Raw genomic sequence first — 51,993 nt, 5'->3', positions numbered from 1 at the left:
AGAGAGCCGTTCATGGACTTCCTTCGCCCCGCCAGCTGGGAGGAGGCGCTCGCCGCGAAGGCCGAGCACCCCAGCGCCGTACCGATCGCGGGTGGCACCGACGTGATGGTCGAGATCAACTTCGACCACCGCCGGCCCGAGTACCTGATGGACCTCAACCGAATCCCCGAGCTGACCGACTGGGAGGTGGGCGAGGAGAGCGTGCGGCTCGGCGCCTCCGTCCCCTACACGCGGATCATGGAGCACCTGCGGACCGAGCTGCCGGGCCTCGCCCTCGCCGCCCACACGGTCGCCTCCCCGCAGATCCGCAACCGCGGCGGCGTCGGCGGCAATCTCGGCACCGCCTCCCCGGCCGGCGACGCCCACCCGGCGCTGCTCGCCGCCGGCGCGGAGGTCGAGGCGGTCTCCCTGCGCGGCACCCGCATGATCCCGATCGACGACTTCTACACCGGCGTGAAGCGCAACGCGCTCGCCCCCGACGAGCTGATCCGCGCCGTGCACGTGTCGAAGGCGGACGGGCCGCAGCAGTTCGCCAAGGTCGGCACGCGCAACGCCATGGTGATCGCGGTCTGCGCGTTCGGGCTGGCGCTGCACCCGGCGACCCGGACGGTGCGCACCGGCATCGGCTCGGCGGCGCCCACCCCGGTCCGGGCGCGCACGGCCGAGGAGTTCCTCGCCGCGGCCCTGGAGGAGGGCGGCTTCTGGGACAACGGGAAGGTCGTCACCCCGTCCGTCGCCCAGGAGTTCGCGCGGCTCTGCTCGGCCGCCTGCAACCCGATCGACGACGTCCGGGGCACCGCCGGCTACCGCCGCCACGCGATCGGCGTGCTGGCCCGCCGGACGCTGACCTGGACCTGGGAGTCGTACCGCACCGCCGCAGGAGAAGGGAAAGCCGCCTGATGCGCGTCAACCTCACCGTCAACGGACGCCCGCAGGAGGCCGACGACGTCTGGGAGGGCGAGTCCCTCCTCTACGTGCTGCGCGAGCGGCTCGGCCTGCCCGGCTCCAAGAACGCCTGCGAGCAGGGCGAGTGCGGTTCCTGCACGGTCCGCCTGGACGGCGTGCCGGTCTGCTCCTGCCTGGTGGCCGCCGGGCAGGCCGAGGGCCGCGAGGTCGTCACCGTAGAGGGCCTCGCGGACGACGAGGAACTCGCCCCCATCCAACAGGCGTTCATCGACGCCGGCGCCGTCCAGTGCGGCTTCTGCACGCCCGGCCTGCTGGTCGCCGCCGACGAGATGCTGGAGCGCAACCCCAGCCCGAGCGACGCCGACATCCGCGAGGCGCTCTCGGGCAACCTGTGCCGCTGCACCGGCTACGAGAAGATCATGGACGCGGTCCGGCTCGCCGCCGCGCGCCGCACCGAGGGGGTCTGACATGGCGTATCCCACCGGCGTCCCCACGAAGATCACCCAGGGCTCCCGGACCCAGGGCGGCATCGGCGAGTCCACGCTCCGCCCGGACGGCACCCTCAAGGTCACCGGCGAGTTCGCGTACTCCTCCGACCTGTGGCACGAGGACATGCTCTGGGGGCAGATCCTGCGCTCCACGGTCGCGCACGCGGAGATCGTCTCCATCGACACCGGCGAGGCCCTCGCCCTGCCCGGCGTGTACGCCGTCCTCACCTACGACGACCTGCCGACCGACGTGCGCCACTACGGCCTGGAGATCCAGGACACCCCCGTCCTCGCCCACGGCAGGGTCCGCCACCACGGCGAACCCGTCGCCATCGTCGCCGCCGACCACCCGGAGACCGCCCGCCGCGCCGCCGCCAAGATCAAGGTGGAGTACCGGGAGCTGCCCGTCGTCACCGACGAGACGTCCGCCACCGCCCCCGACGCGGTCCTGCTCCACGAGAACCGCACCGACCACCACATCGGCCACGTCCCGCACCCCAACATCGTCCACCGCCAGCCCATCGTGCGCGGCGACGTGGCCGCGGCCCGCGAGCGCGCCGACGTGATCGTGACCGGCGAGTACACCTTCGGCATGCAGGACCAGGCGTTCCTCGGCCCCGAGTCCGGGCTCGCCGTACCCGAGGAGGACGGCGGCGTCCACCTCTACATCGCCACCCAGTGGCTCCACTCCGACCTGCGCCAGATCGCGCCCGTGCTCGGCCTGCCCGAGGACAAGGTGCGGATGACCCTGGCCGGCGTCGGCGGCGCCTTCGGCGGGCGCGAGGACCTGTCGATGCAGATCCACGCCTGCCTGCTCGCGCTGCGCACCGGCAAACCCGTCAAGATCGTCTACAACCGGTTCGAGTCCTTCTTCGGCCACGTCCACCGCCACCCCGCCAAGCTCACCTACGAGCACGGCGCCACCCGCGACGGCAAGCTGACCCACGTCAAGGCCCGGATCGTCCTGGACGGCGGCGCGTACGCCTCCGCCTCCCCGGCGGTCGTCGGCAACGCCTCCTCCCTCGGCGTCGGGCCGTACGCCGTCGACGACGTCGACATCGAGGCGATCGCCCTCTACACCAACAACCCGCCCTGCGGCGCCATGCGCGGCTTCGGCGCCGTCCAGGCGTGCTTCGCCTACGAGGCGCAGATGGACAAGGTGGCGAGGGAACTCGGCCTCGACCCGGTGGAGTTCCGGCAGCGCAACGCCATGGAGCAGGGCACCCTGCTGCCCACCGGGCAGCCCGTCGACTCGCCCGCGCCGGTCGCCGAACTCCTGCGCCGGGTCAAGGCGATGCCGATGCCGCCGGAACGCCAGTGGGAGTCCAGCGAGGGCGCCGACGTACGGCAGCTGCCGGGCGGCCTGTCCAACACCACCCACGGGGAGGGCGTCGTCCGGGGCGTCGGGTACGCGGTCGGCATCAAGAACGTCGGCTTCTCCGAGGGCTTCGACGACTACTCCACCGCGCGGGTGCGCATGGAGGTCGTCGGCGGCGAGCCCGTCGCCACCGTGCACACCGCGATGGCCGAGGTCGGCCAGGGCGGCGTCACCGTGCACGCGCAGATCGCCCGCACCGAGCTGGGCGTCACCCAGGTGACGATCCACCCGGCGGACACCCGGGTGGGCAGCGCCGGTTCGACCTCCGCGTCCCGGCAGACGTACGTCACCGGCGGCGCGGTCAAGAACGCCTGCGAGCTGGTCCGGGAGAAGGTGCTGGAGATCGGGCGCCGCAAGTTCGGCTCGTACCACCCCGCCTGGGCCACCGCCGAACTGCTCCTCGAAGGCGGCAAGGTCGTCACCGACGGCGGCGAGACACTGGCCGACCTGGCGGACGTCCTGGAGGGCGAGGCCGTCGAGGTCGAGGAGGAGTGGCGGCACCGGCCGACCGAGCCCTTCGACCTGCGCACCGGGCAGGGCCACGGCCATGTCCAGTACTCCTTCGCCGCGCACCGTGCCGTCGTCGAGGTCGACACCGAACTCGGCCTGGTCAAGGTGGTCGAACTGGCCTGCGCCCAGGACGTCGGCAAGGCGCTGAACCCGCTCTCCGTCGTCGGCCAGATCCAGGGCGGCACCACCCAGGGGCTCGGCATCGCCGTGATGGAGGAGATCGTCGTCGACCCCACGACCGCGAAGGTCAGGAACCCGTCCTTCACGGACTACCTGATCCCCACCATCCTCGACACGCCGACCATCCCCGTCGACGTGCTCGAACTCGCCGACGAGCACGCCCCCTACGGGCTGCGCGGCATCGGCGAGGCACCCACCCTGTCGTCCACCCCGGCGGTCCTCGCGGCCATCCGGGACGCGACGGGCCTGGCGCTCGACCGCACACCGGTCCGGCCGGAACACCTCACCGGCCTGTGACCCGTCCCGGCGCCGGGCGACCGCCTCCACGGCGGCCCCGGCGCCGGCCACCCCCAGGTGCAGTCACCGGGCCGTCCCCCGACCGCGGCACCTCCCGAATCCCGTGCCCGCAAGGGCCCGGGTGCCCCTGTGAACCTTGGGAGACGGCACCATGACCCAGCAGTCAGCGGAGCCCACGACCACCGCCGAGGACGCGGGCGCGGGTTCCCGCGTCCCGGCCGGCCGGTCGTGGCTCGACCGCTACTTCCACATATCCCGGCGGGGATCGACCGTCGCGCGCGAGGTGCGCGGCGGCGTCACCACCTTCATGGCGATGGCGTACATCCTGCTGCTCAACCCCCTGATCCTGTCCGGCGAGGACGCCGCCGGGGACACCCTGGCCGCCCGCGCCCTGATCACCGCGACCGCGTTCGCCGCGGCCCTCACCACCCTGCTGATGGGCTTCGTCGGCAAGGTCCCGCTGGCGCTCGCCGCCGGCCTGTCCGTCTCCGGCGTCCTCGCCTCGCAGGTCGCCCCGGAGATGACCTGGCCGCAGGCGATGGGCATGTGCGTGCTCTACGGCTCGGTCATCATGCTGCTCGTCGTCACCGGCCTGCGCGAGATGATCATGAACGCGATCCCGCTGCCGCTCAAGCACGGCATCACCATGGGCATCGGCCTGTTCATCGCCCTCATCGGCCTGTACAAGTCCGGCTTCGTCCACCAGGGCGAGGCCACCCCGCTCACGCTCGGCCCGGCGGGCGAACTCGCCGGCTGGCCGGTGCTGCTGTTCTGCGCCACCCTGCTGCTGATCTTCATGCTCCAGGCGCGGAACGTGCCCGGCGCCATCCTCATCGGCATCGTCGGCGGCACGGCCGTCGCCGCCGTGCTCAACGCCACCGGGGTGATCGACCCGGGGCAGTGGGCCAACGGCGCCCCCGAGCTGCGCGGCGGCGCGGTCTCCATGCCGGACTTCTCGCTCTTCGGGCACGTCGAGTTCGGCGGCTGGGGCGAGGTCGGGGCGATGACCGTCGGCCTGATCGTCTTCACCCTGGTGCTCGCCGGGTTCTTCGACGCGATGGCCACCGTCATCGGTGTCGGCACCGAGGCGGGGCTCGCCGACGACCGGGGCCGGATGCCAGGCCTGTCCAAGGCGCTGTTCATCGACGGCGCCGGGGGCGCGATCGGCGGGGTCGCGGGCGGCGGCGGCCAGACCGTCTTCATCGAGTCCGCCACCGGCGTGGGGGAGGGCGCCCGTACCGGCCTCGCCTCCGTGGTCACCGGCGGCCTCTTCGCGGCCTGCCTGTTCTTCACCCCGCTCACCGCGATCGTGCCGCCGGAGGTGGCGTCGGCGGCGCTCGTGGTCATCGGCGCCATGATGCTGACGAACGCCCGGCACGTGGACTGGGCGGACCGGGCGACCGCGGTACCGGTCTTCCTGACCGTGGTGCTGATGCCGTTCACCTACACCATCACCACCGGGGTCGCCGCCGGGGTCGTCGCGTACACCGCGATCAAGGCCGCACAGGGCAGGGCACGGGAGGTCGGGGCCTTCATGTGGGTGCTGACCGGTGTCTTCCTCGTGTACTTCGCCCTCGGCCCGATCGAGGGCCGGCTGGGCGTGCGCTAGCCCCCGCCTGGGAACCCGTACCACCGCCCCCCATCCCCGAGGAGACCGACAGATGCTGGACATCGCCGCGGAACTGCACCGGTGGGTCGGGCAGGGCCGTGACTTCGCCGTCGCCACCGTGGTGGCCGTCGGCGGCAGCGCGCCCCGCCTGCCCGGCGCCGCCCTCGCGGTGGACGCCGGGGGGACGGCGGTCGGGTCGGTCTCCGGGGGCTGCGTGGAGGGCGCCGTCTACGAGCTGTGCGCCCAGGCCCTGCGGGACGGCGAGAGCCGCGTCGAGCGCTTCGGCTACAGCGACGCGGACGCCTTCGCGGTCGGGCTGACCTGCGGCGGCGTCATCGACATCCTGATCACGCCGGTCCGGGAGGGGGACCCCGTCCGCCCGGTGCTGGCCGCCGCGCTCGCCGCCGCCGTCCACCGGGAGGCGACGGCACTGGCCCGGATCGTCGCCGGTCCGGCGGAGCTGGTCGGCCGGGCGGTCGCCGTCCGCCCCGACGGCTCCCGGCGGGGCACCCTCGGCGTCCACCCCGCGCTGGACCGCGCCGTCACCGCCGAGGCGGGCGCCTTCCTGGACGCCGGACGCACCGGCACCCTGGAGATCGGCGCGGCGGGCTCGCGCTGCGGGGAACCGCTCACCGTGCTGGTGGAGTCCTCGGTGCCGCCCCCGCGGATGATCGTCTTCGGCGCCATCGACTTCGCCGCCGCCCTGGTCCGCGCGGGGACGTTCCTCGGCTACCGGGTCACGGTCTGCGACGCCCGGCCCGTCTTCGCCACCGAGGCCCGCTTCCCCGACGCCGAGGAGGTCGTCGTCGCCTGGCCGCACGAGTACCTGGAGCGCACCGCCGTCGACGGCCGTACCGTCCTGTGCGTCCTCACCCACGACGCCAAGTTCGACGTACCGCTCCTGGAGCGGGCGCTGCGGCTGCCGGTGGCGTACGTCGGCGCGATGGGCTCCCGCCGCACCCACCTGGACCGCGAAGCGCGGCTGCGCGCGGCCGGCGTCACCGACCGGGAGCTGGCCCGCCTCAGGTCGCCCATCGGCCTGGACCTCGGCGCCCGCACCCCCGAGGAGACGGCCCTGTCCATCGCCGCCGAGATCGTCGCCGCCCGGCGCGGCGGCACCGGCGTCCCCCTGACCGGCGCGCACACCCCGATCCACCACGAGGCGCCGGCCGCCGGCCGGACTCAGCCGATGGGCGCCGGCATCGGCACCACGTCGTAGGCCAGCGCGATCACGTCCCCCGTCGCCGGGTCGCCCAGCTCCACCCGCCAGGCGTCGGCGAACTGGTCCACCTCGGCCGCCATCGGGATGGTCCCCGAGATCAGCACGGTGCCCGGCACCAGCTCGCCCCGCTCGCGCAGCACCCCCGCCCAGTAGGCGGGGGTCAGCAGCTCGGCCAGCGTGCCGTCCTGGATCAGCGTCTCGGTCCCGCCGTGCCCGACCCACGCCCGCAGCGTCAGCGCGTCGAGCCGCTCCGCCACGTCCGCGAGCCGCCACGCCCGCCGGGCCAGCACGTCCGGGCCCGCGTTCTTGCTCCACGCCACCCCGTGGACCTCCAGCTCCCGGTCGGTGTGGTCGCAGGCGGCCGTCAGCAGCAGCTCCCCGCCGTCCGCCACCACCAGCGCCCACTCCGCCTCCCCGGAGGTGCGGCCGTGCTGCGCGGCCACCACGGAGGTCTGCTGCGCGAGATAGGGCGATACGGGGTAGAGGGCGGGGGTGACGGAGGGCGCGGGCACGCCCAGCTCCGCCAGCTCGGCGACGTGCGCGGCGACGTCGTCCTGGCTGCGCCCGGCGTACCCGGCGTTGAGCACCAGCCGGACGTCCACGTCACGGGTGGTGCCGTCGGGCAGCTCGAAGGTCAGCACGGCCATGGGGGTCTCCAGACGTAGTTTCGAGTGGGTTAACTTCCCGCTAGGGGCTTGCGCATACGACCTGTATACAAGAAGTATGCCGGAAGGTCCACGCACCTCCGACGCCATCCGAAGCAAGGACAGGACGCATGCACGACACCCGGCCGGACAGCTCCGGCATCCGCCGCGCCTTCTTCGCCAGCCTCACCGGCACCGCCCTGGAGTGGTACGACTTCGCCGTGTACTCCGCCGCGGCGGCGCTGGTCTTCGGCGACCTCTTCTTCCCCTCCGAGGACCCGCTGACCGGCACCCTGCTGGCGTTCTCCACGTACGCCGTGGGCTATGTCTCCCGGCCGCTCGGCGGGATCGTCTTCGGCCGCCTCGGTGACGTCATCGGCCGCAAGAAGGTGCTGATCGCCACGCTGGTGCTGATCGGCTTCGCGACCTTCCTGATCGGTGTGCTGCCCGCCTACTCGACGATCGGTGTCGCCGCGCCCGTCGCCCTGGTCCTGCTGCGGTTCGCGCAGGGCGTCGGCGTGGGCGGCGAGTGGGGCGGCGCGGTGCTGCTGTCCAGCGAGTTCGGCGACCCGAAGCGGCGCGGCTTCTACGCCTCCGCCGCGCAGATCGGCCCGCCCGCGGGCAACCTGCTCGCCAACGGCGTGCTGGCCGCGCTCGGCGCGCTGCTGAGCGAGGACCAGTTCACCACCTGGGGCTGGCGGGTGGCCTTCCTGGTCTCCGCGGCGCTGGTCGGCTTCGGGCTGTGGATCCGGGCCAGGCTGGAGGAGACGCCGGTCTTCAAGGCGATGGAGGCCGAGCAGGACCGGCCGCAGGCGCCGGTGCGCGAGGTGTTCACCACCCAGCCCCGGGCGCTGGCCGCCGCGATCCTCAGCCGGATCGCCCCCGACGTGCTGTACGCCATGTTCACCGTCTTCGTGCTCACCTACGCCACCGACGAACTGGACATGTCCCGCGGCTCCGCGCTCGCCGCCGTACTGATCGGCTCGGCCCTGCAGATCGGCCTCATCCCGCTGGCCGGCGCCCTCACCGACCGCGTCAACCGGCGGCTGGTCTACGGGGTGTCGGCGATCGGCGCGGGTGTCTGGCCGTTCGTCTTCTTCCCGATGGTGGGCGGCGGCTCCTGGCCGCTGCTGGCCCTCGGTGTCGTGGTCGCCCTCGTCCTGCACTCCCTGATGTACGGTCCCCAGGCGGCCTTCATCGCCGAGCAGTTCTCGCCGCGCCTGCGCTACACCGGTTCCTCCCTGGCGTACACGCTGGCCGGGGTGATCGGCGGCGCGGTGGCGCCGCTGCTGTTCACCGCGCTGCTCGGCGCCTACGGCAGCTGGGTGCCGCTGGCGCTGTACATCGCGCTGACGGCCGTGGTCACGGTGGTGGGCCTGGCGCTGGGACGGGACGCCGACCGCGCCGAGACCGAGGACGCCCTGCTGGTGGAGCAGGCCCGCGAGCACACGGACCACGCCCCGGCCGCACAGTGAAGCCGTACGGCCGTACCACCGGCGACGACCACCGACGACCCCGACGAAGGGACCCGCACCCATGCGCATCGCACTGAGCCAGCTCACCACCGGCACCGATCCGGCGCGGAACCTGGAGCTGATCGAGGAGGAGACCCGGCGGGCCGCGGCGGCCGGCGCCCGGCTGGTGCTCTTCCCCGAGGCGTCCATGGTCTGCTTCGGCACCTCGCTGAAGCCGGTCGCCGAACCGCTGGACGGCCCCTGGGCCGAGGGCCTGCGCGCGATCGCCCGGGACGCGGGCGTCGTCGTGGTCGCGGGCCTGTTCACCCCGGCGGCGGACGGCCGGGTCACCAACACGCTCCTGGCGACCGGGCCCGGCGTCGAGGCGTCCTACGACAAGATCCACCTGTACGACGCGTTCGGCTTCGCCGAGTCGGACACGGTGGCGCCCGGCTCACGGGTCGTCACCATCGACGTCGACGGCGTCCGGTTCGGACTCGCCACCTGCTACGACGTCCGCTTCCCGGAACTCTTCCGGGCCCACGCCGACGCGGGCGCCGTGGCGACGCTGCTGGCCGCGTCGTGGGGGGCGGGACCGGGCAAGCGGGAGCAGTGGGAGCTGCTGGTGCGGGCCCGCGCGCTGGACGCCACGCTGTTCGTCGCGGCCGTCGACCAGGCCGACCCGGAGGCGAGCGGCACGCCGGTCCCGCCGAAGGCGCCCACCGGCATCGGGTACAGCCTGGTCGCGGGCCCCGACGGCACGGTACGGCGGGCGGCGGGCGCGGGGCCCGAGCTGGTCCTGGCCGACCTGGACCCGCAGGAGGTGCCGGCGGTCCGGGAGAAGATCTCGGTGCTGGCGAACCGGCGGCTGTGAGCCGTCGCAGGGTGCGGGGCGCGGCCTGAGGGGCGCGGGGAACCGCGCGACACGCCACGGTGGCGCCGTCGCCGGTCCACGGCCCCTCAGCGGTTGAGCGCCGTCACGACCCAGATGAACGCGACCGCGCAGGGCACGGCCACCGCGAGCAGCGCGAGCAGTGCGCAGCCGAGCGCACCCACGGTGCCGGTGATCGCCGCCCGGCCGAACCGGGTCACCCGCTCGGCCCGCCGTACCGCCTCGTGGTACTCGGTGCAGTCGTCCCAGCCGGCGTCCGTCATGCCCCCCGCTCGCCGACCGTCACCCGGCCAGCAGCACCCGCAGCGTCGACTCCAGGTGGCCGTCGATCGCCGTGCGGGCCGCTTCCTGGTCGCCGGCGGCCAGCGCGTCCAGGATCGCGCCGTGTTCGTGCAGCACCGCGTCCTGGCGGTTGCGGGCGTTGTAGAGGGCGACCTGGCCCGCCCGGACCTGGCGGCTGCGCAGCCCCTCGTAATGGCGGTCGAGGAGGCCGTTGCCCGCCGCTGCCACCAGGGTCATGTGGAACTGCTGGTCCACGGCGATGAATTCGCGGGCCTGCGCCGGACCGGTCAGGGCACGCTGGCGCTCCAGCAGGGCGCGCAGGTCCGCCAGCGGACAGCTGCCCGTGGCGATCACGCGCTCGGCGGCGTACCGCTCGACGATGCCGCGCAGCTCCATCAGCTCGGTGATCTCCCGGCCGGACAGCGGCGCCACCCGCGCCCCGCGCTTCGGCACGAGCTGGACGAGGTCCTCCGCGGCGAGCAGCAGCAGCGCCTCGCGGATCGGGGTGCGGGAGACGCCGATGCGGTCGGCGAGGTCCTGCTCGGAGAGGAACTCGCCCTGCATCGCGGGGTCCGTCAGCACGGTCTCCTTCAGGTAGGCGTACGCCTTCTCCCGTCCGGACGTCACCCTGGCCCCCAGCATCCACGTCGCATACAGCTCGTATACAGCCCCGTACGCAGAAGCTACCACGCGCCGGACGGTGCCGACGAGCCGTGCCGGAGCGGGTCAGGGGCGTCTGAGGAGCTGGTTGACGGCCCGCCCGAAGACGTACCGGCCGGAGCGTTCCAGCGGGCCGCCGAGCGCGGACGGCAGGGGGCGGACGGTCAGTTCCTCGCGCCAGCGCACGCGGGCGCGTCCACCGGGGCCGGGGCCCACCTCGATCTCCGCCCAGCCGCGCACCAGCCGGCCCCGCTTCTCCAGCCGGCACCGGCCCGGCGCGCCGTCCTCCCCGGGCGGCTCCCAGACGGTCACCTCCATCGGGTCGTCGAAGGCGAGCGGTCCGAGGCCCGTGCGGGCGACGAAGCGGGTGCCGACACCGGTGGGCGGGGGCGTGAGGACGGTGACCCGGGTGAGCGGCACCACGTCCCCGTGCCGCTGCCACGTGGTGAGCCGGCGCCAGGCTTCGGCCGGCGGCAGCGGCGCCGTGCGTTCGATCGAGAAGGTGGCCACCTCACGATCGTAGGGAACACCCCCGGCGCGGCTCGCCGCACCGGCCGGGCGCGCCCTCCGGCGCGGTAGCCGCCCCGCGCACACGCGCGAACTCCAGTTCGGGGTACGGGGAGCCGACGCCGGTTACTCGCCGACACGCACGTGAACGCGAGAGTGAGGAGAGCCCCGTGAGCGAGAGCCTCAGCGGCGGCCGGAACTGGCGCCGGGCGCTGGTCACCGGCGGCGCCGGATTCGTGGGATCCCACCTGTGCGGCCGGCTGCTCGACGCCGGCACCGAGGTCGTCTGCCTGGACAACCTGGCCACCGGCGCCCGCGGCAACGTGGTCGCCCTGGAGCGGGAGCCCGGCTTCCGGTTCGTCCACGCCGACGCCACCGACCCCGCCGCACTGCGCGGCCTGCCCGGCCGGTTCGACCTGGTCCTGCACTTCGCCTGCCCGGCCTCCCCGGCCGACTACCTCCGGCTGCCCCTGGAGACCCTCGACGTGGGCTCCACCGGCACCCGCAACGCCCTGGAGCGGGCGCACGCCGACGGCGCCCGCTTCCTGCTCGCCTCCACCTCCGAGGTCTACGGCGACCCGCTGGAGCACCCGCAGCGCGAGAGCTACTGGGGCAACGTCAACCCGGTCGGCCCGCGCAGCGTCTACGACGAGTCCAAGCGGTTCGCCGAGGCGCTGACCACCGCCCACCGCCAGGTGCACGGCACCGACACCGCCATCGTCCGCATCTTCAACACCTACGGCCCCCGGATGCGCACCGGTGACGGCCGCGCCGTGCCCACCTTCATCGCCCAGGCCCTGGACGGCGTACCGCTCACCGTCGCCGGCGACGGTGGCCAGACCCGCTGCCTGACCTACGTCGACGACACCGTGGAGGGCGTCCTCGCCCTCGCCGCGTCCCGCGAGACCGGGCCGATGAACATCGGCGGCGGTGACGAGATCACCATGCTGGAACTGGCCCGGCGGATCATCGACCTCACCGGCTCCGGCTCCCGCGTCCGCTTCGTGGAACGCCCCGTGGACGACCCCGGCCGGCGCCGCCCCGACACCACCCTGGCCCGCGAACGGCTGGGCTGGCGCCCGCGCACCGACTGGACCACCGGGCTCGAACACACGATCGGCTGGTTCGCGCACGCCGTCGCGGCCTGAGCCCCTGGGGCGAGGGGCTACAGAGGGTGCTTTTGCCCTCTCTTTCCGGAATTGAGCTGTTTCCAAGTGTTTGAGACAGCTGTCCCGCGGCACCCGCCGAGCCGGAAGCACACAGGACGGAGCACAGCCCATGCGCATCCTCGGTATCAACGCCCTGTTCCACGATCCCGCCGCCGCCCTCGTCGTCGACGGCAGGACGGTAGCGGCGGCCGAGGAGGAGCGGTTCAGCCGCCGCAAGCACGGCAAGCGGCCGGTGCCGTTCTCCGCCTGGGAGGTCCCGCAACTGTCGGCCCGCTGGTGCCTGGAGCACGCGGGCGTCCGCCCCGGGGAACTGGACGCCGTCGCCTACTCCTTCGACCCCCGGCTCGCCCGTCCCGCCCGCGACCTGGGCCTGGACGACCCCTGGGACCCGCTCCGCCTGGAGTACGCGCGCCGCGCCCCGCAGTTCCTCGCCGAGGCGCTGCCCGGTCTCGACCCCGACCAGGTCGTCTTCGTCCCGCACCATGTGGCGCACGCCGCCTCCGCCGGACCCGCCTCACCCCACGCCGACAACGACGTCCTCGTCCTGGACGGGCGCGGCGAGTGCGCCTCCCACCTGGCCGGCCGCTACCGCGACGGCAAGCTCGACACCCTCGCCACCCAGCTGCTGCCGCACTCCCTCGGCCTGGTCTACGAGGAACTGACCGAGCACCTCGGCTTCCTGCGCAGCAGCGACGAGTTCAAGGTGATGGCCCTCGCCTCCTACGGCAAGCCCCGCTTCGCCGAGCGGCTGCGCGAGCACGTCCACGCCACCGGCGACGGCGGCTTCCGCGCCCACGGCGTCGACTGGGCGGCCCTCGCCCCCGCCCGCCCCGGGGACCAGGAGTGGACCCAGGTCCACGCCGACCTCGCCGCCAGCGCCCAGGCGGTGCTGGAGGAGACCCTCCTCGACCTCGTCCACTGGCTGCACCGCGAGGCCGGCGGCGACTCCCTCACCATGGCGGGCGGCGTCGCCCTGAACTGCGTCGCCAACACGCGGATCGCCCGCAGCGGCCCCTACCGGCACGTCTGGGTGCAGCCCGCCGCCGGTGACGCCGGCACCGCCCTCGGCGGCGCCCTGCACCTCGCCGCGCAGGACGCGGTGCCCGAGCCGATGCCCGGCGCCGACCTCGGCCGCGGCTGGCGCGACGACGAGCTACGCGCCTGGCTGGAGACGGCCGCCGTCCCCTACGAGGAGCCCGACGACATCGCCGAGACGGTCGCCGGGGAACTCGCCCGGGACGGGGTGGTCGCCTGGTTCCAGGGCCGCAGCGAGTACGGGCCGCGCGCCCTCGGCCACCGCTCCCTGATGGCCCATCCCGGCCGCGCGGAGAACCTGGAACGCCTCAACAACGTCAAGGGGCGCGAGGAGTTCCGCCCCGTCGCCCCCATGGTGCTCGCCGACCGCGCCGCCGAGATCTTCTCCGGCGGGCCGGTCCCCAGCCCGTACATGCTCTTCGTGCACGACGTCGACCCGGCCTGGCGGGACCGCATCCCGGCCGTGGTGCACGTCGACGGCACCGCCCGCATCCAGACCGTCGAGGAGCGCCGCGAACCGCTCGTCGCCCGGATGCTGAACGCCTTCGAACGGCGCACGGGACTGCCGGTGGTCGTCAACACCAGCCTCAACACCGCCGGACGGCCCATGGTCGACGACCCGCGCGACGCCCTGGAGTGCTTCGGCTCGGCGCCCGTGGACCTGCTCGCCATCGGACCGTTCGCGGTCCGCCGGGGGAGGGCCTTCGCATGACGACCGGACATCCCGCCGACCCCCCGGCCACCGGCTCCGCCGGCTACTCCGTGGTGATCCCCACCCTCGTCCGGAGCACCCTCGCCGACTGCCTGGCCGCGCTGACCGCCGCGATCGGACCCGAGCCCGACACGATCGTCCTCGTCGACGACCGGCCCGGCCCGGACGCCGACCCCGGCGCGCTGGAGCACCCCCTGACCGTCCTCGGCGTGCTCCGCGAGCGCACGGTGGTGCTGCGCGGCGGCGGACGCGGACCGGCCGCCGCCCGCAACGCCGGGCTGCGCGCGGTCACCGCCCCCTGGACCGCCTTCCTCGACGACGACGTCCAGGTCGGCCCGCACTGGTGCGACCAGCTCGTCCAGGACCTCACCGAGGCCGCCCCCGACACCGGCGCCGTACAGGGCGTCATCGCCGTGCCGCTGCCCGGCGAACGCCGCCCCACCGACTGGGAACGCGGCACCGCCGGCCTCGCCACGGCCCGCTGGATCACCGCCGACATGGCCTACCGCACCGACGCCCTCAAACAGGTCGGCGGCTTCGACGAACGCTTCACCCGTGCCTTCCGGGAGGACGCCGACCTCGCGCTGCGCGTCCTCGACGCCGGGTGGCGCATCCGGCGGGGCCGGCGCACCACCCGGCACCCGGTGCGCCCCGCCTCCCGCTGGGTCTCCCTGACCCAGCAGCGCGGCAACGCCGACGACGCCCTGATGCGCCGCCTGCACGGCCCCGGCTGGTGGTCCAGGGCGGCCGCCCCCCGGGGCCGGCTCCGCCGCCACGCCGCCGTCACCGCCGCGGGCGCCGCCGCCCTCGCCCTCGCCGCCGCCGGCCGCCCCCGCGCCGCCGCGCTCGCCGGGCTCGGCTGGGCGGCCGGCACCGCCGAGTTCGCCTGGGCCCGGATCGCCCCCGGACCGCGCACCCGCGACGAGGTGACCACCATGCTGGCCACCAGCGTGCTCATCCCGCCGGCCGCCGTCTGGCACCGGGCCGCGGGGGAGTGGCGGCACCGGTCCGCCCCCGCCTGGCCGGAGGTCGCCGCATGAGCCGCCCGGACACGGTCGGGGCCGTCCTGTTCGACCGCGACGGCACCCTCGTCCACGACGTCCCCTACAACGGCGACCCCGAGCGGGTCCGCCCGGTCGACGGCGCCCGCGAGGCCCTCGCCCTGCTGCGCGGGCACGGCATCCCGACCGGCGTCGTCACCAACCAGTCCGGCGTCGCCCGCGGCCTGCTCACCGACGCCGACGTCCGCGCCGTCAACCACCGCGTCGACGCGGTGCTCGGGCCGTTCGACGTGTGGGCCGTCTGTCCGCACGGCCCGGACGACGGCTGCCACTGCCGCAAACCGCGGCCCGGCCTGATCCTCCGGGCGGCCGGCCGGATCGGCGCCGACCCCGCCGACTGCGTCGTCATCGGCGACATCGGCGCCGACCTGGAGGCCGCCCGCCGGGCCGGCGCCCACGGCATCCTCGTCCCCAACGAGGCGACCCGCCCCGAGGAGACCGCCGCCGCCGAACACGTCGCCCCCGACCTGCTGACCGCCGTACGCGCGCTCCTCGGCGGGCCGCCCAAGGGGCGGGTCCTGGTCGACGAACGGCCCATCGAGCGGGCCTACGACACCGGCGGCCGGACCGGACCGGCCGACGCGGCGGTGTGGCGGGCGCCCGCGACCGGGACCGGGCGGAGGCCGCGATGAGAGCGATCGTCACCCGGCTCGACAGCTTCGGCGACGTGCTGCTCGCCGGACCCGCCGTCCGGGCCGTCGCCGCCCGCGCCGACCACGTCACCCTGCTGTGCGGCAGCCGTGGCGCCCCCGCCGCCCGGCTCCTGCCCGGCGTGGACGAGGTCCTGGTGTGGGACGCGCCCTGGGGCGGCTTCGACCCGCCGGCCGTGGACCGCGCGGAGCTGGACGCCCTCACCGCCCGGATCGACGCCGGCACCGGCCTGATCCTGACCTCCTTCCACCAGTCCCCGCTGCCCACCGCCCTGGTGCTGCGCCTGGCCGGCGTCCGGTACCTGGCCGCGGACAGCGTGGACTACCCCGGTTCCCTGCTCGACCTGCGCCACCGCCGCGCCCCGCACGCCCACGAGGCCGAGGCCGCCCTGGACCTGGCGGCGGCGGCCGGGTTCCCGAGCCCCGACGACGGCCGGCTGCGCGTCCACGCACCGCCCTCCGTCACCGACCTGACCGGGACCGGCCCGTACGTCGTCCTGCACCCCGGCGCGAGCGTCCCGGCCCGCGCCTGGAGCCCCGGGCGCGCCGCCGAGGCCGTCCGCGAACTGGCCGCCGCCGGCCACCGGGTCCTGGTCACCGGCGGCCCCGGCGAACGCGAACTCACCGCGTTCGTGGCCGGGGAGCACGGCACCGACCTCGGTGGCCGCACCGAGGCACCGGAACTCTCCGGCGTCCTCGCCGGCGCGACCGCCGTCGTCACCGGCAACACCGCCCCCGCCCACCTCGCCGCCGCCGTCGGCACCCCCGTCGTCTCCCTGTTCGCGCCGGTCGTCCCGGCCGAACGCTGGCGGCCCTACGGAGTGCCCTACGTGCTCCTCGGCGACCAGGACGCGCCCTGCGCCGGCAGCCGCGCCCGGGAGTGCCCCGTGCCGGGCCATCCCTGCCTGAACACCGTCACCGCCACGGACGTGGCAGCCGCCGTCGAGAAGCTCGTGGGGGAGACGTCATGAGAATCCTGATCTGGCACGTGCACGGGTCGTGGACCACGGCCTTCGTCCAGGGCCCGCACACCTACCTGGTCCCGGTCACCCCCGACCGCGGTCCCGACGGGCTCGGCCGCGCCCGCACCTGGGACTGGCCCGCGTCCGTGACCGAGGTCCCGCCGGAGCGGCTGCGCGACGAGGAGATCGACCTCGTCGTGCTGCAACGCCCCCACGAACTCGGCCTCGTGGACCGCTGGCTGGGCCGCCGGCCGCCGCTGGTGTACCTGGAGCACAACGCCCCCGACGGCGACGTGCCCCACACCCGCCACCCGGCCGCCGGCATCCCCGGCGTCACCCTCGTCCACGTCACCCACTTCAACCGGCTGATGTGGGACGCGGGCCGCACCGAGACGGCCGTCGTCGAACACGGCATCGTCGACCCCGGCCCCCGCTGGACCGGCGAGCTGGACCGGGCCGCCGTCGTCGTCAACGAACCCGTCCGGCGCGGCCGTACGACCGGTACCGACCTGCTGCCCGCGTTCGCCCGCGCCGCCCCCCTCGACGTCTTCGGCATGCGCACCGAGGGACTCGCCGGGCACCTCGGCCTCGACCCCGCGCGCTGCCGCGCCCGCGACGTCCCGCAGCACGAACTGCACACCGAACTGGCCCGCCGCCGGGTCTACGTCCATCCCGTGCGCTGGACCTCCCTCGGCCTGTCCCTGCTGGAGGCCATGCACCTGGGCATGCCGGTCGTCGCCCTCGCCACCACCGAGGTCACCGAGGCGGTCCCGCCCGGCGCCGGAGTGGTCTCCAACCGTATCGACGTCCTGACCGACGCCGTACGCGACTTCCTCGCCGACCCCGCACACGCGCGCGCCGTCGGCCAGGAGGCCCGAGCGGCGGCCCTCGCCCGCTACGGGCTGTCCCGCTTCCTGGACGACTGGGAGCGGCTGCTGAAGGAGGTGACCCGATGAGGATCGCCATGGTGTCCGAGCACGCGAGCCCGCTCGCCGCGCTCGGCGGCGTCGACGCCGGGGGACAGAACGTCTACGTCGCCCGGCTCAGCGCGGAACTGGCCCGGCGCGGCCACGACGTCACGGTGTACACCCGCCGCGACACCCTCGACCTGCCCGACCGGGTGCCGCTGCCCGGCGGCGCGGTCGTCGAGCACGTGCCCGCGGGACCCGCCGAGGCCGTGCCCAAGGACGGACTGCTGCCGTACATGCCCGCCTTCGGCGCGTACCTGGCGCGCGCCTTCACCCGGGACCGGCCCGACGTGGTCCACGCCCACTTCTGGATGTCCGGCCTCGCCGCGCAGATCGGCGTCCAGCCGCACGGCATCCCGCTCGTGCAGACCTTCCACGCCCTCGGCACCGTCAAGCGGCGCCACCAGGGCCTGAGGGACACCAGCCCGCACGAACGCATCGGCATCGAGCGGCAGCTCGGCCGCTCCTGCGCCCGCGTCCTGGCCACCTGCACCGACGAGGTCGTCGAACTCGGCGACATGGGCGTGCCGCCGCGCCGGATCTCCGTCGTCCCGTGCGGGGTGGACGCCCAGCACTTCCGCCCCGGCGCCGACACCGGCCGCGCCCCCGCGCGCCGCCACCGGCACCGGCTGCTCGCCTGCGGCCGGCTCGTCCCCCGCAAGGGCTACGAGTACGCCGTGCGCGCCCTCGCCCACGTCCCGGACACCGAACTCCTCATCGCCGGCGGCCCGCCCGCCGACGAGGTGGACACCGACGCCGAGGCCCGGCGGCTGGCCGGCCTCGCCCGCCGGGCCGGCGTCGCCGACCGGGTACGGCTGCTCGGCGCCGTCGACCCCGAGCACATGCCGACCCTGATCGGCAGCGCCGACCTGGTGCTGTGCACCCCGCACTACGAGCCCTTCGGCATCGTGCCGCTGGAGGCCATGGCCTGCGGCGTGCCGGTGCTCGCCACCGACGTCGGCGGCCACCGCGACTCCGTCGCCGACGGTGTCACCGGCCGGCTCGTGGAGCCGCACAACCCCGAGGCGATCGCCGACGTCGCCCGGGTCCTCCTGCCCCACGAACGGCTGCGCCGCGCCTACGGCACCGCCGGACGCGAACGCGTCCTGAAGCACTACACGTGGCGGCGCGTCGCCGACGGCGCCGAACAGGTCTACCGGCTGACCGTCGCCGACCACGAACTGGCCAAGGAGGTGGCGTGATGACCGTGCACCCGCCTGTCGTCGGGCACTGCGACGAACTCCAGGAGGCGCTGGGGGCGTTCCGCGCCTCCGCGCACATCACCGAACGCTGGGGCGGCCAACTCGCCGCCGTGCTCTCCGGCGGCGGCCGGCTGCTCGCCGCCGGCAACGGCGGCAGCGCCGCGCAGGCCCAGCACCTCACCGCCGAGATCGTCGGCCGCTACCGCGACGACCGGCCGCCGTTCTCCGCGATCGCCCTGCACGCCGACACCTCCTCCACCACCGCCATCGCCAACGACTACGGCGTCGACGAGGTGTTCGCCCGCCAGGTCCGCGCGCACGGCCGCGAGGGCGACGTGCTGATGCTGCTGTCGACCTCCGGCGCCAGCGCCAACCTGCTGTCCGCCGCCGACGCCGCCCGCGCGGCCGGCGTCCGCGTCTGGGCACTGACCGGCTGCGAACCCAACCCCCTGATGGCCGGCAGCGACGAGGCCCTGTGCGTCGACGCGGCCACCACCGCCACCGTCCAGGAACTCCACCTGGTCGCCGTGCACATGATCTGCGCCGCCTTCGACGCCGCCCTGGAGACGGGCGTACGCCGGGGAGGTCACCGTGCCTGACAAGACCCCGCTGGTCGTCGTCGGCGACGCGCTGCTCGACCGCGACCTGTGCGGCTCCGCCGACCGGCTCGCCCCCGACGCGCCGGTCCCGGTGGTGGCCGACTGCGCCGAACGCGTCCGGCCCGGCGGCGCCGCGCTCGCCGCCTACCTCGCCGCCCGCGACGGCCGCGACGTCACCCTGATCACCGGCCTCGGCGACGACCCCGCCGCCCGGGAACTGCGCCGGCTCCTCGAACCCTGGCTGACACTGATACCCCTGCCGCTCAGCGGCACCCTCCCCGAGAAGACCCGGGTCCTCGCCCACGGCAGGCCCGTCGTCCGCCTCGACCGGGGCGGCGGACGCGCCCGCGCCGCCACCGACGAGGCCCGCGCCGCCCTGCGCGCCGCCCACGCCGTGCTGGTCTCCGACTACGGACGCGGCACCGCCGACGCCCTGCGCGAGGAGCTGACCGAACACCCGCCGCTGGTCTGGGACCCGCATCCGCGCGGCGGCGTCCCCGTGCCCGGCACCCGGCTGGCGACGCCCGCCGAGAAGGAGGCGCACGGCTTCGCACCCGGCGACGGCCGCCCGGACGGCACCCTGCGCGCCGCCGCGCACATCGCCGCCGACCTGGTCCGCGACTGGCGGGTCGCCGCCGTCGCCGTCACCCTCGGCGCGCGCGGCGCCCTGCTCTCCTACGGCGAACACCCGCTGCTGGTGCCCGCGCCCGCCGCCCACCCCGGCGACACCTGCGGCGCCGGCGACCGGTTCGCGGCCACCGCGGCCGGGCTGCTCGCCGACGGCACGCTGGTCGGCGAGGCCGTGGAGGGCGCGGTGGGCGCCGCGAGCGCGTTCGTCGCCGCGGGCGGCGCGGGCGCCCTGCCGCGCGCCGACTCCCGGCCGCGGCCGGCCCCGCGGCCCGACACCGACGACCCGCACGCGCTGGCGGCCCGGGTCCGCGCCCAGCACGGCACGGTGGTCGCCGCGGGCGGCTGCTTCGACCTGCTGCACGCCGGGCACGTCGGCCTCCTCCAGGCCGCCCGGCGGCTCGGCGACTGCCTGGTGGTGTGCGTCAACTCCGACGCCTCCGTCCGCCGCCGCAAGGGCGAGGGCCGCCCGGTCAACCCGCTCGCCGACCGCATCCGCGTGCTGCGCGCCCTGGCCTGTGTGGACGCGGTCGCCGTCTTCGACGAGGACACCCCCGAACGGCTGCTCGGCGACCTGCGCCCCGACGTCTGGGTCAAGGGCGGCGACTACGCCGGCGCGGACCTCCCCGAGGCGGCCCTCCTGGAGGAGTGGGGCGGCCAGGCCGTCCTCCTGCCCTACCTCGACGGCCGCTCGTCCACGGCCCTGATGGCGCGGGCGGCGGAGGGGGTGCGATGAGCCCGGCGTACGGGGGCGCGTCCCGCACGGCCGGCGAGCGGGGGCGGATGACGCTCGTCGCCGGGGGGCGGCCCGGTCCGGGTGCGGAAGGCGTACGGCGGCCGCCGCGGGGCGCCGCGGGCCGTTCCACGCCGGCCGCCCTACGCGCACCGTCCCGGCCAGGGGCCACCGCGTCGCCCTGCTCCGTCGCCGAGGACACCACCGCCTCGCCCCGCTCTGCCGCCGAAAACGCCTTCACGTCGTCTGCCGGTGGTCCGGCCGGGGGCGGCTCCGCCTCGCTGTCCGCCGGCGGTCCGGTCGTGGGTGGTTCCCGCGTTCCGGGCGCCGGCGGTCCGTTCGTGGGCGGTTCCCGCGTCTCGGCCGCCGGTGGGCAGGTCACGGGTGGTTCCCACGTCTCGGTTGTCGGCGGTCCGGGCGCGGGTGACCTCGCCGCCCCTGCCGGCAGTCCGGTGAGCGGTGGTTCCCGCGCCCCCACTGCCGGCGGCCGTGTCACTGGCGGCTCCGCCGCCCCGGCTGTCGGCGGCCGTGTCACTGGCGGTCCCGCCGCCCCGGCTGTCGGCGGCCGTGTCACTGGCGGCTCCGCCGCCCCGGCTGCCGGCAACCGTGTCATCGGCGGTCCCGCCGCCCCGGCTGCCGGCAACCGCGTCACTGGCGGTCCCGCCGCCCCGACCGCCGGCGGCCCCGTCACCGGCGACCCCGTGCATCCACCGCCCGCCCGGCCCCTCGGTGCCGGTGCCGGTGCCGAAGCCGTCGTACGGGCCGGGGCGCCGGCTTCCACACCGCGGCCCGGTCCGGCCGGCACCGGCGCCCGCCCCCGCCTCCTCGTCCTGCGGGCCCTCGGGCTCGGGGACCTGCTCGCCGGCGTTCCCGCGCTGCGCGCGCTGCGCCGCGCGTACCCGGAGCACGAGATCGTCCTGGCCGCCCCCGCCGGACTCGCCCCCCTCGCCGCCGCCACCGGCGCCGTCGACCGGGTCCTGCCCGCCGCCGAGCCCGGCCGGGCCGTGCCCCGCGCCCTGGACTGGGCCGGACCGCCCCCGGACCTCGCCGTCGACCTGCACGGCAGCGGCCCGGCCAGCCTCCGCCCGCTGACCGCCCTCCGCCCAGGCAGGGTGCTGGCCTTCGCGGCGCCGGACGGACCGCCCTGGTACGCCGAGGAGCACGAACGCGACCGCTGGTGCCGCCTGCTCACCGCCTACGGCATCCCCGCCGACCCCGACGACCTGCTGCTGCCCCGCCCGCCGGTGCCGTCCCCGGCCCCCGGCGCCGTGGTGCTGCACCCCGGCGCCGGCGCCCCCTCCCGCCGCTGGCCCGTCGAGCGGTACGCCGCCGTCGCCGAGGCGCTGCGCGCACGCGGCCTCAGGGTCGTGGTGACCGGAGGCGCGGACGAGGGCGACCTGGTGGCCCGGCTGGCCAAGGACGCCCACCTGCCCGACACCGACGTCTTCGGCGGCGGCCTGCCGTACGACCGGCTCTCCGCGCTGGTCGCCGGCGCCCGTGCCGTGCTCAGCGGCGACACCGGCGTCGCCCACCTCGCCGTGGCCCACGCCGCCCCCTCCGTCACCCTCTTCGGACCGGTCCCGCCCAGCCGCTGGGGCCCGCCCCCGCACCCCCGCCACCGCGTCCTGTACCACCCAGGACCGGGCGGCGACCCGCACGGCGACACCCCCGACCCCGCGCTGCTGCGCATCACCGCCGACGACGTCCTGGACGCCGTCGACGCCCTGAGCGAGGCCCCATGAACCACGCCCCCACCACCACCCCCGAGCGCACCCGCGCCGACCGCGCCCCCCAGGCGCCGGTCGGCATCGTCATCGCCACCCGAAACCGCTCGGCGCGGCTGGCCACCACCCTGCGCCACCTCCTCGACCTGCCCGAACGCCCCGAGATCCTGGTCGTCGACAACGCCTCCACCGACGACACCCGCGCCATGCTGGCCCGCGACTTCCCGCGCGTACGGGTGCTGTCCATGCCGGTCAACCGCGGCGCCCTCGCCCGCACCCACGGCGTCCGCGCCCTGGACACCCCCTACGTGGCGTTCAGCGACGACGACTCCTGGTGGGCCCCCGGCGCCCTCACCACCGCCGCCCGCCTCTTCGACGAGCACCCCCGGCTCGGCCTGCTCGCCGCCCGCACCCTGGTGGGGCCCGCCGGGTACGCCGACCCGCTCAACGGCGTCCTCGCCGAATCCCCCCTCGGCGGCGCCGCCGACCTCCCCGGCACCCAGGTCCTGGGCTTCCTGGCCTGCGCCTGTGTCGTCCGCCGGGAGGCGTACCTCGACGCCGGCGGCTACCACCCGCTGCTCTTCTTCGGCGCCGAGGAGACCCTCCTCGCCTACGACCTCGCCGCCCGCGGCTGGGGCGTCACCCACTGCCCCGAGGTCACCGCCCACCACCACCCCGACCCCGGCCCCCGCGCCGACCGCCCCGCCGTGGTCCGCCGCAACGAGGTGCTCACCGCCTGGCTGCGCCGCCCCCTGCCGCACGCCCTGGCGCGCACCCGTGCGCTCGCCGCCGACGCCCGGCACGACCCGCACGCCCGGCGCGCCCTGCGCGAGGCCCTCTCCCGGCTGCCCGCCGCGCTGCGCGACCGGCGCCCGCTGCCCCCGCACGTGGAGCGCGCCGCCCGCCGCCTGGACGGAGCGCCCGGATGACCGATCCCCGCACCACGGTCGTCGTCATCACCCACAACCGGCGCCCCGAACTCCTGCGCACCCTCGGCCACCTGGCCGCGCTGCCGGAACGGCCGCAGGTCGTCGTCGTGGACAACGCCTCCACCGACGGCACCGCGGACGCCGTCGCCCGCCACCACCCCGAGGTACGGCTGCTGCGCCCCGGCCGCAACCTCGGCGCCGTCGGCCGCAACCTGGCGGTCCGGCAGATCCGCACGCCGTACGTGGCGTTCTGCGACGACGACTCCTGGTGGGCGCCCGGTTCGCTGGCCGGCGCGGCCGATCTGCTCGACGCGCATCCCGCGCTCGCCACGGTCACCGCCCGGATCGTCGTGGAACCGGACGGCACCGAGGACCCGATCGTCGGGGAACTGCGCGACTCGCCGGTCCCCGGACCGCCCTGGCTGCCCGGCCCCGCCCTCGGCTCCTTCCTGGCCGCCGCGACCGTGCTGCGCGCCGGCGCCTTCCGCGCGGCGGGCGGCTTCCACCCCCGGCTGTGGCTGGGCGGCGAGGAGGAACTGCTCGCCGCCGACCTCGCCGCGGACGGCTGGTGGCTGACGTACGCCGACGACCTGACGATCCATCACCAGCCGTCGCTGGTACGGGACTCGACGCTGCGGCGCACACACGGCATCCGCAACACGCTGTGGTTCACCTGGCTGCGCCGCCCCGCCGGGTACGCCCTGCGCCGCACCCTGCACCTGGCCCGCACGGTCCCCCGCGACACCGCCTCGCTGCGCGCCTTCGCCGAGGCCGCCGCCGCCCTTCCGTGGGTGCTGCGGGAACGCCGCGTCCTGCCCCCGGACGTCGAGGCCCGGCTGCGGACCCTGGAGCCGGCCCAGCGCGACTCCACGGCCCGCAGCTACACGGGCTGAGGCGTCAGCCCTCCGTCCACCGGCACAGCAGCCGGAACGCAGCGAACATCGTGACCGGCCAGGTGGCGGCGTAGGCCCAGATCACCCCGGGTTCCGAGGTGACGATGCCGGTCACCATCAGGGTGACGGAGAGGGCGAGCAGCAGCAGGACGGTGAGGGTGCGCGGCCGGTAGGCCAGCAGCCGCGCCGGGTCGGGGCGGCGGCTCGCGCGGAACGTGCGCAGTTGCCGGTCGAGCCGGCGGTCGCGGCGCAGGGCCCGCTCGACCTCGTCGAGGACGCGCTGTTCGTGTTCGGGGAGGCGGTCGACGCTCACGGTGTCTCCTCGGGGGGTGCTGGAACGGACCGACAGCCCACCGAGTGCCCGCGCCCCGCCCCCGTCTAACGGAGACCGAGGTCTACCGGGACCGAGGTCCGGCCGAGGCCGAGGTCCGGCGGAGACCGAGCGCCTCGGCCAGCCCGTCGGCGGTGTCCGTCCCGGCACCGGAGCGGAAGCCCGCGCCGAGCCGCCGGGCCGTCTCCCGGCCCTCGCCCAGGCACCACGCCCACCACCGCTCCAGCTCCCCGGCCCGCAGCTCCTCGGCCGCCACCAGCGCGGGCCAGCTGCAGGCCCGCGCCTGCGCGGTCACCTTCGCGCCGCCCGCCACCGGGTCCACCGCGAGCGCGGGCACCCCGGCGCGCAGCGCCAGCACCAGCCCGTGCAGCCGGTCGGTGACGACCAGATCGAGCCGGGCGAGGACCGCCTGGAGCTGGGCGGGGGTCCCGCACAGCCGCCAGTCGTGGGCGTCGAGCCGGGTCTCCAGTTCCAGGCGCGCGCAGTCCTTGCCGCCCAGCCACCCCGTCACGGCCTCGGCGACCTCGGTGTGCCGCCGCAGGCTCCCGTACTCGCGCTGCCCGTGGGTCAGGACCACGCCGACGACCGGCGGCGCGTCCGGGACCGGCGCGCGGGCCGCGAGGTCGAGGGTCGGCCCGGTCCCCGGCGCGTCCCGCGCGAGAACCCGGTGGAAGCCGGTGACGGCCGCCGAGCCGGGGTCCACCACCGAGACGCCGACCGCGATCCGCACACAGTGCGCGAACCGCCGGTGCAGCTCCTCGACCTGCGCCCCGTGCGCGGGCCCGCAGACGAACACCAGATGCGTGTACGCCGCCGGATCGACGCCCTCGAAGTGCGTGCCGTCCGCCCGGAAACCGGGACTCCACACGACGTCGTACGCCACCCCCGCCGCCCGCAGCACCACCGCCACCCGCTCCAGCGCCAGCACGTCACCGGCGGTCGCCTCCCCGTGCAGGAAGCTGAACCACCCGGTCACCAGGACTCTGCGTCGCATGTGCACGGTGCCGACGGGTGCCCGGACGGCCGGCGGGCATGCGCCGCGGGTGTCCGGTGACTGGTGCGACCAGGGGAGATGAGCCGAAGATGGCCCCGAGCCGCCCGGCCATGTCCGGCACCTAGGAGGACGACACGATGACGACGGCGACGGAGAGCTTCCGCACGGCCCGCGATTTCCTGCTGGAGCACCGCGAGGACTACGCGACCGCGTACGCGGGGTTCCGGTGGCCCCGCCTCGAACACTTCAACTGGGCCCTGGACTGGTTCGACGTCATCGCGGCCGGCAACGACCGGACCGCCCTGCACATCGTCGAGGAGGACGGGACGGAGACCCGGCGGTCCTTCGCCGAGCTGTCCGCCCGCTCGAACCGGGTCGCGAACCGGCTGCGTGCGCTGGGCGTCGGCGCGGGCGACCGCATCCTGGTGATGCTGGGCAACCAGGTCGAGCTGTGGGAGACGACGCTGGCCGCGATGAAGCTGCGCGCGGTGGTCATCCCGGCCACCCCGCTGCTCGGCCCCGCCGATCTGCGGGACCGGGTGGAGCGCGGCCGGGTCGCGCAAGTGATCGTGCGCTCGGCGGACGCCGGCAAGTTCGCGGACGTCCCCGGCGCGTACACCCGTATCGCGGTCGGCGGCGCGGTGGAGGGCTGGACGCCGTACGAGGAGCCGGCCGCCGGCTCCGAGGTGTTCGAGCCCGACGGCCCGACGCCCGCCGACGCGCCCCTCATGCTCTACTTCACCTCAGGGACGACCGCCCGTCCCAAGCTGGTCGAGCACACCCATGTCTCCTACCCGGTCGGGCATCTGGCGACGATGTACTGGATCGGCCTGAAGCCCGGTGACGTGCACCTGAACATCTCCTCGCCGGGCTGGGCCAAGCACGCCTGGTCCAACCTGTTCGCGCCGTGGAACGCGGAGGCGACGGTCTTCGTGCACAACTACACCCGGTTCGACGCGGGCCGGCTGCTGGCGGAGATGGACCGGGCCGGTGTGACCACCTTCTGCGCCCCGCCGACGGTGTGGCGGATGCTCGTCCAGGCCGACCTGACCCAGTCGCGCACCCCGCCGCGCGAGGCGGTGGCCGCCGGGGAGCCGCTCAACCCCGAGGTCATCGAGCAGGTCCGCCGGGCATGGGGGGTGACGGTCCGTGACGGGTTCGGGCAGACCGAGACGGCCGTGCAGATCGCCAACAGCCCCGGGCAGGTGCTGAAGACCGGCTCCATGGGCCGCCCGGGACCCGGCTACCGCGTCGTCCTGCTCGACCCCGTCACCGGTGAACCGGGCGCCGCCGAGGGGGAGATCGCCCTCGACCTGAGCGAGCGCCCGGTGGGCCTGATGGCCGGGTACCACGGCGACCCGGAGCGCACCGCCGAGGCCATGGCGGGCGGCTACTACCGCACCGGTGACATCGGCAGCCGGGACGCCGACGGCTACCTCACCTACATCGGCCGGTCCGACGACGTCTTCAAGGCGTCCGACTACAAGATCTCCCCCTTCGAGCTGGAGAGCGCCCTGCTGGAGCACGAGGCGGTCGCGGAGGCCGCCGTCGTCCCCGCCCCCGACGAACTGCGCCTGGCCGTGCCGAAGGCGTACGTCGTCCCGGCGGCGGGCTGGGAGCCGGGCCCCACCCTCGCCAAGGCCCTGTTCGAGCACTCCCGCCAGGTCCTCGCGCCCTACAAGCGCATCCGCCGCCTGGAGTTCGGCGACCTGCCCAAGACCGTCTCCGGCAAGATCCGCCGCATCGAACTGCGCGAGGCGACGGCCGCCGGATCGGACGCGGAGTACCGCGAGGAGGACTTCCGCTGATCCCGGGCCCCGAACGGGGCGGCCCCGGTGGCCCCTCAGGTCTCGCGGACGACGCGGTGGGCGGGAACGTCTAGAAGACCGATGAAGATCTCGCGGAGGGGCTGTCGGGCCGGAGGCTGGACAGCCCCTCCACAAGATCTTCATCAGCCTCTAGCCGGCGATGTCGATGAGCTTGCCGTTCTCGTCCAGCGTGTGGGTGTTCCAGTACACGTCCCACTTGTCGTCGACCTGCTTCGGCACCTTGCCCTCGGGGTAGCGCGCGTACCCCGCCGGCGGCTCCTCCGCGTCCGCCACGCAGGCGGAACCGGAGGAGCCGACCGCCAGCACCGGGTACTCGCCGCCGCCGCAGATGTTCTCGCGGTACTCGAAGCCGGCGCATCCGGTGAGGGCCAGCAGCGCGGCGCCTGCCGCGAGGGCGGCGAGGCGGAAGGGGGCCGTTCGGCGGGGCGCGTTCATCATCGTCTCCAGTCGCTGGGTGTGCCTCCACTCTCGCCGCCGCCCGCCCGCTCCACCTGAGTACGCGCACTCAGTCCGGCCTGCGCGGACACCCAGTTCCCCACCCGTCGGTGAGCCCTCCTCCCTTGACGTCCCCGGACCACCCACCTACCTTACTTCCAACATGTAAAACTCTACTTTCGCTATGCGGAATACGCGGACACTGCACGGCGTGGGCGCGACGGGCGTGGTTCCGACCAGGTTCGACCAGCAGGAGTAACTCGAATGGCTCGTATGACCGCTGCCCGTGCGGCAGTTGAGATCCTCAAGCGCGAGGGCGTCGCGGACGCGTTCGGTGTGCCGGGCGCTGCGATCAACCCCTTCTACGCCGCCCTCAAGGCGTCCGGCGGCATCACCCACACCCTCGCCCGGCACGTCGAGGGCGCCTCGCACATGGCGGAGGGCTACACCCGTACCCACCCCGGCAACATCGGGGTCTGCGTCGGGACGTCCGGCCCCGCCGGCACCGACATGATCACCGGGCTGTACTCGGCGACCGGCGACTCCATCCCGATCCTCTGCATCACCGGCCAGGCACCGACCGCGGTGATCCACAAGGAGGACTTCCAGGCCGTCGACATCGCCTCCATCGCCGCGCCGGTCACCAAGATGGCGGTGACCGTGCTGGAGGCGGCGCAGGTCCCCGGCGTCTTCCAGAAGGCGTTCCACCTGATGCGCTCCGGGCGCCCCGGCCCGGTCCTGATCGACCTGCCGATCGACGTGCAGCTCACGGAGATCGAGTTCGACCCGGAGACGTACGAGCCGCTGCCCGTCTACAAGCCGGCCGCCAGCCGCGCCCAGATCGCCAAGGCGCTCGGCATGCTCAACGCCGCCGAGCGCCCGCTGATCGTGGCCGGCGGCGGGGTCATCAACGCCGACGCCGCCGCCCTGCTGGTGGAGTTCGCCGAGCTGACCGGTACCCCGGTGGTGCCGACCCTGATGGGCTGGGGCGTGCTCCCCGACGACCACGAGCTGAACGCCGGCATGGTGGGCCTGCAGACCTCGCACCGCTACGGCAACGCCACCTTCCTTGAGTCCGACTTCGTCCTCGGCATCGGCAACCGCTGGGCCAACCGCCACACCGGCAAGCTCGACGTCTACACCGCCGGACGGACCTTCGTGCACGTCGACGTCGAGCCGACGCAGATCGGCAGGATCTTCGCCCCGGACTACGGCATCGCCTCCGACGCCAAGGCGGCGCTCGCCCTCTTCGTCGAGGCGGCCCGGGAGATGAAGGAGGCCGGCACGCTGCCCGACCGCTCCGCGTGGGCCGCCGCCGCGCAGGAGCGGAAGGCCACCCTCCAGCGCCGTACGCACTTCGACGACATCCCGATCAAGCCGCAGCGCGTCTACGAGGAGATGAACAAGGCGTTCGGACCGGAGACCCGGTACGTCTCCACCATCGGTCTCTCGCAGATCGCCGGCGCCCAGATGCTGCACGTCTACCGGCCCCGGCACTGGATCAACTGCGGTCAGGCCGGCCCGCTCGGCTGGACCGTGCCCGCCGCGCTCGGCGTCGCCAAGGCCGACCCGGAGGCCCAGGTCGTCGCCCTCTCCGGGGACTACGACTTCCAGTTCATGCTGGAGGAGCTGGCGGTCGGCGCGCAGCACCGCATCCCGTACGTGCACGTCCTGGTCAACAACGCCTACCTGGGGCTGATCCGGCAGGCGCAGCGGGCCTTCGACATCGACTTCCAGGTCAAGCTGGAGTTCGAGAACATCAACTCGCCGGAGCTGGGCGTCTACGGCGTCGACCACGTCAAGGTCGCCGAGGGCCTGGGCTGCAAGGCGATCCGGGTGACCGACCCGGCCGAGCTGGGTGCCGCCTTCGAGCAGGCCAAGAAGCTCGCCGCCGAGTTCCGGGTGCCGGTCGTGGTGGAGGCGATCCTGGAGCGGGTCACCAACATCTCCATGTCGGGGACGAACGACATCTCGAACGTGGTGGAGTTCGAAGACCTGGCCACCGAGCCGGGGCACGCCCCGACGGCCGTGAGGACGCTCAAGGTCTGACACCTCCGCGAGAGAGGGCGGTCCGTTCCCCCGGGACGGGCCGCCCTCTCGTCATGGGGTGTCACCGGTGGTCAGTCACCCCCGCATCCGCCGCCGCCTCCTCCTCCGTCACCCCCGTCGCCGTGGCCGGTCACGTCGCCGAGCGCGCCGGCCCGGCGCAGGAACCGGCCCCGGCGGCGCGCGCGCCCGGCGTCAGGTCCGGCGGCCGGTCCGGTCAGCAGCCCCGCCCGCACGGCGAAGCGCGGCAGCAGCACGCGCAGCGCCTCCGTGCCGTGCAGGGCGACGGCCAGCAGCGTGTCGTCGTCCGCCAGCCCGTGCCCGTCCGCCGGCAGCGGGTACCGCTCCCGCAGGAACGCCACCCGGCGGCGGGCGGTCCGGTTCGGCGAGAGCCGCGGGGAGCGCAGCAGGCCCGCGTCCGCCAGCGGGATGCGGGTCAGGGACACCGCGAGCCGTACGTCCGGATCGCGGGCCAGCTCCCGTACGGTGAGCGGCTCGCGCAGGCAGTCCAGGACGGTGCCGGTGAACGGCGCCAGCCCCTCCGGTTCCGGTCCCGTCGCGCAGAGGGTCCGCCCCGGCCCGGTCTCGACGGCGCCCGCCAGCCGCAGCGCCACCACCGCCACCGTGACGGCCGCCCGTTCCCCGCCGGCCAGCAGCGCGATCTCGTGTGCCGCCAGCCCGAAGGTCGCCTCCGTGTCCATCCGTCTCACCCCCGTGTGCCCGGGAATGTGCCCGGTGTCCGGGGTGGTCCAAGCACGCGGACGCCGGTTTCAGAGGAAGACTTGAGGTCCCGCGACAGCGGGAAGCGCCGGACGCGGGAACGTTCGTCCGCGTCCGGCGCTCGACCGGGGGAGGGAGGTGCTGTGGCCGGGACCGCGGCGGGCGGGACGGGGCCGGGTGTCCCCTCCCCTCAGGTCGTAGGAGAAGACTCCGGTCCCTTCACCACCGCACTGGCTCACGCCCGCCGCGGTCCTCGGTCCCGCACCGCGGCGCACCGGCCGGTCACCCCTCATCCGGGCCGGCCGGTACGCCGCGGGTCGCGCGCGCGGCCCCGGCCTCCCCGCCGGGTGCCGCGCGCGAGCCGGTGGCGTCAGTCCTCGCGCAGGGCGCGGACCGCCGCCTCCACGCGCTTGCCGTACGCGGGGTCGGCGGCGTGGAAGTGGGCGAGGTTCTTCTCGATCACGTCGTCGCGGGAGACCTGCGACAGGCCCCCGGCGATGTTCGCGACCAGGCGCTTCTTCTCGTCCTCGGTCATCAGCCGGTACAGCTCGCCGGCCTGGAAGAAGTCGTCGTCCTTGGTGTGCTGCGGCGCCGCGTGGGTGCCGGTGTGCCCGGAGACGGCGAGCGGGGCGGCGAGCGGACGGCCGGTCTCGACGGGGCCGTCGTAGGAGTTCGGCTCGTAGTTCTTGGCGTACCGGGGCTGGGAGTTGGCGGCCATCAGGCCGTCCCGGCCGTAGTTCTCGGCGGTCGTCGCGCGGGGCGCGTTGACGGCGAGCCGGGTGTGGTTGACGCCGAGCCGGTAGCGCTGCGCGTCCGCGTAGGCGAACAGGCGGCCCTGGAGCATCTTGTCGGGGGAGGGGCCGATGCCGGGCACGAAGTTGTTCGGGGAGAACGCGGCCTGCTCGACCTCCGCGAAGACGTTGTCGGGGTTGCGGTCCAGCACCAGCCGGCCGACCCGGCGCAGCGGGTAGTCCCTGTGCGGCCACACCTTGGTCACGTCGAACGGGTTGAAGCGGTAGCCGGCCGCCTCCGCCACCGGCATCAGCTGCACGTGCAGCGTCCAGGACGGGTGCACCCCGCGCTCGATGGCCTGGAGCAGGTCCGTCTGGTGCGAGGTGGGGTCCTGGCCCGCGATCTCGGCGGCCTGCTCGGCGGAGAGGCAGCGGATGCCCTGGTTGGTCTTGAAGTGGTACTTGACGTAGAACGCCTCGCCCTCGGCGTTCGTCCACTGGTAGGTGTGCGACCCGAAGCCGTCCATGTGCCGGTACGACGCCGGAATGCCGCGGTCGCCCATCAGCCAGGTCACCTGGTGCGTGGCCTCGGGGGAGTTGGCCCAGAAGTCCCAGACGTTGTCCGGCTCCTGACGGCCCGTGAACGGGTCCCGCTTCTGCGAGTGGATGAAGTCGGGGAACTTGATCGGGTCCTTGACGAAGAACACCGGGGTGTTGTTGCCGACGAGGTCGTAGTTGCCCTCGCGGGTGTAGAACTTCACCGCGAAGCCGCGCGGGTCGCGCACGGCGTCCGCGCCGCCGAGCGAGTCCGCCACGGTCGAGAAGCGGACGAACACCTCGGTGCGCTTGCCGACGGTGTCCAGGAACTCGGCGTGCGTGAAGTCCGTGACGTCGTCGGTGACCTCGAAGTGGCCGTAGGCGCCGGAGCCGCGGGCGTGCACCACGCGCTCCGGGACGCGCTCGCGGTTGAAGCGGGCGAGCTTCTCCAGCAGGTGCTGGTCCTGGAGCAGGAGGGGGCCGCCGATGCCGGCGGAGGCGGAGTTCTGGTTGTCGGCGACCGGGGCGCCGGACTCGGTGGTGAGCACGCGCTGCGACATCGTGGACCTTCCGTGCGGGTAATCGGCGGAAACTTGTTTCCGCTTCGTGGAGCCTAGGTTCGGGGTGTTCGACACGTCAACAGTCTGTTGAAGTGGATCCGGGCGGCGCCGGGCGCTCGGGCGCGACGGGACAGGTGTCGACGCCCGGCGCCGCCCGGGGTTCGGGGGCGCGGCTCAGACCCGGGCGCCGGAGAGGCGCTCCACGGCCCGCAGCAGCGCGGAGTGGTCGAGGCCGCCGTCGCCCTGCGCGCGCAGGGAGGTGACGAGCTGCGCGACCACGGCGCCGACCGGCAGGGCGGCGCCGACGGTGCGGGCCGCGTCGGTGACGATGCCCATGTCCTTGTGGTGCAGGTCGATGCGGAAGCCGGGCTTGAAGTCCCGGTTCAGGAAGTTCTCCTTCTTCCGCGCCAGCACGGTGGAGCCGGCCAGGCCGCCGCCGAGGACGTCGAGCGCCGCCTTCAGGTCGACGCCGGACTTCTCCAGGAAGACTACGGCCTCGGCGCACGCCTGGATGTTGACGGCGACGATGAGCTGGTTGGCGGCCTTCACCGTCTGCCCGGAGCCGTGCGGCCCGCACAGCACGATCGTCTTCCCCAGCGCCTCGAAGATCGGCCTGGCCTCGTCGAAGTCGGCCTGCCCGCCGCCGACCATGATGGACAGCACCGCCTCGATCGCCCCGGCCTCCCCGCCGGAGACCGGCGCGTCCAGCACGCGGACGCCCTTCTCCTCGGCGGCCCTGGCGAGGTCGATGGAGGTCTGCGGGGTGATGGACGACATGTCGATCAGCAGGGCGCCGGAGCGGGCGTGCGCCAGGATGCCGTCGGGGCCGTAGGCGATGGCCTCGACCTGCGGGGAGGCCGGGACCATCGTGATGATGACGTCGGCGTCGCGCACCGCCTCGGCGACCGAGCCGGCCGTGCTGCCGCCGGCGGCGGCCAGCCGGTCCAGCTTCTCCTGCTCCAGGGTGAAGCCGGTGACCTGGTAGCCCGCCTTGACCAGGTTCTCGGACATGGGGGAGCCCATGATGCCGAGGCCGATCCAGGCGATCTTCGGGAGCGTGCTCATGAGGGTGCCTCTCGAATGCGGGGTACGGGTACGGGAGCGGGGGCGGCGGTCAGCGGGCCGCGCGGGGCAGCCAGGCGAAGGACTCCGCGCTCGGCCGGTCGCCGGGCTTGTACTCCAGGCCGACCAGGCCCTCGTAGCCGGCCTTCGCGACCTGGTCGAGCAGGTCCTCCAGCGGGAGCGATCCGGTGCCGGGGGCGCCGCGGCCGGGGCTGTCGGCGATCTGCACGTGCCCGGTCCTCGCGGTGAACCGCTCGATGACGCCGGGCAGGTCCTCACCGTTCATGGCCAGGTGGTACAGGTCCATCAGGAACCGCGCGTTGCCCAGTCCGCTGGCATCGTTCACCCGGTCGACGACCTCCACCGCGGCCGGTGCCGACACCAGCGGGCAGCGCGGCGACTCCACCGCGTTCAACGCCTCCACCAGCAGCACCGCGCCGATCCGGTCGGCCGCGCGGGCCGCCAGGACCAGGTTCTCCAGCGCGAGCGCGTCCTGCTCGGCCGGGTCCACGCCCTCCACGCGGTTGCCGTACAGCGCGTTGAGCGCCGTACAGCCCAGCGACTCGGCGAACGCGGCGGTCACCTCGATGTTGGCGCGGAACCGCTCCGACTCCTCGCCCGGCACCGACAGGGCGCCGCGGTCGGGGCCGGGGAGCTGTCCGGCGTAGAAGTTCAGGCCCGTGAGGCGGACGCCCGCGTCCTCGATCGCCCGCTTCAGGGCGTCCAGTTCGGACCGCTGTGGGACCGGCGCGTCGATCCAGGGCCACCACAGCTCGACCGCGGAGAAGCCGGCCGCGGCGGCTGCCGCGGGGCGCTCCAGGAGCGGGAGTTCGGTGAAGAGGATCGACAGGTTGACGGTGAAGCGCTGGTCTGCGAATCCCATGGGGAGGCCGTTTCCCCTTCCGTATCGTGAAAGTTACTTTCTACGTGATGGAAGACTGCCGTCGGGTGTCCGGCGTTGTCAAGGGGGGCCGGTGCGATCGGCCGCCGCGCGTTAGGTTGAGCGCGTGCGATTGAGAGTGGAGTTCACGACCGAGCCCTTCGACCTCGACGAGGCCCCCGCCCACGCGGTGGTCGCCCGGGAGGTCATCGAGGCCGCCGAGCTGGACGCGGTCGACGTCGGCCCGTTCGGCAACACCGCCGAGGGCCGGGCCGACGCGGTGCTCGCCGCCGTGGACGGCCTGCTGCGCCGGACCCTCGACGCGGGCGCCACCCGGGTGTCGCTCCAGGTCAACGTCCTGGAAGAGGGGCAGCGGTGACCGGCGGAGCCGACGAGCCGTTCATCGCGGCGGTCAAGCCCCTGGTGGACGCCATCGGCGGTGAGCTGCTCCCGCCGGACGAGGCCGGCCGGGACGACGTGGTGCTCTCCTGGGAGGGCGCCGAGGTCGTCGCCGTACGCCTGCCCCAGCTCGCCGACTCCCTCGACCACATCCTGGCCGCCATGGAGCGCCGCCGGGGTGTGCCGCTGGCCGACCTCGACCGCAAGGCCAAGCAGGAGGTGGTCCGGAACCTGGAGGCGCGCGGCGCCTTCTCGGTGCGGCACGGCGTGGAGACCGTGGCGAGCGCGCTGGGCGTCAGCCGCTTCACGGTCTACAACTACCTGAACCGCGAAAAGGGCTCCTGACCAGCATATTCAGCCCAGTTGAGCGAGCCGCCGCCCGGACATCGGGCGGCGGCTCCGGCGCAACCACTTCTTTACGGGGAATTTTCAACAGACTGTTGACGCCTTGTTTCCGAGCGCGTTAGCTATCGGCACGCCAGTTCAGCACAAGGCCACGGAGGCTCCCCGTGACGTCCACTTCCACGCCGCCGGGCCTGGCCCGTTTCAACACCCTCGCGGACCCCGCGGCCCGCGCCGCGCTCCACGAGGTGTGCGCCTCGGCGGCCTGGGGAGAGCGGCTGCTCGCCGCCCGCCCCTACGCCGGCTGCGAAGACCTGTACGCCGCGAGCGACGCCGCGACGGCCGCGCTGACCGCCACCGACCTGGCGGAGGCGATGGCCGGGCACCCGCCCATCGGCCGGCCGAAGCCGGGTGACCCCACCTCCTCCCGTGAGCAGGCGGGGATGGCCGGCGCCCCGGACGGGCTGAAGGCCGAGATGCTCGAACTCAACCTGGCCTACCAGGAGAAGTTCGGCCACGTCTTCCTCATCTGCGCCACCGGCCGGACCGGCGAGCAGATGCGGGACGCGGTCAAGGAGCGGATCGGCAACGCGCCCGAACGGGAACGGGAGATCGTCCGCACCGAACTGGGCAAGATCAACCGCATCCGCCTCGCCCGGCTCGTCGACGAGAACTGAAGAGGACGCCCGACCCATGAGCACCAGCACCACCGCCTCCGTGTCCACCCACATCCTGGACACCAGCGCCGGCCGCCCCGCCGAGGGTGTCGCCGTCCAGCTCTCCGCCCGCAGCGGGCGGAACGCCGACTGGCACCCGCTCGGCGGCTCCGCGACCGACGCCGACGGGCGGTGCAAGGACCTCCCGGCCCCGCCGGAGGGCACGACCCACGTACGGCTCGACTTCGCGGTCGAGACGTATTTCGAGAAGAAGCAAGCCGATGTGCAGCAGGACGCCCCCGCGACTCGGGACAGCGGTGCCGTGTTCTTCCCCGAGGTGGCGATCACCTTCGCCGTCAGCCCCGGCGAGCACTACCACGTACCGCTGCTGCTCAACCCGTTCGGCTACTCCGTTTACCGAGGGAGCTAGCAGAAGATGCCGACGATCCTGGGACAGAACCAGTACGGCAAGGCCGAGAACCGAGTCGTAAAGATCACGCGGGACGGCGCCACCCACCACATCAAGGACCTCAACGTCTCCGTCGCCCTCTCCGGTGACATGGACGAGGTGCACTACTCCGGCTCCAACGCCAACGTGCTGCCGACCGACACCACCAAGAACACGGTGTTCGCGTTCGCCAAGGAGCACGGCATCGAGTCCGCCGAGCAGTTCGGCATCCACCTCGCCCGGCACTTCGTCACCTCCCAGGAGCCGATCCACCGGGCGCGCATCCGCATCGAGGAGTACGCCTGGGAGCGGATCGCCACCTCCGACGCCAACTCGAAGTTCATCGGCGCCGACGAGGTCAAGCACTCCTTCGTCCGCAAGGGCCAGGAGACCCGCCTCACCCAGATCACCTACGACGGCGAGAGCTGGGAGGTCATCTCCGGCCTGAAGGACCTGACGGTGATGAACTCGACCAACTCCGAGTTCTGGGGCTACGTCAAGGACAAGTACACCACCCTCCAGGAGGCGTACGACCGCATCCTGGCGACCTCCGTCGCGGCCCAGTGGCGGTTCAACTGGACCGACGACGAGCAGAAGGCCCCCCACTGGGAGAAGTCCTACGAGCAGGTGAGGAAGCACATGCTCCAGGCCTTCGCCGAGACCTACTCGCTCTCGCTCCAGCAGACGCTGTACCAGATGGGTTCGCGCATCATCAACAACCGCGGCGAGATCGACGAGGTGCGCTTCTCGCTGCCCAACAAGCACCACTTCCTGGTCGACCTGGAGCCGTTCGGCCTCAAGAACGACACCGCCGAAGGCGCTGTCTACTTCGCCGCCGACCGCCCCTACGGCCTCATCGAGGCCACGGTCCTGCGGGACGGCTGCGAGGCACGCATCCCGGTCGACATGACCAACCTCTGACGCGGGACGCGCGTCCCCGTGCCCGGATGCGGGCCGGGGACGCGCCACACCGGAGGGAACACCATGGCACAGCCTGCAAAGGGGCCGGCGAAAGCCCCCTGTTCCACCCCGCCGGGGCACACCGAGGACGCCGTCACGTCCGTGCACCCGGTGGACGTCCACCCAGTGGACGAGAAGCTCCACCCCTCGCGGCTCGTCCCCGCCGCGCTCCAGCACATCGCCGCCATGTACGCGGGCGTCGTCACTCCTCCGCTCATCATCGGCCAGGCCTGCGGCCTCGACCTCGCGGCCCGCACCCGGCTGATCGCCGCGTCGCTGCTCATCGCGGGCGTCGCGACCCTGATCCAGACCCTCGGCGTGCGGCACTTCGTCGGCAACCGGCTGCCGTTCGTCAACGCCGCCTCCTCGGCCGGCATCGCCCCGATCCTCGCCATCGCCGAGACCAACGACAAGGGAGCCCAACTCCCCGCCATCTACGGCGCGGTCATGGTCGCCGGTGCCTTCTGCCTCGCCGTCGGCCCCTTCTTCGGCCGGCTGCTGCGCTACTTCCCGCCCCTGGTGACCGGCGTGGTCATCACGCTCATCGGCGTCACGCTGATGCCGGTACCGGTGGGCTGGGCCCAGGGCGGTGACGAGACCGCCGCCGGCTTCGGTTCCATGGGCAACCTGGCGCTGGCCGCGTTCACCCTCGTCGTCATCCTCCTGATGCAACGCTTCGGCAAGGGCTTCCTCAAACAAGTGGCGCTGCTCGTCGGGCTGTTGGTGGGTACGATCGCCGCCGTCCCGTTCGGCATGGCCGACTTCCAGGCCCTGTCCTCCGCGCCGGTCGCCGCCCTGCCCACCCCGTTCGCGTTCGGCGCCCCCGTCTTCCAGCCCGCCGCGATCCTCTCCCTGTGCATCGTGATGCTGGTGCTGATGACCGAGTCCAGCGCGAGCATGCTGGCCCTCGGCGAGATCTGCGACCGCCGCGCCGACGCCGAGGTCATCACCCGGGGCCTGCGCACCGACGGGCTCGCCACGCTGATCGGCCCGGTCTTCGGCTCCTTCCCCACCTCGGCCTTCGCGCAGAACGTCGGGGTCGTCTCGCTGACCCGGGTGCGCAGCCGCTACGTCGTCGCCGCGGCCGGCGCCACCCTGCTGGTCCTCGGCGCCTTCCCGGTCCTCGGCGCGGTCGTCTCGCTGGTCCCGATGCCGGTCCTGGGCGGCGCGGGCATCGTGCTCTTCGGCTCGATCGCCGTCAGCGGCATCCGCACACTGTCCGAGGCCGGACTGGACGACAGCTCCAACATCATCCTGGTGGCCGTCGCGCTGGGCGCGGGCATCATCCCGCTGGCCGCGCCGACCTTCTACGCCGACTTCCCGGCCTGGGCGCAGACCGTGCTCGGCTCCGGCATCAGCGCCGGCGCGATCGTCGCGGTCGCCCTCAACCTGTTCTTCCACCATCTCGGCACCCGGAGCAGCACCACCGCCCCGGCACTCAAATCCTCCTAGGGTCCTGCCGTGCCCTGCCCACGATGAGAAAAGGACGCATCATGGCAGCAACCCAGCGCATTGTGATCGAGAACGGAGCGATCGCGACCGTCGACGACAGGGACACCGAGTACGCCTCCGGGTACGTCGTCATCGCGGACCACCGCATCGAGTCGCTCGGCGCCGGGACGGCCCCCGAGGGCCTGGAGAACGTCGTACGCCGCATCGACGCCTCCGGACACCTCGTGACCCCCGGACTGGTCAACACCCACCACCACTTCTACCAGTGGATCACCCGGGGCCTGGCCACCGACCACAACCTCTTCGACTGGCTGACGGCCCTCTATCCGACGTGGGCGCGGATCGACGAGCCGATGGTGCGCGCGGCGGCCCAGGGGTCCCTCGCCATGATGGCCCGCGGCGGCGTGACCACCGCCATGGACCACCACTACGTCTTCCCGCGCGGCGCCGGCGACCTGTCCGGCGCGATCATCGGCGCCGCCCGGGACATGGGCGTCCGCTTCACCCTCGCCCGCGGCTCGATGGACCGCGGCGCGTCGGACGGCGGCCTGCCGCCGGACTTCGCGGTGGAGTCCCTGGACGAGGCCCTCGCCGCCACCGAGGAAACGGTACGGCAGCACCACGACCCGTCCTTCGGGTCGATGACCCAAGTGGCCGTGGCACCCTGCTCCCCGTTCTCCGTCTCCACCGAACTGATGCGGCAGGGAGCGGAGCTGGCCCGGCGCCTCGGCGTACGGCTGCACACGCACGGCTCGGAGACGGTGGAGGAGGAGAAGTTCTGCCACGAGCTGTTCGGCATGGGCCCCACCGACTACTTCGAGTCCACCGGCTGGCTCGGCGAGGACGTGTGGATGGCGCACTGCGTCCACATGAACGACTCCGATGTCGCCGCCTTCGCCCGCACCGGCACCGGCGTCGCCCACTGCCCGTCCTCCAACGCCCGCCTCGCCGCCGGCATCGCCCGCGTCCCCGACCTGCTCGCCGCCGGCGTCCCCGTCGGCCTCGGAGTCGACGGCACCGCCTCCAACGAGTCCGGCGAACTCCACACCGAACTGCGCAACGCCCTCCTGGTCAACCGTCTCGGCGCCCACCGCGAGAAGGCGCTCACCGCCCGGCAGGCCCTGCGACTGGGCACGTACGGCGGCGCCCGGGTCCTCGGCCGGGCCGACCAGACCGGTTCCCTGGAGGCGGGCAAGCTCGCCGACCTCGTGCTGTGGCGGATGGACACCCTCGCCCACGCCTCCATCGCCGACCCGGTGACCGCCCTGGTCCTCGGCGCCGCCGCCCCGGTGACCGCCTCCTTCGTGGGCGGCCGGCAGATCGTCGGGGACGGCCGGCTGCTCACCGTCGACGAGGACGCGATCGCGCGGGCCACCCGCGACGAGGCGCGGCGGCTGGCCCGGATCGCCGCGCACGGCTGACCCCCACAGAACTCCGGCCGGGAGGGACGGCTCCCGGCCGGCGGCCGCGGCACCCCAGGGCGCCGTGGCCACCGGACCGGACCGCGCGCGGGGACGCGCGCGCTCCGGTCCGGCACCCTCCCCTCCCCTTCCCGTTCGGTCCCGCACGACCCTTTTTCCGCACCACCTCCTTGACACCCACGTCAGAGTCGACGTGCAACCGACCGGAGGCGAGCCGCCGTGGCCGACCACCCAGTTGACGAAAAACTCCCGCCCGTGAAGATGGCGACGACCGGCCTCCAGCACGTGGCCGCCATGTACGCGGGTGTCGTCGCCCCGCCCCTGATCGTCGGCGCGGCCGTCGGTCTCTCCGCCACCGAACTGACCTTCCTGACCGGCGCCTGCCTGTTCACCGCCGGCCTCGCCACCCTGCTGCAGACCCTCGGCATCTGGAAGATCGGTGCCCGGCTGCCCTTCGTCAACGGCGTCACCTTCGCCGGTGTCGCCCCCATGACCGCGGTCGTCGCCTCCACCGACGACAAGTCCGACGCACTGCCGCTGATATTCGGCGCGGTCATCGTCGCCGGTCTCCTCGGCTTCCTCGCCGCACCCGTCTTCTGCAAGGCGGTCCGCTTCTTCCCGCCGGTCGTCACCGGCACCGTCATCACCCTCATCGGCGTCTCCCTGCTCCCCGTCGCCTTCGGCTGGGCGCAGGGCCCCGACACCACCGCCCACGACTACGGATCGCCGACCAACCTGGGCCTGGCCGCCGTCACCCTCGTCATCGTCCTGCTGCTGCGCCGCTTCACCCGAGGCTTCGTCAAGCAGATCGCCGTCCTGCTGGGCCTGGTCGCCGGCACCCTGATCGCCATCCCGTTCGGCGTCACCGACTTCGGCCCGGTCGCGGACGCGGACATCGTCGGCTTCCCCACCCCGTTCCACTTCGGGGCACCCCAGTTCCAGGTCGCGGCGATCGTGTCGATGTGCGTGGTGATGGTGGTGTCGATGACCGAGTCCACCGCCGACATGCTCGCCCTCGGCGAGATCGTCGGACGCCCCGCCGACGAGAAGACCATCGCCGCCGGCCTGCGCGCCGACACCCTCGGTTCGGCGCTCAGCCCGCTCTTCAACGGCTTCATGTGCAGCGCCTTCGCGCAGAACATCGGGCTGGTCGCCATGACCCGCATCCGCAGCCGGTTCGTCGTCGCGGCCGGCGGCGGCTTCCTGGTCCTGATGGGCCTGTGCCCGGTCGCCGCCTCCCTCATCGCCGTCGTACCGCGCCCGGTGCTCGGCGGGGCCGGCGTGGTCCTGTTCGGCTCGGTCGCGGCCAGCGGCATCCAGACCCTGGTCCGGGCCGCCCTCGACAAGGACAACAACGTCCTGATCGTCGCCGTCTCCCTGGCCGTCGGCATCGTCCCGATCACCGCGCCGGAGTTCTACCACGCCTTCCCGGAGACGGCGAAGATCATCCTGGACTCCGGCATCTCCACCGGCTGCGTCGCCGCCGTCCTGCTCAACCTGGTCTTCAACCACCTCGGCAAGGGCCGCGACGCCCAGGACGTGACCCATCCGATGGAGGCGGGGGAGGAGATCAGCGGCGTCGCCCGCACGCCGGCCCCGCACTGACGGCACCCGCCCGGGCCTTCGGGTCCCGCCGCCCGGCGGGACCCGAAGGCCCGGGTCACCGTCACCTCGTGTCCCGCCGGCCGGCCTCGTGGACGCGTGGGCCGGACGGGCTCGTCACGTCCGGCGCGGTGACGCCAGCAAGTGACGGACGCCGGTGCGGGGTTCGGTGTACTCCCCGGCCTGCCAGCCGGCCCGCTCCAGGACGGCCGCCGCCGCCCGCAGCGCCGCGGCGTCCCCGTCGTACACGGCGACCGCCTCGGGCTGCGGGGTCGCCCGCACCCGGTACCCGTCGCCGTCCGGGCCCGCCGGACGGCGCCCGGCCGCCTCCAGGGCCAGCGCGGCGGCCCGCACCAGATGCGTCCGCTCCCAGCCGCAGGGCCGGTCCACGGCACCGTCCGGGTTGGTCATCCGGCGCAGCTCCAGCAGCCCCTGCCAGGCGCCGCGCACCTCGCGGAGCCGGTCCGGCCCGGCGGGCCCCGCCGCCTCCCCGCCGACCCGCGCGGCGAAGACGCCGTCCGGCGCGGAGCCCTCCTCCGGTGCGGGCCCCTTCTCCGGTGCGGGCCCCTTCTCCGGTGCGGGGTCCTCCCGGGTCCGCCGGCCGGCCGGTGTCAGGAAGTGGTCGTGCGGCGGGCGCGGGTGCCGGAAGGCGAGCCCGCGCCGCACCAGGGACGCGAGCTGCGCCGGCGTGCCCTTCAGCCGTCCCGTGACGGGATCGGCGGCGTCGATGAGCCGCCGCTGCGCGGCGGTCGGCGGTCGGAACACCTCACGCACCTTCCTCTCCGGGCCGCAGCCCGATCCGGTCACGGCACGGCTCCGTCACGGCCGAAACGGGCGACGCGTTCACGCCAGTTTGGACGAAGGCGCTTTCCGGCCGCGCTGCCGGCCCGTCCGGCCCGCCCGTCCCCCGCCTTCCGCGCGACCGGTCCGGCCCGGACGGAATCCCTCCGCCGCCGTGGCCAGGAAGCGGGACACCGACACGCCCCCGCCGCCCCGTCGCACGGCCGCCGAATGTAACAGCCGGATTGCGCCCGCGTGACGCCCACCGGTACACCTCCTTCCGAGCGCCGGGAGCGGCGGAATGATTCCGGTGCGCCTTTCACGCCCTTCCCTCGCGTGTTCCCCCCGAACGAATTCGGGCACATGGCCCCTGGCACGGGGGGAGCCGGGTCGGCCGCCCCTGCCGGAGAGCCGCTGAAAAAAGGGGTGGGGGGACATGGTCCGGATTCTCGTGGTGCACGATGAGGAACTGCTGCGTTCGGCACTGGTACAACTGCTCAGATCCGACCGCGCGCTGGAGGTGTCCTCCATAGCGCCGTACGCGGGGATACCGGACCAGGACGTGCTGCCGACGGACGTGTGCGTGGTGGACGGAGAGTGCCTGCAAGGGCCGTACGGGGGGCAGGACGCGCCGTTCCGGGCGCACTGCGGGGAACGGCTGGTGGTCCTGACGACGCCCAGCCGGCCGGGTGTGCTGCGCCGGGCGTTCGACTGCGGCGCGCTCGGGCTGGTCGACAAAAACGCCCCGGCCCAGCGGCTGATCACCGCGGTCCACACCGTGGCCAAGGGGGAGCGGTTCCTCGACAGCACCCTCACCGTGGCCCTGCTCGAAGGCGCGGAGATGCCCCTGACCAGCCGGGAGCTGAGCGTGCTGTCGCTGGCCGCGCAGGGCGCGCCGATGGCCGAGATCGCGGCCCGCCTGCACCTGTCCCGGGGCACCATCCGCAACTACATGGCCACCGCGATCCGCAAGGTGGGCGCCCGCAACCGGGTCGACGCGATACGCATCCTCCAGGACGCCGGCTGGACGTGACCGTCCCGCGCGCCCGGCGGGAAAGGGGGACGGCCACCGGCCGCCCCCGCGCCGCCACGCCGACCTCGTGCGCGTCGACGCGGTCCGGCGTCCCGCGGGCGCGCGCGAGCCTGCCGGTCACCAGGGCTCAGCGGAGCGGACCGGCGTTCCAGTGGCCCGTCAGGTCGCGGTACAGGGGGGACCGGGCCAGCACTTCCTCGTGGGTGCCGCACACCGCCCGTACGCCGTCCAGCACCAGCACCCGGTCGGCGCGGACGGCGGACGACAGGCGGTGCGCCACGACCACCAGCGTCCCCGGCCGCCGGGCGAGCGCCCGTTCCGCGTCCGCCTCGGCCGCCGGGTCGAGATGGCAGGTGGCCTCGTCGAGCAGCAGCAGCGGCGCGGGCGACACGTAGGCGCGCGCCAGCGCGATCGACTGCCGTTCGCCGGGGGAGAGTCCGGCGGGACGCACGGTGGCGTCGAGGCCGCCGATACGGTCCACCAGGGCCGTCAGACCGAGGGCCCGGACGGCCGCGTCGAGGTCGGCGCGGTCCGCGTCCGGACGCAGGTAGGCGAGGTTCTCGCCCACGGTGCCGGAGAAGACGTACGCCTCCTGGGGGATCAGGGTTCGCTCGGCGACGGCCCGGCCGGTGACCGCCCGCCCGGCCACCCGGACCTCCCCGTCGTCCGGCGCGAGGGTGCCCGCGATCAGGCGCAGGAGCGTCGACTTGCCGATGCCGCTCGGCCCCACGACGGCGAGGTGCTCACCCGGGGCGACGCACAGGTCGAGGCCGTCCAGGACCGGTTCGGCGCGGGTCCCGTAGGACAGGGTGACGGAGCGCAGCTCCACCGCCGGGACCGGGCCGGGGCCGCGCGGTACCGCCTCGGCCGGCGGTGCCGCCCGGCCGGAGGCCACCGGTGTCGCGCGGCGGGTGTCCGTGGGCCACGGGTCCGGCCCGGTGACGCGGTCCAGGACGACCAGCAGCCGCGCCCCCGCCGCGCCGAGCGCCGTCATCAGGGTGTGCAGCGCGGGCAGCAGCGACTGCGCGAGATAGGTGAACGCGCCCAGCAGCGCGCCCGTCGTCACGCCCCGCCCGCGCAGCCACGGTACGGCGACCAGCAGCGCCAGCACGGGCAGGTGGCCCGCGACGCCCAGTGCCGCCGTCCGCACCGCCGCCCAGCCGGCCAGGGCTCGGGCCGCCGACGCGGCGTCGGCGACCAGGCGGGCGCCCTGCCGGACCCGGTCGGGTCCGGTCCCGCAGGCCGTGAGGTCGCGCAACGCCGCCCGCGCCCGCGCCGCGTGGTCGCCGAGCGCCTCGTCGGCGGCGAGGGCGCGCCGCTGAGCCGCCGCCATCGGCCGCAGCGTGGCCAGGAACAGCGCCAGACCGCCCAGCAGCGGCGGCAGGACCACCACGAGCAGGGCCGGGTGCAGCGACAGCAGGCCGAGCAGCGCCCCGGCGGCGGTGAAGACGAACGAGCGCAGGGTGAGGACCAGCCCGGCGAAGCTGTCCCGGGCGATCTCGACCTGGTTGGTCAGCCGCGAGACGGCCGCCCGGTCGGTGCCGCCCGGCCCGTGCAGCGCCCGCTCGAGGGACCGGTCGACGGCCCGCCGGACCAGCGCGTCGCGCAGCGGTTCCGTCAGCCCGGCCAGCTCGGCGAACACCCCCCGGACCACCGGCGCGGCGCACACGACGCCGGCGAGGGCGGCCGCGAGCCACAGCAGTCCCGCGCGGGTGTCACCGGCGAGGAAGCCCCGGTCGACGGAGTGGGCGATCGCGTACCCCACCAGGAACGCCTGGCCCGCCTCCGCCAGCGACCACACCGCGAGCCGTATCAGCACCCCCTTGCGGCGGGCGAGGAAACGGCGGGCCGGCGGACCGATCCGCCGCAGCGCCCCGCTCCCGTCGCTCTCCACGGACACCCCGGACGTCATGGACGAGCCCCCTCGGCCGCGGACCGGGACACGGGCGTCCCGGTGTTCTCTGTGTCGTGCACGGGTGTTCTGGTGTTCTCTGTGTCGTGCACGGGCGTCCCGGTGTTGCCTGCGTCGAGCACGGGCGTCCCGGTGTTCTCTGCGTCGAGCACGGGTGCTCTGGTGTTCTCTGAGCCGAGCGTGGGCGCCCCGGTGTTGCCTGCGTCGAGCACGGGCGTCCCGGTGTTCTCTGCGTCGAGCACGGGTGCTCTGGTGTTCTCTGAGCCGAGCGTGGGCGCCCCGGTGTTCCCAGCGCCGAACGCCGGCGTCCCGCCACTCCCGTGCCCGTCCGCCCCCGCGCCCCCGCGCGTGCCCGGCGTCCCGTCCCCGCCGAACACCGCCCGGTACCCCGGGACGCGCCACAGCTCCCGGTGCGTGCCGACCGCCCGTACCCGCCCGTCCTCCAGCCAGACGACCAGGTCCGCCCGGCCGGCGACCGAGGGCCGGTGGGCGACGACCAGCCGTGTGCCCGGACGGGGCGAGCCCCGCAGCGCCCGGTCCACCTCGTGCTCGGTGGCGGTGTCCAGGCTGGACGTCGCGTCGTCCATGATCAGCAGGCGTCCCGCGTGGGCGAACGCCCGTGCCAAACCGAGCCGTTGGTGCTCACCCCCGGAGAGCGGAGCCGCCGCCAGGGGAGTGCCGTCACCGTGCGGCAGCCGGCGGACGAAGCCGTCGGCGCCCGCGGCCGTCAGGGCGGCCCGCACCTGGCCGGGCGAGAGGGACCGCGGCCCCGCGGCGACGGCCTCGGCGACCGTGCCCTCGCCCAGTACCGGCCGCTCGAAGGCGAAGGCGACCTCGGCCCGCAACGCCTCGCGGCTCAGCGCGCCCAGGGGGACGCCGTCCAGCAGCACCTCGCCCTCGTCGGGATCGGTCAGCCGCCCCGCCACGGCCACCAGGACGGACTTCCCCGCCCCGCCGCGGCCGACCACCGCGACGGTCGCGCCGCCCGGAATCCGCAGCGCGTCGGCACGCAGTACTTCCCGGCCGTCGCGCACCACCCGCACCCCGCGCAGTTCGAGCGCGCCCGGACCGTCCGGCGGCAGCTCCCGCGTGCCGTGGACCAGCGCGGGCAGCCGCTCCAGGGCGAGGGTCCGGGCCCGCGCCTGACGGCCCCGTACGAGCGCGCCGAGCAGCGACGCGGCGCCACCGACGCCCGCCGCCAGCTGGGTGTACCGGGCGGCGGCGAGCAGACCGCCCACGCTCAGGGCGCCCGACGCCAGGCGCAGCCCGCCGACGCCGGTGGCGGCCAGCACCAGCAGCGGCACCAGGACGCCGCTGCGGCCCAGCGCCCGGCCGTGCAGCGCCCACATGCGCCGGCCGAGGGCGGCCAGCTCCGGCAACGGGGCCAGCACCCGTGCGCGTTCGCGGGCCGCGGTCCCGGCGGCGGCGATGGTGGCCGCGCCGTCCATGGTCTCCAGGAGCCGGGTGGCGACCTCCGACTGGACACGCTGGTAGGCGGCGACCGACGCGCCGGTGTCCCGGGCGAACGCCCGCAGCACCAGGCCCAGCGCGGGCAGCCCGGCCAGGACGCACAGCGCCACCCATACGTCGACGAGGGCCAGCGCCACGAGCGCGCCGACCGGGGTGACCAGCGACGCCGCCAGCGCCGCCCGGGCCGCCGGGCCGGCCCCCGCGTCGGCGGCGTTGAGCGTGAGGCGGGTCCCGACGTCCCCCGGGGTGAGGTCCCGGGCCCGGTCGGGTACGCAGCCCAGCAGGCCGGCGAGGGCGCGCAGCCGCACGGCGGCCGTCCAGCCGGCGGTGCAGCGGCCGGTGCTCAGCGCGGTGAGGCTGTCGAGGAGCAGCTCGCCGAGGAGCAGCGCGGCGCTGAGCAGCAGCCAGCGCGCCGGGGCGCCGCCGGCCAGCAGCAGATCGAGGGTGGCGCCGAGCGCCAGGGGCTGGGCCACCGCGGCCAGCGCCGCTCCCACCGAGCACAGCAGCACGAACAGTTCGGCCGCGCGGGACGGGCGCGGGCCGTCGGCCGCGTCCCCCGCCGCGCGGGCCCGCCCGGTCGACCTCACCGAGGGCCTCCCTTCCGGCCGTGGACACGGCACCGGCGCCCCGGGCGGACCCGGGGCGCCGGTGCCGAGCCGCGTGGCTCAGTTACAGGTCGTGATGCTCAGGCTGCTGTCGCCGCAGAGGAGCAGGCTCGCGCGGCTGCCGGTCTCGACGTCGCCCATGGCCTCGTCCTTCGGGGTCTCCAGCGACTGCAGTTCGAACAGGTTCATGGCGTTTCCTCTCGTACGGCAACGGGGTCCGTTGTCACGTCACGACCTCTGTTGAGGCCGAGTCAGGGGCCCGCCGGCCGGGTGCCCGGCGGCGGGAGGAACGGCAGCCCGGCCTGCGGGCCGCCGTGCGCGGAGGCGACCGCCAGCAGGCAGCCGGCGGTACCCGTGGACAGGTCCATGGACAGCCGCATCATCTGCTCGCCGGGGAAGGCGAGCCGGCCGCGGTAGGACAGGGCGTGCCAGGACAGCGCGTCGAGCTGGCGGCGGACGGCGGCGGGGCCGGTGCCGGGCGCCGTGGCCGTGGTGCGGGCGAGGTACAGCACCATCCCGGCCACGCCCCGGTACAGGCCCGGCTGGGCGTAGAACATGGCCTGCGCCGCCGCCACGATCTCGTCCCGGGCCCGCGCGAACTCCTCGTCGGCGCGGTGTGCGAGGTAGTCGTCGAGCACCATGCCGATGCCCACGCTGCCCGCTCCCAGGTAGGGCATGGTGCGCCAGCCCTCGTCGACCTGGAGCGCGCCGCCCGCGCCCCGCACACACCGGGCGAGGTCCCGGCGCAGGGCGTCCCGGGCGAGGTCGAGCAGCCCGGTGTCCCCGGTGCGCTCGTACAGCCGCAGGAAGAGCAGGGCACCGCCCGCCGCCCCGTACAGCAGTCCCGCACGCGGCCGGGTGCTCGGCCCCTCGCCGGTCAGCCGGCGTGCCGTCAGCTCGGCGCAGCGCAGGGCTGCGGCGCGCGGCGCGGGGTCGCCGGTGGCGGCGGCCAGCGCGTCCAGCGCCAGGCCGACCCCGGCGGTGCCGCTGTGCAGGTCCGGGGCGAGGTGGTCGAGCGGCTGGTCGAGGAGGAGCGCGGTGAGGTCGAGGGCGCGGTCGCGGTGGCCGAGGTGGTCCAGGGTCCAGGCGATCCCGGCGAGTCCGTCGTGGAAACCGGACGGCGTGCCCGAGGGCGGCTCCTTGGTGCGGTCCAGGAGCCACTGCTCCTCGTCCTCGTCGCGGTCCGCGCCGCTCACCGCGAGGGCGTACAGCACTCCCGCCGCGCCGTACCCGAAGCTCAGCCCGCCGCCCGCCGTCGCGAACTGCGCGATGTCACCGGGGAACAGCCGGTCCGTACGGGAGAGGGTCGCCGACGCGTGGATCGCCGCGGCCATCGACTCCCGGCTGTGCGGCCAGTCACCCGGATCGACCGGGACCACCGGCCCGGACGCGCCCCGCGCCGGGGACGTGCCCGCGGCCCCGTCCGTGATCTCCTCGACCGCCGCGTCCAGCCAGGCCCGGTCCACCGGGAACTGCCCGGCCACCAGGTCGGCCAGGTGCGCCGCCTTCTGCCGGTCCAGGGCGAAGAGGCTGGTCAGGGGGAGGAACAGGGCGAGTCTGAGACAGGCCAGCGCATACCGGTCCACGGCCACGCCCCGACGGTCGGCCGGTGCCACGAAGGCCGGGTTGGCGACGGTCTGCCGGCCGGGCTCGTCGACGTGGTGCGCGGCCTCGAAGTCCAGCAGGGCGACGCTGCCGTCGTCCCGGACCATGATGTTGAACAGGTGCAGGTCGTTGAAGACCACGCCCCGGGCGTGGACGTCGGCGACGGCCCGTTCCACCCGGGCGTGGACGTCCAGGGCCCAGTCGGTGTACTCGGCCAGCCGCCGCTCGTCCGGGTCGGCCTCGATGAGCGGGTGGCGGCGCGCGAAGAACGTGTTGAGCGGCTTGCCGTCGAGGTACTCCAGGACGAGGAAGTGGTGCTCCCCGACCGTGAGGTGGTCCAGCACCTCGGGGGTGCAGTCCAGTCCCGACAGCCGCTCCAGCGCTTGGCGTTCGCGGTGCAGCCGGGTCACGGCGTCGGCGCCGTCGGCGGCCAGCCCGGCGTGCGGCCGGGCCTCCTTCAGGACGACCTGCGCGCCGGTGCGGGTGTCCCGGCCGAGGTAGACGCCGCCGCCGTTGGAGAAGTGCAGCGCCGACTCGACGGTGTAGGGGAGACCGGCCACGGTGACCGCGGAGCGCGCCTGGAGGTGCGGCTGGAGGAAGGCGGGCACGGTCACCCACTCGGGGACGCGGAAGACGGGTCCGCGCAGGTCGGGTATGAGCACGCCGTCGGGGCGGGCCACGGCCGGGCGCAGTTCGCCGTCGGCGTCGTAGCAGTTCCGCCGGGTGAAGCCGCCGTAGCGGACGTGCACCGGGCCGTCGCCGAGCCGCAGGTCGCTGAGGATGTGCGGGCCGGGCTCGCCGGCCAGCAGCTCCGACAGCTCGCCCGCGAGCCGCTCGAACCGCTCCTCGTCCGCCGGGTAGACGGTGATGAACTTGCCGCTGCCGGCCCGGTCGGCGTACTTGGCGTTGCGCTGGTGCAGCAGATAGCGGCTCGGCACGAACTTGAACGCCGTGCCCCCGTCGACGCAGTGCCGGTACACGCGCTCCAGCACGGACTCGGCGTTGTCGAGACAGGCGGCGACGTGGATCTTCCAGCCCTGGTCGGGCAGGGCCGCGTCGACCGGGCGCAGCGCCAGCCAGTCGCCGCTCTCGTTGCGCTGCCAGCCCGCCGGGACGGGCGCCGAGGCCAGGGCGTACCGGGACCGTCCGGTGCCCGGCCGGGCGGAGGTGCGGTGCGGTGCGTCGTAGAAACACGGGTCCGCGTCGCAGTACACGGCATAGCCCTTGTTCATGCCCGCTCCCTCCCATCGGCCTTCGGCGTGCTCCGAAGGTGTCATGGGGCGCACGGGCCCGAACAGTTGCCGCTGTCACCACTCCGATGTGCGGAACGCACGGGTAACCCCGCGGCGGCCCGTCAGGGGTCACGGAGTGCCGGGGAGGCCGGGCCGGACGTTCCACGCGGCGATCACCGGCCGGCCGTGCTCCGTGCCCAGCCGGCACAGCGTGCCCGTGGCGAGCTGGAACAGGGCCCCGGCGGAGGGCGGCAGCCCGAGGTGGCGGGCGGTGAGCACGCGCAGGAAGTGGCCGTGGGCCACCAGCACCACGCATCCCTCGGTGTCGGCGAACGCGGCGTCCACCTTGCCCAGCACCCGGTCGGCGCGTTCGCCGACCTGCTCCGGGGTCTCCCCGGGGTGCTCCGGCGGGCCGGGCGCGACGCCGTCCGTGAACAGGAACCAGCCCGGCCGGTCCCGCTGGATCTCCGGCGTCGTGATCCCCTCGTACCCGCCGTAGTCCCATTCGTGCAGGTCCGGGTCGATCCGCACCCCGTGCAGCCCGATCAGCTCGGCCGTCTCCCGGGCCCGCTGGAAGGGGCTGACGAACGCCGCCCCGATCCGATGCGACCGGATGAGCGGCACCAGGCCGCGGGCCTGCTCGCGGCCGTGCTCGGTCAGCGGGACGTCCGTCAGGCCGGTGTGCCGCCCGGACCGTGACCACTCGGTCTCACCGTGGCGGACGAGGAAGAGATCACCCATGGCGCCCAGGCTACGGAACCCGCGCCGCGGCGGGGCGGGCCGTGCACCGTCCGGCGGAAGGAGCCGCTCCGGTCGGGTCCGGCACCGCGTCGCGTACGAACGAACGTCCGCACCGCGTCCCGTACGGGCTCCCGCGCCGCCTACTGCCGGTACCCGTCGAGGAACCGCCCGATCCGTCCGATCGCCGCCTCCAGGTCCTCCGCGTGCGGGAGGGTCAGGATGCGGAAGTGGTCGGGGGCCGGCCAGTTGAAACCGGTGCCCTGGACGACCTGGATCTTCTCCCGCAGCAGCAGGTCGAGGACGAACTTCTCGTCGTCGTGGATGCGGTGCACCTTCGGGTCGATGTGCGGGAAGGCGTACAGCGCCCCCTTGGGCTTCACGCACGACACCCCCGGGATCTCGTTGAGCTTCTCCCAGGCCGTGTCGCGCTGCTCGCGGAGCCGGCCGCCGGGCGCGGTCAGCTCGTGGATGGACTGCCGGCCGCCGAGCGCGGCCTGGATGGCGTACTGGGCGGGCGCGTTGGCGCACAGCCGCATGGAGGCCAGCATGGTCAGGCCCTCCAGGTAGTCCCGGGCGTGCTGCTTGGGGCCGGTCACCACCAGCCAGCCGGAGCGGAAGCCCGCCACCCGGTACGTCTTCGACAGCCCGCAGAAGGTGAGCACCACCAGGTCGGGGGCGAGCGCGGCGACCGGGTGGTGGACCGCGTCGTCGTACAGGATGCGGTCGTAGACCTCGTCGGCGAGGACCATCAGTCCGTGCCGGCGGGCGAGGTCGAGGACGCCCTCCAGGACCTCCTGCGGATAGACGGCACCCGTGGGGTTGTTGGGGTTGATGATGACGACCGCCTTGGTGCGGTCGGTGATCTTCGCCTCCAGGTCGGCGAGGTCCGGGTACCAGTCCGCCTGCTCGTCGCAGAG

At 74.5% G+C, this 51,993-nt stretch carries 48 protein-coding genes (1 of these 48 only partly in view); 30 read left to right on the top strand and 18 right to left on the bottom strand.

The genetic code is table 11. The features are described 5' to 3' along the window. Positions 1–12: 12 nt before the first annotated feature. The 5 genes from Sdagh_RS26760 to Sdagh_RS26740 all read left to right on the top strand — a co-directional run bounded on the left by Sdagh_RS26760 (position 13) and on the right by Sdagh_RS26740 (position 6,587). Complete coding sequence (locus tag Sdagh_RS26760; protein WP_190011212.1) at positions 13–900, top strand: FAD binding domain-containing protein; 888 nt, start codon at positions 13–15, stop codon at positions 898–900. Beyond that, a complete protein-coding gene (locus tag Sdagh_RS26755) occupies positions 900–1,373 on the top strand; it encodes a (2Fe-2S)-binding protein (RefSeq protein ID WP_189423529.1) in 474 nt (157 codons plus the stop codon). The genes Sdagh_RS26760 and Sdagh_RS26755 overlap by 1 nt, the downstream gene beginning before the upstream one ends. A gap of 1 nt (position 1,374) precedes the next feature. Then, positions 1,375–3,759, top strand: coding sequence for a xanthine dehydrogenase family protein molybdopterin-binding subunit (locus Sdagh_RS26750; protein WP_190077727.1), 2,385 nt, complete (start codon positions 1,375–1,377; stop codon positions 3,757–3,759). A 151-nt stretch (positions 3,760–3,910) separates the two neighbouring features. Next, on the top strand, positions 3,911–5,368 hold the full coding sequence (locus Sdagh_RS26745) for an NCS2 family permease (RefSeq protein ID WP_190077726.1): 1,458 nt from the start codon (positions 3,911–3,913) through the stop codon (positions 5,366–5,368). A 52-nt stretch (positions 5,369–5,420) separates the two neighbouring features. After that, positions 5,421–6,587: an XdhC family protein gene (locus Sdagh_RS26740; RefSeq protein WP_190077725.1), complete on the top strand. Its 1,167-nt coding sequence runs from the start codon at positions 5,421–5,423 to the stop codon at positions 6,585–6,587. Here the strand turns inward: Sdagh_RS26740 and Sdagh_RS26735 are convergent. Further along, on the bottom strand, positions 6,551–7,237 hold the full coding sequence (locus Sdagh_RS26735) for a DUF2848 domain-containing protein (protein ID WP_189423536.1): 687 nt from the start codon (positions 7,235–7,237) through the stop codon (positions 6,551–6,553). The two genes, Sdagh_RS26740 and Sdagh_RS26735, sit on opposite strands and share 37 nt — an antisense overlap. A gap of 128 nt (positions 7,238–7,365) precedes the next feature. Between Sdagh_RS26735 and Sdagh_RS26730 the strand changes: the two genes are divergently transcribed. Beyond that, the gene (locus tag Sdagh_RS26730) at positions 7,366–8,709 is read left to right on the top strand and encodes an MFS transporter (protein WP_189423538.1); all 1,344 of its coding nucleotides are present in this window, start codon (positions 7,366–7,368) and stop codon (positions 8,707–8,709) included. Positions 8,710–8,770: 61 nt separating this feature from the next. Then, on the top strand, positions 8,771–9,562 hold the full coding sequence (locus Sdagh_RS26725) for a carbon-nitrogen hydrolase family protein (RefSeq protein ID WP_189423540.1): 792 nt from the start codon (positions 8,771–8,773) through the stop codon (positions 9,560–9,562). Between the two features lie 86 nt (positions 9,563–9,648). Here the strand turns inward: Sdagh_RS26725 and Sdagh_RS26720 are convergent, their stop codons facing one another. From Sdagh_RS26720 to Sdagh_RS26710, 3 genes are all read right to left on the bottom strand, one after another. Continuing rightward, entirely contained in the window at positions 9,649–9,843 is a 195-nt protein-coding gene (locus tag Sdagh_RS26720) for a hypothetical protein (RefSeq protein ID WP_190077724.1), read from the bottom strand. Between the two features lie 19 nt (positions 9,844–9,862). Continuing rightward, positions 9,863–10,489 (bottom strand): GntR family transcriptional regulator, encoded by a 627-nt coding sequence (locus Sdagh_RS26715; RefSeq protein WP_189423571.1) that lies wholly within the window; start codon positions 10,487–10,489, stop codon positions 9,863–9,865. A 99-nt stretch (positions 10,490–10,588) separates the two neighbouring features. After that, positions 10,589–11,032: an SRPBCC family protein gene (locus Sdagh_RS26710; protein ID WP_190077723.1), complete on the bottom strand. Its 444-nt coding sequence runs from the start codon at positions 11,030–11,032 to the stop codon at positions 10,589–10,591. Between the two features lie 167 nt (positions 11,033–11,199). On the opposite strand from Sdagh_RS26710, the gene Sdagh_RS26705 reads away from it, so the two are divergent. The 12 genes from Sdagh_RS26705 to Sdagh_RS26650 all read left to right on the top strand — a co-directional run bounded on the left by Sdagh_RS26705 (position 11,200) and on the right by Sdagh_RS26650 (position 24,293). Next, entirely contained in the window at positions 11,200–12,177 is a 978-nt protein-coding gene (locus tag Sdagh_RS26705; RefSeq protein WP_190011206.1) for an NAD-dependent epimerase/dehydratase family protein, read from the top strand. 130 nt (positions 12,178–12,307) lie between these two features. After that, complete coding sequence (locus Sdagh_RS26700; protein WP_190011205.1) at positions 12,308–13,945, top strand: carbamoyltransferase family protein; 1,638 nt, start codon at positions 12,308–12,310, stop codon at positions 13,943–13,945. Continuing rightward, entirely contained in the window at positions 13,942–14,985 is a 1,044-nt protein-coding gene (locus tag Sdagh_RS26695) for a glycosyltransferase family 2 protein (RefSeq protein ID WP_189423551.1), read from the top strand. The genes Sdagh_RS26700 and Sdagh_RS26695 overlap by 4 nt, the downstream gene beginning before the upstream one ends. After that, positions 14,982–15,638 (top strand): D-glycero-alpha-D-manno-heptose-1,7-bisphosphate 7-phosphatase, encoded by a 657-nt coding sequence (locus tag Sdagh_RS26690; RefSeq protein WP_189423553.1) that lies wholly within the window; start codon positions 14,982–14,984, stop codon positions 15,636–15,638. The genes Sdagh_RS26695 and Sdagh_RS26690 overlap by 4 nt, the downstream gene beginning before the upstream one ends. Beyond that, positions 15,635–16,627, top strand: coding sequence for a glycosyltransferase family 9 protein (locus tag Sdagh_RS26685; RefSeq protein ID WP_189423555.1), 993 nt, complete (start codon positions 15,635–15,637; stop codon positions 16,625–16,627). The genes Sdagh_RS26690 and Sdagh_RS26685 overlap by 4 nt, the downstream gene beginning before the upstream one ends. Further along, positions 16,624–17,574, top strand: coding sequence for a glycosyltransferase (locus tag Sdagh_RS26680; RefSeq protein WP_189423557.1), 951 nt, complete (start codon positions 16,624–16,626; stop codon positions 17,572–17,574). Before Sdagh_RS26685 ends, Sdagh_RS26680 begins: the two co-directional genes overlap by 4 nt. Next, a complete protein-coding gene (locus tag Sdagh_RS26675) occupies positions 17,571–18,788 on the top strand; it encodes a glycosyltransferase (protein WP_189423559.1) in 1,218 nt (405 codons plus the stop codon). Before Sdagh_RS26680 ends, Sdagh_RS26675 begins: the two co-directional genes overlap by 4 nt. Further along, positions 18,788–19,387, top strand: a complete 600-nt coding sequence (locus Sdagh_RS26670) for a D-sedoheptulose-7-phosphate isomerase (protein ID WP_189423561.1) — start codon at positions 18,788–18,790, stop codon at positions 19,385–19,387. The genes Sdagh_RS26675 and Sdagh_RS26670 overlap by 1 nt, the downstream gene beginning before the upstream one ends. Then, a complete protein-coding gene (rfaE2, locus tag Sdagh_RS26665) occupies positions 19,380–20,750 on the top strand; it encodes a D-glycero-beta-D-manno-heptose 1-phosphate adenylyltransferase (protein WP_189423563.1) in 1,371 nt (456 codons plus the stop codon). The genes Sdagh_RS26670 and rfaE2 overlap by 8 nt, the downstream gene beginning before the upstream one ends. Before the next feature lie 698 nt (positions 20,751–21,448). After that, the gene (locus Sdagh_RS26660) at positions 21,449–22,489 is read left to right on the top strand and encodes a glycosyltransferase family 9 protein (RefSeq protein ID WP_189423049.1); all 1,041 of its coding nucleotides are present in this window, start codon (positions 21,449–21,451) and stop codon (positions 22,487–22,489) included. Then, positions 22,486–23,400 carry a glycosyltransferase family 2 protein gene (locus Sdagh_RS26655; RefSeq protein WP_189422875.1) on the top strand — a complete coding sequence of 305 codons (915 nt, stop codon included), beginning with the start codon at positions 22,486–22,488 and terminating at the stop codon, positions 23,398–23,400. The genes Sdagh_RS26660 and Sdagh_RS26655 overlap by 4 nt, the downstream gene beginning before the upstream one ends. Further along, a complete protein-coding gene (locus tag Sdagh_RS26650) occupies positions 23,397–24,293 on the top strand; it encodes a glycosyltransferase family 2 protein (protein WP_190077722.1) in 897 nt (298 codons plus the stop codon). Before Sdagh_RS26655 ends, Sdagh_RS26650 begins: the two co-directional genes overlap by 4 nt. Before the next feature lie 4 nt (positions 24,294–24,297). Here the strand turns inward: Sdagh_RS26650 and Sdagh_RS26645 are convergent, their stop codons facing one another. Continuing rightward, positions 24,298–24,606, bottom strand: a complete 309-nt coding sequence (locus tag Sdagh_RS26645) for a DUF3040 domain-containing protein (protein WP_189422879.1) — start codon at positions 24,604–24,606, stop codon at positions 24,298–24,300. Between the two features lie 82 nt (positions 24,607–24,688). Beyond that, positions 24,689–25,618: a polysaccharide pyruvyl transferase family protein gene (locus Sdagh_RS26640; protein ID WP_189422881.1), complete on the bottom strand. Its 930-nt coding sequence runs from the start codon at positions 25,616–25,618 to the stop codon at positions 24,689–24,691. 137 nt (positions 25,619–25,755) lie between these two features. Between Sdagh_RS26640 and Sdagh_RS26635 the strand changes: the two genes are divergently transcribed. Next, positions 25,756–27,426 carry an AMP-binding protein gene (locus tag Sdagh_RS26635; protein ID WP_189422884.1) on the top strand — a complete coding sequence of 557 codons (1,671 nt, stop codon included), beginning with the start codon at positions 25,756–25,758 and terminating at the stop codon, positions 27,424–27,426. A gap of 150 nt (positions 27,427–27,576) precedes the next feature. On the opposite strand, the gene Sdagh_RS26630 is transcribed toward Sdagh_RS26635, so the two are convergent. Continuing rightward, positions 27,577–27,882, bottom strand: a complete 306-nt coding sequence (locus tag Sdagh_RS26630) for an SCO0607 family lipoprotein (protein WP_226535860.1) — start codon at positions 27,880–27,882, stop codon at positions 27,577–27,579. A gap of 264 nt (positions 27,883–28,146) precedes the next feature. Between Sdagh_RS26630 and gcl the strand changes: the two genes are divergently transcribed. Then, entirely contained in the window at positions 28,147–29,931 is a 1,785-nt protein-coding gene (gene gcl, locus Sdagh_RS26625) for a glyoxylate carboligase (protein WP_189422886.1), read from the top strand. Positions 29,932–30,002: 71 nt separating this feature from the next. On the opposite strand, the gene Sdagh_RS26620 is transcribed toward gcl, so the two are convergent. From Sdagh_RS26620 to Sdagh_RS26605, 4 genes are all read right to left on the bottom strand, one after another. After that, a complete protein-coding gene (locus Sdagh_RS26620; RefSeq protein ID WP_189422888.1) occupies positions 30,003–30,629 on the bottom strand; it encodes a TIGR04222 domain-containing membrane protein in 627 nt (208 codons plus the stop codon). Positions 30,630–31,018: 389 nt separating this feature from the next. Further along, positions 31,019–32,476 (bottom strand): catalase, encoded by a 1,458-nt coding sequence (locus tag Sdagh_RS26615; protein WP_189422890.1) that lies wholly within the window; start codon positions 32,474–32,476, stop codon positions 31,019–31,021. A gap of 174 nt (positions 32,477–32,650) precedes the next feature. Further along, on the bottom strand, positions 32,651–33,541 hold the full coding sequence (locus tag Sdagh_RS26610; protein ID WP_189422892.1) for a 2-hydroxy-3-oxopropionate reductase: 891 nt from the start codon (positions 33,539–33,541) through the stop codon (positions 32,651–32,653). 49 nt (positions 33,542–33,590) lie between these two features. Continuing rightward, on the bottom strand, positions 33,591–34,421 hold the full coding sequence (locus Sdagh_RS26605; RefSeq protein ID WP_189422894.1) for a TIM barrel protein: 831 nt from the start codon (positions 34,419–34,421) through the stop codon (positions 33,591–33,593). 124 nt (positions 34,422–34,545) lie between these two features. On the opposite strand from Sdagh_RS26605, the gene Sdagh_RS26600 reads away from it, so the two are divergent. The 8 genes from Sdagh_RS26600 to Sdagh_RS26565 all read left to right on the top strand — a co-directional run bounded on the left by Sdagh_RS26600 (position 34,546) and on the right by Sdagh_RS26565 (position 41,701). Next, positions 34,546–34,797, top strand: coding sequence for a YkoF family thiamine-binding protein (locus Sdagh_RS26600; protein WP_189422896.1), 252 nt, complete (start codon positions 34,546–34,548; stop codon positions 34,795–34,797). Further along, on the top strand, positions 34,794–35,162 hold the full coding sequence (locus Sdagh_RS26595; protein WP_189422898.1) for a helix-turn-helix domain-containing protein: 369 nt from the start codon (positions 34,794–34,796) through the stop codon (positions 35,160–35,162). Before Sdagh_RS26600 ends, Sdagh_RS26595 begins: the two co-directional genes overlap by 4 nt. Before the next feature lie 164 nt (positions 35,163–35,326). After that, entirely contained in the window at positions 35,327–35,836 is a 510-nt protein-coding gene (gene uraD / locus Sdagh_RS26590) for a 2-oxo-4-hydroxy-4-carboxy-5-ureidoimidazoline decarboxylase (RefSeq protein ID WP_189422900.1), read from the top strand. A 16-nt stretch (positions 35,837–35,852) separates the two neighbouring features. Beyond that, complete coding sequence (gene uraH, locus Sdagh_RS26585; protein ID WP_189422910.1) at positions 35,853–36,245, top strand: hydroxyisourate hydrolase; 393 nt, start codon at positions 35,853–35,855, stop codon at positions 36,243–36,245. Positions 36,246–36,251: 6 nt separating this feature from the next. Next, a complete protein-coding gene (gene pucL, locus Sdagh_RS26580) occupies positions 36,252–37,184 on the top strand; it encodes a factor-independent urate hydroxylase (protein WP_189422912.1) in 933 nt (310 codons plus the stop codon). A 63-nt stretch (positions 37,185–37,247) separates the two neighbouring features. Continuing rightward, positions 37,248–38,675, top strand: a complete 1,428-nt coding sequence (locus tag Sdagh_RS26575; protein WP_189422914.1) for a nucleobase:cation symporter-2 family protein — start codon at positions 37,248–37,250, stop codon at positions 38,673–38,675. A 41-nt stretch (positions 38,676–38,716) separates the two neighbouring features. Then, the gene (locus tag Sdagh_RS26570) at positions 38,717–40,096 is read left to right on the top strand and encodes an 8-oxoguanine deaminase (RefSeq protein WP_189422916.1); all 1,380 of its coding nucleotides are present in this window, start codon (positions 38,717–38,719) and stop codon (positions 40,094–40,096) included. A gap of 219 nt (positions 40,097–40,315) precedes the next feature. Continuing rightward, positions 40,316–41,701, top strand: coding sequence for a nucleobase:cation symporter-2 family protein (locus Sdagh_RS26565; RefSeq protein ID WP_189422918.1), 1,386 nt, complete (start codon positions 40,316–40,318; stop codon positions 41,699–41,701). 114 nt (positions 41,702–41,815) lie between these two features. Here the strand turns inward: Sdagh_RS26565 and Sdagh_RS26560 are convergent, their stop codons facing one another. After that, positions 41,816–42,463, bottom strand: coding sequence for a hypothetical protein (locus tag Sdagh_RS26560; RefSeq protein ID WP_189422920.1), 648 nt, complete (start codon positions 42,461–42,463; stop codon positions 41,816–41,818). Between the two features lie 451 nt (positions 42,464–42,914). Here Sdagh_RS26560 and Sdagh_RS26555 point away from each other — a divergent pair, with 451 nt between their 5' ends. Beyond that, positions 42,915–43,511 (top strand): response regulator transcription factor, encoded by a 597-nt coding sequence (locus Sdagh_RS26555; protein WP_189422922.1) that lies wholly within the window; start codon positions 42,915–42,917, stop codon positions 43,509–43,511. A gap of 127 nt (positions 43,512–43,638) precedes the next feature. Here the strand turns inward: Sdagh_RS26555 and Sdagh_RS26550 are convergent, their stop codons facing one another. The 6 genes from Sdagh_RS26550 to Sdagh_RS26525 form a co-directional block, all read right to left on the bottom strand. Beyond that, positions 43,639–45,423, bottom strand: a complete 1,785-nt coding sequence (locus Sdagh_RS26550) for an ATP-binding cassette domain-containing protein (RefSeq protein ID WP_189422931.1) — start codon at positions 45,421–45,423, stop codon at positions 43,639–43,641. Beyond that, positions 45,420–47,480 carry an ATP-binding cassette domain-containing protein gene (locus Sdagh_RS26545; protein WP_226535836.1) on the bottom strand — a complete coding sequence of 687 codons (2,061 nt, stop codon included), beginning with the start codon at positions 47,478–47,480 and terminating at the stop codon, positions 45,420–45,422. Before Sdagh_RS26545 ends, Sdagh_RS26550 begins: the two co-directional genes overlap by 4 nt. A 78-nt stretch (positions 47,481–47,558) precedes the next feature. Continuing rightward, positions 47,559–47,687 carry a mycelium formation morphogenetic lantipeptide SapB gene (gene ramS, locus Sdagh_RS26540; protein WP_189422941.1) on the bottom strand — a complete coding sequence of 43 codons (129 nt, stop codon included), beginning with the start codon at positions 47,685–47,687 and terminating at the stop codon, positions 47,559–47,561. Between the two features lie 62 nt (positions 47,688–47,749). Next, the gene (lanKC, locus tag Sdagh_RS26535; RefSeq protein WP_189422943.1) at positions 47,750–50,335 is read right to left on the bottom strand and encodes a class III lanthionine synthetase LanKC; all 2,586 of its coding nucleotides are present in this window, start codon (positions 50,333–50,335) and stop codon (positions 47,750–47,752) included. 129 nt (positions 50,336–50,464) lie between these two features. Next, the gene (locus Sdagh_RS26530) at positions 50,465–51,076 is read right to left on the bottom strand and encodes a histidine phosphatase family protein (protein ID WP_189422945.1); all 612 of its coding nucleotides are present in this window, start codon (positions 51,074–51,076) and stop codon (positions 50,465–50,467) included. Positions 51,077–51,216: 140 nt separating this feature from the next. After that, positions 51,217–51,993 carry the 3' portion of a pyridoxal phosphate-dependent aminotransferase gene (locus Sdagh_RS26525; RefSeq protein ID WP_189422947.1) on the bottom strand. It continues 432 nt past the right edge of the window, so the window shows 777 of its 1,209 coding nt (coding positions 433–1,209); the start codon falls outside the window, past its right edge; the stop codon is at positions 51,217–51,219.

Source organism: Streptomyces daghestanicus (assembly GCF_020521275.1).
GTDB lineage: Bacteria > Actinomycetota > Actinomycetes > Streptomycetales > Streptomycetaceae > Streptomyces > Streptomyces griseoviridis.
This window is presented reverse-complemented; position numbering and strand designations above follow the sequence as displayed.

Coding starts and splice junctions, on each gene's coding strand:
- Sdagh_RS26760 (WP_190011212.1), top strand. CDS start 13: ATGGACTTCCTTCGCCCCGCCAGCTGGGAGGAGGCGCTCGCCGCGAAG.
- Sdagh_RS26755 (WP_189423529.1), top strand. CDS start 900: ATGCGCGTCAACCTCACCGTCAACGGACGCCCGCAGGAGGCCGACGAC.
- Sdagh_RS26750 (WP_190077727.1), top strand. CDS start 1,375: ATGGCGTATCCCACCGGCGTCCCCACGAAGATCACCCAGGGCTCCCGG.
- Sdagh_RS26745 (WP_190077726.1), top strand. CDS start 3,911: ATGACCCAGCAGTCAGCGGAGCCCACGACCACCGCCGAGGACGCGGGC.
- Sdagh_RS26740 (WP_190077725.1), top strand. CDS start 5,421: ATGCTGGACATCGCCGCGGAACTGCACCGGTGGGTCGGGCAGGGCCGT.
- Sdagh_RS26735 (WP_189423536.1), bottom strand. CDS start 7,237: ATGGCCGTGCTGACCTTCGAGCTGCCCGACGGCACCACCCGTGACGTG.
- Sdagh_RS26730 (WP_189423538.1), top strand. CDS start 7,366: ATGCACGACACCCGGCCGGACAGCTCCGGCATCCGCCGCGCCTTCTTC.
- Sdagh_RS26725 (WP_189423540.1), top strand. CDS start 8,771: ATGCGCATCGCACTGAGCCAGCTCACCACCGGCACCGATCCGGCGCGG.
- Sdagh_RS26720 (WP_190077724.1), bottom strand. CDS start 9,843: ATGACGGACGCCGGCTGGGACGACTGCACCGAGTACCACGAGGCGGTA.
- Sdagh_RS26700 (WP_190011205.1), top strand. CDS start 12,308: ATGCGCATCCTCGGTATCAACGCCCTGTTCCACGATCCCGCCGCCGCC.
- Sdagh_RS26695 (WP_189423551.1), top strand. CDS start 13,942: ATGACGACCGGACATCCCGCCGACCCCCCGGCCACCGGCTCCGCCGGC.
- Sdagh_RS26690 (WP_189423553.1), top strand. CDS start 14,982: ATGAGCCGCCCGGACACGGTCGGGGCCGTCCTGTTCGACCGCGACGGC.
- Sdagh_RS26685 (WP_189423555.1), top strand. CDS start 15,635: ATGAGAGCGATCGTCACCCGGCTCGACAGCTTCGGCGACGTGCTGCTC.
- Sdagh_RS26680 (WP_189423557.1), top strand. CDS start 16,624: ATGAGAATCCTGATCTGGCACGTGCACGGGTCGTGGACCACGGCCTTC.
- Sdagh_RS26675 (WP_189423559.1), top strand. CDS start 17,571: ATGAGGATCGCCATGGTGTCCGAGCACGCGAGCCCGCTCGCCGCGCTC.
- Sdagh_RS26670 (WP_189423561.1), top strand. CDS start 18,788: ATGACCGTGCACCCGCCTGTCGTCGGGCACTGCGACGAACTCCAGGAG.
- Sdagh_RS26655 (WP_189422875.1), top strand. CDS start 22,486: ATGAACCACGCCCCCACCACCACCCCCGAGCGCACCCGCGCCGACCGC.
- Sdagh_RS26650 (WP_190077722.1), top strand. CDS start 23,397: ATGACCGATCCCCGCACCACGGTCGTCGTCATCACCCACAACCGGCGC.
- Sdagh_RS26640 (WP_189422881.1), bottom strand. CDS start 25,618: ATGCGACGCAGAGTCCTGGTGACCGGGTGGTTCAGCTTCCTGCACGGG.
- Sdagh_RS26635 (WP_189422884.1), top strand. CDS start 25,756: ATGACGACGGCGACGGAGAGCTTCCGCACGGCCCGCGATTTCCTGCTG.
- Sdagh_RS26630 (WP_226535860.1), bottom strand. CDS start 27,882: ATGAACGCGCCCCGCCGAACGGCCCCCTTCCGCCTCGCCGCCCTCGCG.
- gcl (WP_189422886.1), top strand. CDS start 28,147: ATGGCTCGTATGACCGCTGCCCGTGCGGCAGTTGAGATCCTCAAGCGC.
- Sdagh_RS26620 (WP_189422888.1), bottom strand. CDS start 30,629: ATGGACACGGAGGCGACCTTCGGGCTGGCGGCACACGAGATCGCGCTG.
- Sdagh_RS26615 (WP_189422890.1), bottom strand. CDS start 32,476: ATGTCGCAGCGCGTGCTCACCACCGAGTCCGGCGCCCCGGTCGCCGAC.
- Sdagh_RS26610 (WP_189422892.1), bottom strand. CDS start 33,541: ATGAGCACGCTCCCGAAGATCGCCTGGATCGGCCTCGGCATCATGGGC.
- Sdagh_RS26605 (WP_189422894.1), bottom strand. CDS start 34,421: ATGGGATTCGCAGACCAGCGCTTCACCGTCAACCTGTCGATCCTCTTC.
- uraH (WP_189422910.1), top strand. CDS start 35,853: ATGAGCACCAGCACCACCGCCTCCGTGTCCACCCACATCCTGGACACC.
- pucL (WP_189422912.1), top strand. CDS start 36,252: ATGCCGACGATCCTGGGACAGAACCAGTACGGCAAGGCCGAGAACCGA.
- Sdagh_RS26575 (WP_189422914.1), top strand. CDS start 37,248: ATGGCACAGCCTGCAAAGGGGCCGGCGAAAGCCCCCTGTTCCACCCCG.
- Sdagh_RS26570 (WP_189422916.1), top strand. CDS start 38,717: ATGGCAGCAACCCAGCGCATTGTGATCGAGAACGGAGCGATCGCGACC.
- Sdagh_RS26555 (WP_189422922.1), top strand. CDS start 42,915: ATGGTCCGGATTCTCGTGGTGCACGATGAGGAACTGCTGCGTTCGGCA.
- Sdagh_RS26550 (WP_189422931.1), bottom strand. CDS start 45,423: ATGACGTCCGGGGTGTCCGTGGAGAGCGACGGGAGCGGGGCGCTGCGG.
- ramS (WP_189422941.1), bottom strand. CDS start 47,687: ATGAACCTGTTCGAACTGCAGTCGCTGGAGACCCCGAAGGACGAGGCC.
- lanKC (WP_189422943.1), bottom strand. CDS start 50,335: ATGAACAAGGGCTATGCCGTGTACTGCGACGCGGACCCGTGTTTCTAC.
- Sdagh_RS26530 (WP_189422945.1), bottom strand. CDS start 51,076: ATGGGTGATCTCTTCCTCGTCCGCCACGGTGAGACCGAGTGGTCACGG.